Here is a 56815-nt window from a genome sequence, read left to right as displayed (position 1 = left end):
TTCAGACCTCAACCCGCGCACTGGCCAGTGGACTGCGGCGCAGGCCAGAAACAACAAACCCGGCCGGAGCCGGGTCTGTCGTCGCCAGAGTCGCGCTTACTTCAGCGAGGGGCTGGCTACCTGCAGCGAGTGCTGGGCACTGCGCTTGTTCTTGATGACGTAGCAGACCCACATGAACAGCACCCAAACCGGGATCGCGTACACCGAGATCTGGATGCCCGGGATCATCAGCATGATGCCGAGGATGGACACCACGAACGCCAGGCAGATGTAGTTGCCGTAGGGGTACCACAGGGCCTTGAACAGCGAGGTCTGGCCGCTGCGGTTCATGTGCTGGCGGAACTTGAAGTGCGAGTAGCTGATCATCGCCCAGTTGATCACCAGGGTCGCCACCACCAGGGACATCAGCAGTTCCAGAGCATGCTGCGGGATCAGGTAGTTGAGCACCACCGCGACGAAGGTCACCACCGCCGAAGCGAGGATCGACCTCACCGGCACGCCGCGCTTGTCGATCTTGGCCAGGGCCTTGGGGGCATCGCCCTGCTCGGCCATGCCCAGGAGCATACGGCTGTTGCAGTAGGTGCCGCTGTTGTACACCGACAGGGCCGCAGTCAGGACCACGAAGTTGAGAATGTGCGCCGCCGTGTTGCTGCCCAGCATCGAGAACACCTGGACGAACGGGCTGCCGCTGTAGGCGTCGCCGGAAGCATTCAGGGTCACCAGCAGGCTGTCCCACGGTGTCAGCGACAACAGCACCACCAGGGCGCCGATGTAGAAGATCAGGATGCGGTAGATCACCTGGTTGATCGCCTTGGGGATCACGGTTTTCGGCTTGTCGGCTTCAGCTGCGGTGAAACCGAGCATTTCCAGGCCACCGAAGGAGAACATGATGATCGCCATGGCCATCACCAGCCCGCTGACGCCATTGGGGAAAAAGCCACCGTGTTCCCAGAGGTTGCTCACCGAGGCTTGCGGGCCGCCACTGCCGCTGACCAGCAGGTAGCTGCCCAGGGCGATCATGCCGACGATCGCGACCACCTTGATGATCGCGAACCAGAACTCGGCTTCGCCGAAGACCTTGACGTTGGCCAGGTTGATCGCGTTGATCATCACGAAGAACACCGCAGCCGAGGCCCAGGTCGGCACTTCCGGCCACCAGTAGTGCACGTACTTGCCGACGGCGGTCAGTTCCGACATGCCCACCAGGATGTAGAGGATCCAGCAGTTCCAGCCCGAGAGGAACCCGGCGAAACCGCCCCAGTACTTGTGTGCGAAATGGCTGAAGGAGCCGGCCACAGGTTCTTCGACAATCATCTCGCCCAGCTGGCGCATGATCATGAAGGCAATGAAGCCGCAGATGGCATAGCCGAGGATCATCGACGGGCCAGCGGATTTGAGCACCCCGGCCGAGCCCAGGAACAAGCCGGTACCGATCGCACCACCCAGGGCGATCAATTGGATATGGCGATTTTTCAGGCCGCGTTTCAGCTCGCCCGACTGCGAGTTTTGTCCACTCATGAAAAGATTCTCACGCAAGGTTTGATGATGTTTGCAAGACGTTACCGCCCGGTGAAGGCTTAAGCGGCACGGATCAAACCCCAGCGCAGGCACCAGAAGTTCAGCGTTTTCTTAACGGTCATGCGTCACCTGTTTGTTTTTATCTGTGACGAAATCGAACCCACCACGCTCGTGACGCGGCGGAGTGAACAAGGTGGATAACCTTGAGTTTATTGGCCCGGCAGGGATGTTTTCAGTGCCATGGAAGGCACGCCGAAAACGCTGTTCGGGCGCAAAATGCGCGGGTACGCAGTTGAGTCACAGTTAAAACGCCGCGCATTGTACACCCCTGACCCCCTGCTGCCAGACACCGCTGTTTCAGCGTGCCGGTAACCGGGATCTCGCGGGGCCTGCTCGATGCTTGGCATCGGCGGCGCAAAAAAGGACAGACCGAGTGGGGTCGTCGATGAATGAGCGATGACCATCGCCCTTCGAAGGGTAGGGGTAAAAATCCGTTTCGGCGTTCATTGCGCCTCCTTCTTGTTATGCACCTGTACGCAGGCAGGTGTGCATCTCACCTGCCTTGGCGCCGTGGAACAAGCGGCCCAGAGCCTCGGCCGCCAACTGTAGCGGCGCCGGGCGGCAGCATTTCCTTACAGCGCATCGCACCTGATGGATTCAGGGCCCACGAAGGGATATTTCGTAAAACTCTCTTTACAACCCGTAACGCAAAATTGCCACTGCAGATCCAGCGGGCCACTGACTGCAAATTGACACCGCAACAACCCAGCCCGGACCAAAGCCTTAGCTTTTTGTTTTCAGGCAATAAATCTTTCGCGTGAAAAATAGAAAATAAAGTTCAGTAGAAAATAATCTAATTATTTTTTTGCACTTCAAAATCCCCTGAACTAGGTTTCCAGCCACTTGCCGGCGCCAATCTCCGGCAAGCCAGGGAGCGAACCAGCAGCGTCAGCAACTGTCCCGTTCGCCACTGTGAATTCGCTCCGCCAATGGACTGCTAGGCGTAACGTCATCTAGGAGATTCACCATGCAAACACTGGAACAAGATCTGGAAACCGAACTGCAACTGGACGACTGGTTCGAAGCCACCACCCATGAAGCAGCCGTGGAAATGATGCAGGCCGATGCCGTGGTGCCTTTTGGCACGGCGATGTGGCCGATGTAAGGCGCCCGGACCGGGGCAGGCCTGGCGCCTGCCCCGGTCACTTTTGTCCTCCAGGGAGGTTTTATGGACCAGCCCCGCGCCATCCGTCATTTCCTGTACTACCTCGAACGCCACCCGGCCTTGAGCGGCATACCGTCGGCAAAGGTCGTGATCGGCCATACCGCCGAATACCAGGCGATCGCCGGCGCCATCATCGAGCAATCGCGCCCATCCACGGCGCTGGCCTTAAGTGCCCTGCGCCTGGATCTGGAGCCGGCCGAGACCCTCGCCCAGGCCATCACCGAAGCCGACCTGTACATCTTCTTCTACGATTCCTCGACCCTGCCCCAACCACGTCCCGACGGCCCGGAATTCCTCCGTCCGCTGCATGGGCTGATGGCCGAACACTGGAAGAAGTCCCTGCTGTTCAAGGACTACGGCGACTACTTCTACGACACCTTCAGCGTCGAGCCCCAGCGCATCGCCGACCTCAATGCCACCTTGATCCGGCGGCTGTCCCAGGCCAGCACCTTGAGCTTCAGCGACCCCCAGGGCTCGTATTTCGAAGCACCGCTGCACAGCGTGAAAAAGTGGACCGACATCAACGGCGTGGGCAACTACGACCTGGCACCGGGGGAAATAGCCACCCACAGCGACGCAATCAATGGCCATGTGAAGTTTCTCGGCACCTTCCTCAGCACCATCCCCTTCGCCCGCAAATACGGGGTGCTGCAGAGCCCCCTGGAGCTGTGGATCGAAAACTCCAGCATTCGCCAGGTGGCCACCCAGATTCCCGGGCTGGCCAATGACTTCAACAAGTACCTGGACGCCAACCCGTCGAACCGGCGCATCGAGGAACTGGGGATTGGCACCAACGAAGGCATCAAGTCGTTGTACGGACGCAACTCGGGCTTCGAAGAGCGTCATTGCGGCCTGCACCTGGGGCTCGGGGGCGGAGCCAAGGGCAGCCATCACCTGGACCTGATCTTCAGCGCCGGGGTGCTGGCGGTGGACAACAAGCCGGTGTTCGACGGCCAGTTCGCGTTCTAGGCACAACGAGCGGGTGCGGCAAGGCAAAAAAAAACGCCAACCCTGAGGTTGGCGTTCTGGTGTGCGGGCCGGGGATTATTCCGGCTTGCGACGACCAAAGCCTGGACGCTGGCCAGTACCGGCCGGCGCGCCACGGCGCTTGCCAGACGGCGCGTCCTTGTCCAGCACCAGGCTTGGGCGCTTGGACTTCGGCGCCGGTTTGGCCGGACGCTTGCTGTCCACCGGACGCTCGGCCACCGGGGTACCACGACCGGTTGCCGGACGCGGAGCACGCGGCGCGCGCTCGCCATCCTGGCGGGCCGCCGGCTTGCGCCCTGGGCGCTCGCCTTCGATCTGCGGCTCGCGGGAGGCACGGGGCGAAGCCGGTGCAGCGTTGGCCGGGCGCAAGGTACGCACGCGTTCGCTCTTGCCCACCGGACGCGAGGATTTGCGCTGCATGCGCTCCAGCTTGTCCTTGGACTTGGCGTTGAGCTGCGGCAGCGCCACTGGAGTCAGGCCCACCTCGGCACTGAGGATGTCGACTTCGTACTGGCTCATTTCACGCCAGCGGCCCATGGGCAGGTCGGAGTTGAGGAACACCGGACCGAAACGCACACGCTTCAGGCGGCTGACCACCAGGCCCTGGGATTCCCACAAGCGACGTACTTCACGGTTGCGACCTTCCATCACCACGCAGTGATACCAGTGGTTGAAACCTTCGCCACCGGGCGCCTGCTTGATGTCGGTGAACTTGGCCGGGCCGTCTTCGAGCATGACGCCGGCCTTGAGGCGCTCGATCATCTCGTCGTCGACTTCGCCACGTACGCGCACCGCGTACTCGCGGTCCATTTCATAGGACGGGTGCATCAGGCGGTTGGCCAACTCACCGTCGGTGGTGAACATCAGCAAGCCGGTGGTATTGATGTCCAGGCGGCCGATATTGATCCAGCGGCCTTCCTTCGGGCGCGGCAGCTTGTCGAACACGGTCGGACGGCCTTCCGGGTCGTCACGAGTGCAGATCTCGCCGTCGGGCTTGTTGTACATGATCACTCGGCGCACCGATTCGGCGGCCTCTTCACGCTTGATCACCTTGCCATCGATGGAAATGGCGTCATGCAGGTCGACGCGCAGGCCCAGGGTGGCCTCTTTGCCGTTGACCTTGATCCGGCCCTGGCTGATCCAGGATTCCACGTCGCGGCGCGAGCCCACGCCGATACGGGCGAGGACTTTCTGCAGTTTCTCGCCGGCTGGACGGATTTCCTGGTCGTTCTGATCGGTATCGCTCATCTGGGCACCTCCCGGTGTGTCGCTTCAGGCCGAGCAGCCTGAAGGGTAGAAAACAGGTTCTGTGGCGAAGGGATCGCCAAAGGGTCGCGAATCATACGCTCATGGCGGCGGTTGCGCATTACAGACTAGTTGATAAGTCGCCGCTCACGGTTTTTTCCGCCGGCCGGTGGCGCGTAACTGCAGCAGGCGCATCGCGGCTTCGGCCAGTACCTGGCGGCGCTCGGCCTTGTCGAGTTTCTTCCAGGCCTTGATCTCGCGCTTGCTGCGGCCGCAGCCGATGCAGATGTCATCGCTGAACTTGCAGACGCTGATACAGGGATCCTTGCTGAAACTCATCGCTCACCTCGCTAACGATCCGGACGCCGCTACAGCACAGGCCACCCGCTCAACCCCGCACCAGCAGCGTCCCGGCGGGGTCAGTCGTCCAGCAGGCGGCGTTCGTTTTCGATCGCCTCGGCCAAGGCCAGGGCTTCAGCCTCTTCTTCGCTCAACTCGGGTGCCGGCGGCTCCAGTGCAGCCACTGCGGCCAGCAACCTGGCCCGGGCCTCGGCCACGCCGAGCACATCCTCTTGCGCTTCGACCGACGGCTCGTCCCCAGGTTCTACCGGGGGGCTGGTCTGCTCGCCCGGATCGCCTTCGGGCCATTCGCCTGTCTCGTACTGATCCTCCAGCGATGCCAGAGGTGCGGCCAGGTCATCGCCGGCCACCGCCTGAGGCTGCGCCTCGGCGCCCAGATCATGCGGCAGGTCCGGCGCGCCCTCGCGGTGCAGGTCGTCGAAGTCGGTCTTGATCCCCTCCTCCATCGAATCCAGCTCCAGCAACAGGGTGTGGAAGCTGGTTTCCTCCTTGGGCTCCTCCGGCTCGGCGCTGGCATCGGCCAGTTGCTGCAGGTGCTCGGGCACCGGCGCATCGTCGAACTCCAGCACCGGCTCGGCCTCGATCTCCCGCAGCTCGGCCAGGGGCGGCAAGTCGTCGAGGTTCTTCAGGTTGAAGTGATCGAGAAAAGCCTTGGTGGTCGCGAACATCGCCGGCTTGCCCGGCACGTCACGGTAGCCCACCACGCGAATCCACTCGCGCTCGAGCAAGGTCTTGACGATGTTGCTGTTGACCGCAACGCCGCGCACGTCCTCGATCTCGCCGCGGGTGATGGGCTGGCGGTAGGCGATCAGGGCCATGGTTTCCAGCATGGCACGGGAATAGCGCTGGGGACGCTCCTCCCACAGCCGGCCCACCCAGGGGGCAAACTTCTCGCGGATCTGCAGGCGATAGCCGGAAGCGACTTCCTTGAGCTCGAAAGCGCGCCCCTCGCAGGACTTGCCCAGCAGTGTCAGGGCCTTCTTGAAGACCGCCGGGTCCGGCCGCTCGGCTTCCTCGAAGAGCTCGAACAGGCGCTCCAGGGACTGGGGTTTTCCCGAGGCCAACAGAAAGGCTTCGAGCAGGGACGCCAGCTCGCGGGGTTCATTCAGATTCATGATTTAAGCTCGTTATTCGGCTCGCGCCCGTACGTGGATGGCCGCAAAGGGCTCATTCTGCACCAGCTCGACCAGGGATTCCTTGACCAGTTCGAGGATCGCCATGAAGGTCACCACCACCCCCAGGCGCCCTTCCTCGGCGGTGAACAGCTCGACAAAGGGCACGAAGCCGCCGCCTTTGAGCCGCTCCAGCACATCGCTCATGCGCTCACGGGTCGACAACGCCTCGCGGCTGACCTGATGGCTTTCGAACATGTCGCCACGGCGCAGCACTTCGGCCATGGACATCAGCAGCTCTTCCAGAGCCACATCCGGCAGCAGCTTGCGCACCTGGGCCTGCGGAGCGTCGAGCTTGGGCACCAGCACGTCGCGGCCAACCCGGCTCAGGCCGTCGATGCCTTCGGCAGCGGCCTTGAAGCGCTCGTACTCCTGCAGGCGGCGGATCAATTCGGCCCGCGGATCATCCTCTTCTTCCTCGACCTCGGCGGAGCGCGGCAGGAGCATCCGCGACTTGATCTCGGCGAGCATGGCCGCCATCACCAGGTACTCGGCGGCCAGTTCCAGGCGCACCGACTGCATCAGTTCGACATAGCCCATGTACTGGCGGGTGATTTCCGCCACCGGAATGTCGAGGATATTGATGTTCTGCTTGCGGATCAGGTACAGCAGCAGGTCCAGCGGGCCCTCGAAGGCTTCGAGGAAGACTTCCAGGGCATCGGGCGGGATGTACAGGTCCAGGGGCATTTCCATGACCGCCTGGCCATAGACCATGGCGAAGGGCAGCTCCTGCTGGGCGCCGGCCTGCTCGTCGACGGTTTCCACTGCGGACATCTAGGCTTCGGCCATGAAGGGTGCCGGATCGCCGCAACCGGCGCGGATCAGCTCGGGCTCGCCATCGGCCAGGCTGATCACCGTGGACGACTCGGTACTGCCGAAACCGCCGTCGATGATCAGGTCCACCTGATGCTCGAGCAACTGGCGCATTTCATAAGGGTCGCTCAACGCTTCGGTGTCGCCGGGCATGATCAGGCTGACGCTCATCATCGGCTCCCCCAGCTCGGCCAGCAGCGCCAGGGCAATGGGGTTGCTCGGCACCCGCAGGCCGATGGTGCGGCGCTTGGGGTGCAGCAGCAGGCGCGGCACTTCGCGGGTGGCGTTGAGAATGAAGGTGTAGGGCCCAGGTACATGGGCCTTGAGCAGGCGGAAGGTGCCGGTGTCGATCTTGGCGAACAGGCCCAACTGCGACAGGTCGCTGCAGATCAGCGCAAAGTTGTGCTTGTCATCCAGCTGGCGCAAACGCCGCACGCGCTCGATCGCCCCCTTGTCGCCCATCTGGCAGCCGACCGCGTAGGAGGAGTCCGTGGGATAAATCACCACGCCACCGCCGCGAATGATCTCGACGGCCTGTTTGATCAGGCGTGGCTGTGGGTTTTCCGGGTGGATCTGGAAAAATTGACTCACTGTCTCTACCTGTTCAGGCGGCAATAATTGGGTCATGTTTGAACCGACACCATAGCGGCGGCAGGTCCTCCGGCACCGGGCGGTACTCGCCGATCTCGGACCAGCCTCCTGGGCCATGAAAGTCACTGCCGGCGCTGACCAGCAGTCCGAATTCACGAGCAAGAATAGCCAGGCTGCCCACTTGCTCCGCAGGCTGATGGCCATTGACCACCTCGATGGCGTGGCCACCGGCTTGAATATAGTCGGCAATCAGGCGGCGGCGCTTGCTGCGGGTGAAATCATAATGCCAGGGGTGGGCCAGGCTGACCCAGGCACCGGCAGCACGCAAGGTACCGACGGTTTCTTCCAGGGTCGGCCAATGCTGCTTCACGTCTCCGAGCTTGCCGGCCCCCAGCCACTTGCGAAAAGCCTCGGCACGGTCCTTCACGAACCCGGCACGTACCAGGTAGTCGGCAAAGTGCGGGCGTGCCGGCGCGTTGCCGCTGTCCCCCAGCTCCTGCTGGATGGCCCGGGCGCCCTCCAGCGCCCCCGGCATGCCCTTGAGGGCCAGCTTGCGGCTGATTTCCTCGGAGCGCAGCCAGCGTCCGTCGTGCAATTTGGCGATTGCCTCCACCAGGGCCGGGGCGTTGGTGTCGAACCCATAACCCAGGACATGGATGGTCGCGCCACCCCAGGTGCAGGACAGTTCGACGCCATTGACCAGCTGCATGCCCAACTGCTGCGCCGCCTGGCGGGCCTCGTCCAGGCCTTCGAGGGTGTCGTGATCGGTCAGGGCCAGGACTCGCACGCCTTTCTCGAACGCACGCGCAACCAGTACCGCGGGCGCCAGGGCGCCGTCGGAGGCCGTGCTATGGCAGTGCAAATCAACATTCACGGGACGTTAAAACCTCAAGTCAGCTGGCGCTTTCGCTACCTAGGATGTTTGTTATTATGCCGCCACATCCTGCTTCTGGCTGCCACTGTGAAACAATTCATCGACTTCATCCCGCTGTTCCTGTTTTTCATCGTCTACAAAATCGATCCCCGCGTCGTCGACCTTGCCGGTCACGAAGTCACTCTGGGCGGCATCTACAGCGCCACGGCGGTGCTGATCATCAGCTCCCTGGTGGTGTATGGCGCGCTGTTCCTTTCCCAGCGCAAGCTGGAAAAAAGCCAGTGGCTGACCCTGATCGCCTGCCTGGTCTTCGGCAGCCTGACCCTGGCCTTCCACAGCGAAACCTTCCTCAAATGGAAAGCCCCGGTGGTCAACTGGCTGTTCGCCCTGGCCTTCATCGGCAGTCACTTCATCGGTGACCGCCTGCTGATCAAGCGCATCATGGGCCATGCCCTGACCCTGCCGGACCCGGTTTGGACGCGCCTGAACATCGCCTGGATCGCCTTCTTCCTGTTCTGTGGCGCGGCCAACCTGTTCGTCGCCTTCACTTTCCAGAGCATCTGGGTCGACTTCAAGGTCTTCGGCAGCCTGGGCATGACCGTATTGTTCCTGGTGGGCCAGGGTGTCTACCTGTCGCGCCACCTGCATGACACCGATCCCACCACCCCGAAAGCCGAGGACTGACATGCTTTACGCAATCATTGCCACAGACGTCGCCAACTCCCTGGAAAACCGCCTGGCCGCACGCCCGGCGCACCTGGAGCGCCTGCAGCAGCTCAAGGCCGAAGGTCGCGTGGTACTGGCCGGCCCGCACCCGGCGGTGGACAGCAATGACCCCGGCGCAGCCGGTTTCAGCGGCAGCCTGATCGTCGCCCAGTTCGACTCTCTGAGTGCCGCCCAGGCCTGGGCCGACGCCGACCCTTATGTGGCCGCCGGCGTCTACGCCAGCGTACTGGTCAAACCGTTCAAGCAAGTCCTGCCTTAAGCCCTGCGCAGCGCGGTGAACCTTCGCGGTTCATCGCGTTCTCAATCGCTCATTATTCTCGTTTGACGGCCGACAACCTGCCCAACACTCGATTGGAATCAGGAGTTTCGATGCGCCAAGGTCCGCTGTGCCTGCTGTTGGTCATGTTGTCGATCGGGGCTCCGGCCCTTGCCGAAGAAACCCAGGAATCGGGCCACTCGACGCCGCTGTCACTGAGCGCCGGCAGCCAGATCACCGAGTTGCAGCAACGCTTGAAGGAAAGCGAGCGCCTGCGTGATGAATTGAGCAAACAATTGCAAAATGCCGATGCCGAGCGGGAGAGCCCGCAGCTGGCGCGCTTGCGCCAGGAGAACCAGCGCCTCAAGCTGCAGCTCAAGGAGACCCTGGCCAATCCTGCACCGCGCCTGCTGACCGATCAGCAGCAATGGTTCGTCACCGGTGGCGGTGTGGCCCTGGTGGCCCTGCTCTGCGGTATCTTTGCCAGTGGCGGACATCGCAAGCGTCGACAATGGCTAAATTGAGTGATTCATGAGCGACCTGTTACTGATTGATGATGACCAGGAGCTGTGCGAGCTCCTGAGCAGTTGGCTGGGCCAGGAAGGTTTCCAGGTACAGTCCTGCCACGACGGCCTCAGCGCCCGCCGGGCCCTGGCCGAGACCGCGCCGGCGGCCGTGGTGCTGGACGTGATGCTGCCCGACGGCAGCGGCCTGGAACTGCTCAAGCAATTGCGCAACGACCACCCCGACCTGCCGGTGCTGATGCTCTCGGCCCGGGGCGAGCCCCTGGACCGGATCCTCGGCCTGGAACTGGGCGCCGACGACTACCTGGCCAAGCCCTGCGACCCTCGCGAACTCACCGCCCGCCTGCGGGCCGTGCTGCGGCGCAGTCATCCGGTGGCGGCCTCCAGCCAGATGGAGCTGGGGGATTTGTGCTTCAGCCCCGTGCGCGGCGTGGTCAACATCGACGACCAGGACATCAGCCTCACGGTTTCCGAGAGCCGCCTGCTGGAAGCCCTGCTCAAGCAGCCCGGCGAACCCTTGGACAAACAGGAACTGGCGCAGATTGCCCTGGGCCGCAAGTTGACCCTGTATGACCGCAGCCTGGACATGCACGTCAGCAACCTGCGCAAGAAGATTGGCCCGCACGCCGACGGCCGGCCCCGGATCGTTGCCCTGCGCAGCCGTGGCTACTACTACAGCCTGTAATCCCGATGCCCTGGCACCGCAGCGCCATCAACCGGCCAGCGGCGCCAGGCCTGCTCCCCTCCTCCAGCCCCCTCACGGCCCCACCTGCGAACCCCACAGCCAACGTCCCGGTCAACGATCAGCGCGGCGGGTTTTGTCAGTGCAGTGGATTGCCCTCTTTACTCAAGCTTTACCCTCCGCTGACCGCCGCTGACCTTGATCTGCGTAACCTGAACTCATCCGGAACTCACCGGGAACGAGACAAGGAGATACACCATGCGCAAGACCCTGATCGCTCTGATGTTCGCCGCCGCCCTGCCGACCGTGGCCATGGCCATGCCTGAAGGCAACGGCCCGATGGGGCCGATGGACGGCCCTCGCCACAGTGAACACATGCGCGGCAAAGGCCCCTTCAGCCAACTGGACCTGAGCCGCGAACAGCGTCAGCAGATCGGCAAGCTGATGGGCGAGCAAATGCACGATCGCAAGGCGGTCGTGGAAAAGTACCTGGAGAAACTCTCGCCGGCCGACCAGAAAGCCATGAAAGATGAAATGGCCGCCAAGCAGCAGAAAACCCAGGCCGACATCCGCGCCCTGCTCAAGCCAGAGCAGCAGAAAGAGTTCGACACTATCGTCAAGAAACAAGCAGAACGTCGCGCCGAATGGGCCCAGTTCAAAGAGTGGAAGGCGCAACAACCGCAAAAGGCGCAATAATACGTTAGCGTTCATCCCAGCCCAGTGGTCTCCCCCCACTGGGCTTTTTCACGTTCGAGGAGTTCCTGTGCGTTCATTGTTCTGGCGCATCCTGGCCAGTTTCTGGCTGGCCATCACCCTGGTTGCAGGGCTGTCGATCCTGCTCGGGCACATGCTCAACCAGGATGCCTGGATTCTCAGCCGCCATCCCGGCCTCAACAGCCTGGCCGAGGAATGGACGCAAACCTACGAGACGCAAGGTGAAGACGCTGCCCAGGATATTCTCCAGCAGCGCAAGCGCCAGTATCACATCGACGTCCAGGTCCTCAACGAAAGCGGCGACCCGCTGGTACGCGGGACCTTCCCGCGCCGCGCCGCGGCCTTCGAGGCCCGACAGAACAACGATGACCGACACCTGCCCTGGCGGCGCCTGACGGCGGAATACACCAGCCCGAAGACCAGCGACACCTACCTGTTCATCTACCGCATTCCGCACCCGGAGCTGGATGCCTGGCACCGCGACAGCCTGACCTGGCCCCTCAGCGCCCTGGCGATCGCCCTGGTGGTACTGACCCTGTTCAGCCTGCTGGTAACCCTGTCCATCACCCGCCCCTTGAGTCGCCTGCGCGGCGCGGTACACGACCTGGGCCAAGCCAGCTACCAGCAGAACAGCCTGGCGCGCCTGGCCAACCGTCGCGACGAATTCGGGGTGCTGGCCCGTGACTTCAACCGCATGGGGTCACGCCTGCAAAGCCTGATCGGCAGCCAGCGCCAACTGCTGCGGGACGTTTCCCACGAACTGCGCTCGCCCCTGGCGCGGCTGCGCATTGCCCTGGCGCTGGCGGAGCGGGCAGCCCCCGAAGAGCGCGAAAAGCTCTGGCCCCGGCTGACCCGCGAGTGTGACCGCCTGGAAGCCCTGATCAGCGAGATCCTGGTGCTGGCCCGGGTCGATGCGGACAACGCCAGCGCCGAAGAAGTGGACCTCAACGACTTGTTGCTGGCCCTGCAAAAGGACGCCCAACTGGCCAGCCCTGAACAGCCTGTACAGATCGATGCCCAGGCGCAGCTGAGCCTGCGGGGCTGGCCGACCATGCTCGAACGGGCCCTGGACAACCTGCTGCGCAATGCCCAGCGCTTCAACCCGGCCGGGCAACCGATCGAAGTCCTGGCCCGGCGCCAGGGTGACAGGATCCTGATCAGCGTGCGCGATCACGGGCCCGGGGTGGAAGCCGAGCACCTGAACCAGTTGGGGGAGCCGTTCTTTCGAGCCCCGGGACAGAATGCTCCGGGCCACGGCCTGGGGCTGGCCATCGCCCGGCGTGCCGCAGAGCGCCATGGCGGACGCCTGCTCCTGGACAATCACCGCCAGGGCGGCTTCATCGCCACCCTGGAGCTGCCCCTGGCACCGGGAGCCGTGGTGCAGGCCTGAACGCGCCGCGGGCAAGCGGTGGCTGCAATATTGTGCAGCAACGGCTTGCCCGCGATCTTCCTGCAAGGCTTACGGCAAGACTCAGGCCTTGCCGGTCCAGGCGCTGACGAACTCGCCGGTATCGACCTTCGCCGCGACCCGCGGCTCGTTCAACGGCGTGCCCAGGTACAGGAAGGCAATGATCTCTTCGTCCGCAGCCAGGCCCAGGCCCTTGGCCACGTGGGCCGAATAGGACAACTCGCCGGTGCGCCACACCGCACCAACCCCCTGGGCGTAGGCCGCCAGCAGAATGCCGTGGGCCGCACAGCCCGCCGCCAGCAACTGCTCGGACCTGGGCACCTTGAAGTGATCCTGCAAGCGGGCCACCACCACGACCACCAGCGGAGCCCGCAGAGGCATCGCCCGCGCCTTGTCCAGCGCTGCCTGGGTCACTTCGCCGCCCTGCAGTTGCACGGCTTGCACCAGCAGCTCGCCCAACTGGTCACGGGCCTCGCCCTCGACGGTCAGAAACCGCCACGGGCGCAATTGACCATGATCCGGCGCCCGCATGGCGGCGGCGAACATTGCCTCCCGTTGTGCAGCGGTGGGCGCAGGCTCCACCAGGCGCGGCACGGAAACACGGTTGAGCAAAGCGTCGAGAGCCTCCATCGGCCACCTCCTGAAAAAAATGTCCGGCTATTCTAGGGGGGTTGACCTTGGTTGACGAGCCGCGTCGCTGAGTACCGCCGCCCAGGGCCCAACACGGGCTGGCGGTTTACATGCCCCGCCCCGCAGGTAGAATGGGCGCCCTTCTCTTACCAGCCCGAGCGGAACACATGGCGTTGCCGACCTTAAGGATCATTGGTTTCATCATCGGCATCTTCCTCATCACTCTGGCCATCGCCATGGTCGTGCCGATGGCGACACTGGTGATCTTCGAACGCACCGGCGACCTGCCCTCGTTCCTCTGGGCCAGCATGATCACCTTCATCGCCGGCCTGGCCCTGGTGATCCCCGGGCGTCCCGAACACATTCACCTGCGCCCGCGGGACATGTACCTGTTGACCGTGTCCAGCTGGGTGGTGGTGTGCATCTTTGCCGCCCTGCCATTCCTGCTGACCCAGCACATCAGCTACACCGACTCGTTCTTTGAAAGCATGTCCGGCATCACGGCCACCGGTGCCACGGTGCTCAGCGGCCTGGACAACATGTCCCCGGGGATCCTGATGTGGCGCTCGCTGCTGCACTGGCTGGGCGGCATCGGCTTCATCGGCATGGCGGTGGCGATCCTGCCGCTGTTGCGCATCGGCGGCATGCGCCTGTTCCAGACCGAATCCTCGGACCGTTCGGAAAAGGTCATGCCACGTTCGCACATGGTGGCGCGGCTGATCGTCGCCACCTATGTCGGCATCACCATCTTCGGCAGCCTGGCCTTCTGGTGGGCGGGGATGAACGTATTCGATGCCATCAACCATGCCATGTCGGCGATTTCCACCGGCGGTTTCTCCACCTCCGACGAATCCCTGGCCCACTGGAAGCAGCCCGCGGTGCACTGGGTGGCGGTGGTGGTGATGATCCTCGGCAGCCTGCCGTTCGCCCTGTACGTGGCCACCTTGCGGGGCAACCGTCGGGCGCTGATCAAGGACCAGCAGGTCCAGGGCCTGCTCGGCCTGCTGCTGGTGACCTGGCTGGTGCTCGGCACCTGGTACTGGTGGACCACCGACCTGCACTGGCTGGACGCCTTGCGCCACGTGGCGCTGAACGTGACCTCGGTGGTCACCACCACCGGCTTTGCCCTGGGCGACTACAGCCTGTGGGGCAATTTCTCGCTGATGCTGTTCTTCTACCTGGGGTTCGTTGGCGGCTGCTCCGGCTCAACCGCCGGCGGGATCAAGATCTTCCGCTTCCAGGTCGCCTACATCCTGCTCAAGGCCAACCTCAATCAGTTGATCCACCCGCGAGCAGTGATCAAGCAGAAGTACAATGGCCATCGCCTGGACGAGGAAATCGTCCGCTCGATCCTGACCTTTTCGTTCTTCTTCGCCATCACCATCTGCATGATCGCCCTGGCCCTGTCCCTGCTGGGCCTGGACTGGATGACCGCGCTGACCGGCGCTGCCAGCACCGTGTCCGGCGTGGGCCCGGGCCTGGGCGAGACCATTGGCCCGGCCGGCAACTTCGCCACCCTGCCGGACGCCGCCAAGTGGATCCTGTCCCTGGGCATGCTCCTGGGCCGACTGGAGATCATCACGGTGTTCGTGCTGTGCATTCCGGCATTCTGGCGTCATTGATCGGCGCCGATACCGCCAGCAACCGCGCCCGGTACTCGCCGGGCGTGACGTCGAACCAGCGGCGGAAGGCCCGGAAGAAATTGCTCGGATCGGCAAACCCCAGCAGATAGGCAATTTCCAGCAAGGTCATGCCCGGCTGCGCCAGGTATTGCTCCGACAACTCCCGGCGCGTGTCGTCGAGCAGGGCCTGGAAACTGGTGCCCTCCTCCTGCAGGCGGCGTTGCAGGGTGCGCTGAGACAGGTGCAGGGTCTGCGCGACCACTTCCCGCTTGGGCTCGCCCTGGGGCAGCAAGCGGCACAGCACCTGCCGGGCCTTGTGGGTCACCCGGCTCTCGGAGAAGCGTGCCAGGTACTCCCCGGCGAAACGATCATGCAGCAAGGCCATGGCCTCGTTGGCGGTAGGCAGGGGTGCCTCCATGTCGACACGCTCGAAAATCAGCGCATCGAAGGGCGCGGCAAACACCAGCGGCGCATGGAACATCGCCTTGTAAGGCTGCACATCCACCGGCGGTTCCCCTTGCAGCAGCACCTGGCGCGGCTGCAAGGTCCGTCCCGTCAGCCAGCTGCACAGGGCCAGGGCACAGGCCAGCGAGGCTTCGGCGCTTTGCCGGGTCGGCGACAAGTGATCGCCGTGCACCGTCAGGATCAGCGCATACCCTTCAGGCAGGAGCCTGAAACTCAAGTCGGCGCTTTCGGCAATGATCCGCTGATAGCGCACCAGCCGCTGGAAGCCCTCTGCCAGGGTACGGCTCGACATCAGCGCGTACCCGGCCACATGAAAGGACGCCGGACGCACCACCTTGCCCATGTTCAAGCCGATCGCCGGGTTCCCGGAAAGCTCCACGGCCCGCTGCCAGAGGCGCGTCATCGAGTCCTGGGTGAACCGCGCATCGGGATCCTCCAGGGCGCCATAGTCGAGCCCCAGTTGCTTGAACAGGATGCGGCAATCCAGGCCATCCATTTCCAGGGCCTTGACGATTCCCAGGGTCCAGCTTGCAGAAGTCGTTCGTTCACTCATGACGGGCACTTACATGATGAGCCGCATGCTACGGCCAATTTCCCAAGGATACTAAAGTGGCGCCTATTGTCACTGGCCAGCGCTGCCAGGGACTCTAGACTCAAATAGGCTCCCCGCAGAACATCCGCTCACAGAACAACAAGCACAGAGACCGCGGCCATGGAAAACATCCGACAGTTCAACAGCTTCGCCGAGTTCTATCCCTATTACCTCAGCGAACACAGCGACAGCACCTGCCGTCGCCTGCACTTCATCGGCACCAGCCTGGTGATCTTCCTCCTGGCCTTTGCCATCGGCAAAGGCGCCTGGTTGCTGCTGCTGGCCTTGCCGGTGGCCGGCTATGGCTTTGCCTGGGTCGGGCATTTCTTCTTCGAAAAAAACCGCCCCGCGACCTTCCAGCATCCGCTGTACAGCCTGCTGGGGGATTTCGTCATGTACCGCGACATGATCCTCGGCAAGGTGCCCTTCTAGGCCTCGCTGGACAGTAAGCCGTCCCGCACAGCCACTGCGGTGGCAAGGCTCGGACCTACACTCGGTTCATGTACGCATAACCACCAGAGGACGGCCGATGAGTGCTCATGCGCGCTTCACCCATATGCAGGACGGCACCCGCGAGGACTGGGCGATCATCGCTGCGGACTTCAGTGCCTACGCCAAGCAGTTGCCTGCGAGAATCCTGGCACACCTGCAACTGCTCGAAGGTGACTTCGGCGGCTTTCCAGTGGATCGCCTAAGCCACTCGCTGCAGACCGCCAGCCGCGCCTGGCAGGACGGGCGCGACGAGGAATACGTGGTCTGCGCCCTGCTCCACGACATCGGCGACACCCTAGGCTCCTACAATCATCCGGATATCGCCGCGGCCATACTCAAACCCTTCGTCAGCCCGGAAAACCTGTGGATGGTGGAAAAGCACGGGATCTTCCAGGGCTACTACTTCTTCCATCACCTGGGCATGGATCGTCATCTGCGGGAGCAATTTCATGAGCACCCGCTGTACCAGCGCACTGCCGAATTCTGCGCCAAATACGACGCAGCGGCCTTCGATCCCGACTACGAGAGCCTGCCCCTGAGCTTCTTCGAGCCGATGCTGCAACGGCTGTTCGCCCAACCCCGGCAATCGCTGTACAAGGCAGCCATGGAACAGTCCTCCACCTGAATACTTCCACCCGATTCGCGGCCCCCTCGGGGTTCAGGCCGGCTCCGCCAGTTTCATGCGCTCGGCCTTGAGCTGGGCTTCGCGGGCCTGGGCATCGGCCAGGCGATAGAGCTCAATGGTGCCGTCCCAGTGCTCGATCAAGGCGGTGCAGGACTCCACCCAGTCCCCACAGTTGAGGTAGTCCACCTCGCCCACCTTGCGGATCTCGGCATGGTGGATGTGCCCGCAGACCACTCCGTGCAACCCGCGCTTGACGCATTCGTGGGCAATGGCTTCCTCGAAGTCGCTGATGAAACTGACGGCAGTCTTGACCTTGTGCTTGAGGTAGGCCGACAACGACCAGTAGCCGTAGCCATAGCGCGCCCGCCAGTGATTGAGCCAGCGGTTGAGGGTCAGGGTGAATTCGTAGGCCGAATCGCCGAGAAACGCCAGCCAGCGGTGATAACGGGTGATGACATCGAACTGGTCGCCGTGGATCACCAACAGCTGGCGCCCATCGGCGGTGACATGCACCGCCTCGTCTACCAGCTGAATGTTGCCCAGGATCAGCTTGGAGTAGCGGCGCAGGAACTCATCATGATTGCCGGTGACATAGATCACCTCGGTGCCACGCTTGCTCATGGTCAGCAGGCGACGGATCACGTTGGTATGCGCCTGCGGCCAGTACATGCCGCCCCGCAGCTTCCAGCCGTCGATGATGTCGCCCACCAGGTAGACGCGATCAGCGTGATAGCCCTTGAGAAACTGCGCCAGGTGCTCGGCCTGGCAATCCCGGGTCCCCAGATGCACGTCTGAAATCCATAGGGTCCGTACCCGTTGTTTGCGACTGGGTCTGGCGAGTTCGGCATGGGTCATGGACGCTCTCCGGGATTTTTTGCGAGCTTGCGCCCCAGCGATTAATAGCCCATGACAAAAATGCGGCAGTGCGATGACAGCACGAAAGCCCCGACCGCCGGTGTAAACTGCCAGCCTGCCAAGGAGACCGTGATGGGATCTATCCTCACCCTGCGTCACTACAGCCATGACCTGATCGCCCACAGCCACGACCACGCGCAATTGGTGTTCGGCCTGTCGGGCCAGCTCGATTTCGAAGTCGAAGGCCAGGGAAGCCAAGTGCAGCAGCAAAGTTTCGTCGTGGTACCTGCCGGCGCCCGGCATGTCTGCGGCAGCCCCGGGGGCAGTCGCTGCCTGGTGCTGGACGTACCTGGCGAGCATTGGCTGCAACAATCTTTGGCAGGTCACGCCGAGGCCAGTCGGCGCCTGCTGGACAGCCCCCGACGCCGGGCCCTGGACCCACGCCAGAGCCGCCTGGTCAATTGGCTGGCGGACAGCCCGGTAGACGATCCCTTGATTGCCCAGCAAGGCGCAGTGTTGCTGCTGGCCAGTCTCAACCAGGCAGCCTGCAGCCACCCGGGCGAACGCCTTCTGCCCTATGCAGCGCTGAATGCCCATATCGACCGGCATGCTGCCCATCCACTGCAAGTGGCCGACCTGGCACGGATCGCCGGCTTGTCCAGCGCACGCCTGCATGCGCGGTTCATCATCGAATGCGGCAGTACTCCCATGGAGTACGTGCGCCAGCGACGCCTGCACATGGCCCAGGAACTGTTGCGCGGATCGGCACTGCCCATCGGTGAGATCGCCAGTCGCGTAGGCTACAGCTCCCAGAGCGCCTTTGCCGCGGCGATCCTCAAGGCATTCGGCCACTCTCCGCGCCTGATCAGGCAAGAGGCAAACGCGAGTCCCTCGACAAAAAACGCCAGGATCACGACAGACGAGTCTGCAGGTCCGCTCGTACACTGAGCCCCTCGCCGTTCAAGGCCATCATCTGGTTGTTAAGGATTGAAATGACTCCCCGTACCGCCCTTGGCGCCCTGCATATCGGTGCCCTGATGTTTGGCTTGACCGGCGTGTTCGGCAAGCTGGCCGCCGCCTCGCCCGCGGTGATCGTATTCGGTCGCGCCGCCTTTGCCGTGCTCGCCCTGGGCTTTTTCGCCCGCCTGGCCAGCGCTACGCCCTGGCAGAAACTTGCCGCCGGAGACTGGCGGCGCCTGCTGCTCAGCGGCCTGCTGCTGGCCGGCCACTGGGTGAGTTTCTTCATCGCGGTGAAAGTTGCCGGAGTGGCCATCGCCACCCTGGGCTTTGCCAGCTTCCCGGCCTTCACGGTGATCCTCGAAGGCCTGATCTTCCGCGAGCGGATCCGCCTCAACGAGATAGTCCTGGTGGCCCTGGTGAGTGTCGGGCTGGTGCTGGTGACCCCGGACTTCGACCTCGCCAGCCAAGCCACCACCGGCCTGTTGTGGGCCGTGGGCTCGGGGCTGCTGTTTGCCCTGCTGTCCTTGAACAACCGTGCCAGCTCCGGACGGATCCCGGCGGTACAGGCTGCCTTGTGCCAGAACGTGGTGGTCGCCCTGTGCCTGCTGCCGGTAGCGGCGCCGGAGCTTGGACAAGTGCAGGCGATGGACTGGCTGTGGATCAGCCTGTTGGGCATCTTCTGCACCGGCCTGGCCCACAGCCTGTTCGTCGCCAGCCTGGCGGTGATCAAGGCCCGCACCGCGGCGGTGGTGTTTGCCCTGGAACCGGTCTACGGAATCACCGTGGCCTGGCTGCTGTTCGGCGAAAACCCGACCCTGCGCATGCTCCTCGGCGGAGCCTTGATCATCATCGCGATCGTGGTCTCGAGTCGCTTGTCCGCGAGCTCAGGCAGCAAAGCCGTAGAAACCCAGGCCGCCTCTCACTGAGTGCGATCGTTGTGCCCCAGGTCGCGCTCGGGATCGATCTGGTCGCGGACCCGCTGCTTGAGCACCTTGGCCTCGGGGAAGCCGCCATCGGCCTTGCGTTCCCAAATCTGTACACCATCGCAGGTAATTCGGAAGGTGCCGCCTGTGGCCGGTTCCAGAGAGACCTTGCCCAGGTCGTCACTGAAGGTGCTCAACAGCTCCTGGGCCAGCCAGGCCGCCCGCAGCAGCCACTGGCACTGGGTGCAATAGGTGATGATCACTTCGGGTTTACGTTCAGTCATGGTAAGACCGACTCCTGAGGTCAAGGGCGCCGGTATAATAGCCGGCTTTATTGCCCGTCCCGAGAACCATGATGCGCCGCCTGCTGTCCTGCCTGCTTCTGTGCCTTGTGCCCCTGATCGCCCAATCCGCCGAGGCGCCACGACCGAAAGTCGGCCTGGTGCTGTCCGGGGGCGCCGCCCGTGGCCTGGCACACATCGGCGTGCTCAAGGCCCTAGAGGAGCAAGGCATCCGCATCGACGCGATTGCCGGCACCAGCATGGGCGCGGTGATCGGCGGGCTCTACGCCTCGGGCTACAAGATCGACGAGCTGGAAAAACTGGCACTGGACATCGACTGGAAGCGCGCGCTGTCCGATGCACCGCCCCGGGAAGACGTGCCCTTCCGACGCAAGCAGGATGACCGGGACTTCCTGGTCAAGCAGAAACTCAGCTTCCGCGACGACGGCAGCCTCGGCCTGCCCCTGGGGGTGATCCAGGGGCAGAACCTGGCGCTGCTGCTGGAGAGCAAGCTGGCCCACGCCAGCGACACCCGCGACTTCGACAAGCTGCCGATCCCGTTCCGAGCGGTGGCCACCGATATCGCCAGCGGCGAAAAGGTGGTGTTTCGCAAGGGCCACCTGCCCCAGGTGATTCGCGCCAGCATGTCGATTCCTGCGGTGTTCGCCCCGGTAGAGCTTGATGGCAGGCTGCTGGTGGATGGCGGCATGACCGACAACATTCCCCTGGACGTGGCCCGGGACATGGGAGTCGACATCGCCATCGTGGTGGACATCGGCACACCGCTGCGCTCGCGCAAGCAACTCAATACCGTGGTCGATGTGCTCACCCAGTCCATCACCCTGATGACCCGGCGCAACTCCGAAGAGCAATTGGCGGCGCTGCACAAGGACGACGTATTGATCCAGCCATCGCTGTCGAGCTTCGGTGTCACCGACTTTGGCCGGGCCCAGGAGGTGATCGACGCCGGTTATCGCGCCACCCGCATCCTCGATGCCCGCCTGGCCCGCCTGCGCCCGGCCCACTCGCAGGATCCCCAGTTGACCGCCGCGCGCCAGCCCAGCGAGCGCACGCCCATCATCAATGCGATCAAGGTGGAGAACGACTCCAAGGTCAGTGATGAGGTGATCCGCTACTACATTCGCCAGCGCATCGGCGACCCGCTGGACCTGGGCCGCCTGGAAACCGACATGGGCACGCTGTATGGCCTGGATTTCTTCGAACAGGTGCAATACCGGGTAACCCATAAAGGCCAGGACCATACCCTGGTGATCAGTGCCCGAGGCAAGCGCAGCGGCACCGACTACCTGCGCCTGGGCCTGAACCTCTCCGATGACATGCGCGGCGACAGTGCTTTCAATATCGGCGCCAGCTATCGCATCAACGGGATCAACAGCCTCGGCGCCGAATGGCTGACCCGGGTGCAGATTGGCGATCAGCAGGAACTGTACAGCGAGTTCTACCAGCCTCTGGACGCTGGCTCACGCTACTTCATTGCGCCGTTTATCGCCGCCGAGGCTCAGAACGTCGAGGCAGTGCTGGACAACGATCCCATCGCCGAATACCGCTTGGAACGCTACGGCTTCGGCCTCAACCTGGGCCGGCAGATTGGCAACAGTGGCGAAGTCCGCTTCGGCGTCGGCGAAGCCTGGGGCAAGGCCGATGTGCGTATCGGTGACCACGACCTGCCCAGCGAGAACTTCAACGAAGGCTATTACCAGTTGCAGTACTCCTTCGACTCTCTGGACAACGTCTACTTCCCCCACTCCGGCGAAGACATTGGCCTGACCCTGCGCCAGTTCGAGCCGAGCCTGGGCTCGGACAATCGCTACCGGCAGTGGGAGTTCAAACTGGACAAGGCCCTGAGCAGCGGCCCCAACACCTTTGTCCTGGGTGGACGCTACGGCCGGACCCTGGACAACGCCGAAGTGGTGACCTCCAGCTTCCTGCTGGGCGGGGCACGGCAGTTGTCCGGTTTCCGCCAGGACGCCCTGTCCGGACAGAACATCACCCTGGCCCGCGCGGTGTATTTGCGCCGCCTTACCCCACGCTCCTACCTGCCCCTGGACTTCCCGCTGTACCTGGGAGGCTCGCTGGAACGGGGACGGGTGTGGAACAACGACAATGCCTTCGACAGCGGCTATATCAACGCGGCGAGCATTTTCCTGGGGTTCGACACGCCACTGGGGCCTTTGAACTTCAGCTACGGCTTCAACGACGACAACCAGAAGGCACTGTCGCTGAACCTCGGCCAGACCTTCTGATCGGACGCGCAGGCGCTGCCGCGCAGCGTGCGCAGCGCAACCGTCGGCAGGAAGTTGGGCGGTGCAAACACAGGAAAAGCCGGGGTCAGGCAACCCCGGCCGAAGACCTCAGGACTTTTCCAGATTGGCCAGGATGCGCCCGTGAACACGCATGCAGACCCGCAGGTCCTCTTCGTCGACACCAATGAACAGTTCGTGGCGCAAGGCGGTGGCGATGGTTTCGATCTGTTCGATCAGGGGGCGGGCAGAAGGACAGAGAACGATCTTCTTCGCCCGACGATCTTCCATCACCGACTGGCGCTGAACCAGGCCCTGGGTTTCCAGGCTGTCCAGCAGCCGAGCCAGGGTCGGGCCTTCGACGCCAACGCTTTGCGCCAGTTCGCGCTGGGTCGGTGCGTCTGCGAAACGGGCCAGGTGCAACAACACCAGCCAACGGGCCTGGGACAAGCCTAGCCCCGCCAGGCGGCGATCCAGTTCGGCACGCCAGCCGCGAGACATATGCGCCAGCTGCATACCAAAACGGTGTTCATCGGTTAACGGCATAAAACACTCATGATCAGACTGAAAATAAAGAAAACCTAATTATTAGTCAGCTAAGCATGCCCCTTGCTTGTAGGCAAGGGCTGTAAGGGACTGAATCGTTACAACATTGACGCACCCCTTCAAATTTCAAACTCCGACTGCAATGCCGCCCGCACGCAGTACAACACGCCTTCAGGCACCCGTCCGGCAAACACCTCGATGATCTCGGCCACGGGTGGCAACTCACCCTCACCATCGAGAAATGCATCCTGGATCTCGCCCAGCAGGTCTTCCGGAAGGTCCAGCGCCTGCTCCAGGGACAGTTGCTGCTTGCCAATGGCCTCGGCCAACAGGGTGTAGACGTTCTTTTCCGAGCACTGCAGCTGTCCGGCGATCTGCATCGGGGTCATTCCGGCACGGGCCAGTGTAATCAGCTCATGACGAATGTCGGCGACCACCTTGGGGGCCTCGACACCGCCTCCCAGCACTTCGAGGAATGCCGCACCATAACGCTCCAGCTTGCGTGCACCGACACCGCTGACCTCGGCCATCTCCGCCATGGAGCCCGGTTGGCTGCGCAGCATCTCGAGCAGGGTGGAGTCGGGGAAGATGACGTAAGGCGGCACGCCATGCTCTTCCGCCAGCTTGCGGCGCAGGGCCCGCAACGCCTCCCATTGTTCGCGCTCCTCGCCCCGGACCAGTTGGCTGGCCTGGCTGGTGCTGCTCTTGGGCGTGCTCTGGGGCTTGAGATCGCGGCGCAGCTCCAGGGCAACTTCGCCCTTGAGCAGGGGCCGGCAACTGTCGCTCAGGCGCAGGCCGCCGTAACCTTCCAGGTCGATGTCTGCCAGGCCACGCGCGACCAACTGGCGAAACAGCGAACGCCACTCGCCATCGCTACGGGCCTTGCCGACACCAAACACCGAAAGGTGCTGGTGCCCAAAACTGCGGACTTTTTCGTTGTCCTTGCCCAGCAACACATCCACCAGGTGGCCGACGCCGTAACGCTGGCCCGTGCGATAGATCGCCGAGAGTGCCTGGCGCGCCGGCTCGGTGGCATCCCAGGTCTGCACCCCGTCGACGCAGTTGTCACAGTGGCCACAGGGTTGCGGCATGTCTTCGTCGAAATAGGCCAGCAGGGTCTGGCGGCGGCAGCGGGTTTCCTCACACAGCGCCAGCATCGCATCGAGCTTGTGCTGCTCCAGACGCTTGTGGCGTTCGTCGCCTTCGGAGTTCTGCAGCATCTGCTTGAGCATCACCACATCCTGCAGGCCGTAGACCATCCAGGCATCGGCCGGCAGGCCATCACGTCCGGCACGCCCGGTTTCCTGGTAGTAGGCCTCGAGGGACTTGGGCAAATCCATGTGAGCGACAAAGCGCACGTTGGATTTGTCGATGCCCATGCCGAAGGCGATGGTCGCCACCATGATCAGCCCCTCTTCGTTGAGGAAGCGCTTTTGGTGATAAGCACGCAAATCGTTAGGCAGCCCGGCGTGATAGGGCAAGGCCGGGAATCCCTGCTCACAGAGAAACGCCGCGACCTCGTCGACCTTCTTGCGTGACAGGCAGTAAACAATACCGGCGTCGCTGCGGCGTTCGTTGAGGAACGCCAGCAACTGCTTGCGCGGCTGCTCCTTGGGTACGATGCGGTAGAAAATATTCGGCCGGTCGAAGCTGGAGAGGAAACGCTCGGCGTCCTGCAGGTGCAGGCGATTGACGATCTCTTCGCGGGTGCGCTTGTCAGCGGTGGCGGTCAGGGCAATCCGCGGCACCTGGGGGAACATTTCCGCCAGTTGCCCCAGTTGCAGGTATTCGGGACGGAAGTCATGCCCCCATTGAGACACGCAGTGGGCTTCGTCAATGGCGAACAGGGCGATGTCGAGGCCCTGCAGGAACGCCAGCATCCGTGGCTGGACCAGGCGCTCGGGGGCCAGGTAGAGCATTTTCACCTCGCCGCGACGGATGCGCGCAGCCAGGTCGCGCTGCTGCTCGGCACTCAGGGTCGAGTTCAGCGAGGCGGCCGCGACACCGAGCTCCTCAAGCGTGGCCACCTGGTCATCCATCAGCGCGATCAGTGGCGAAACCACCACCGCCAGACCGTCGCGCAGCAGGGCCGGAACCTGGAAACACAGCGACTTGCCGCCGCCGGTCGGCATCAGCACCAAGGCATCGCCGCCGCTGGCCACGCGCTCAATGATCGCACCCTGGCGGCCACGGAAACTGTCGTAGCCGAAGATGTCCTTGAGGACGCGTTGAGCCTGTTCGAGCATGAAAAACTCCAAGAATCGCCTAAAACCCGCTGCACAGACTGGCCGAAAAGCCGGTGGGGTTCACCGACATTTGCGTTAGCGGACTTGTCCGCACGGGTCGCCTGGCCTGCAGGGCATCACAAAACGCGCGAGTATACCCGACCCCTTCCTGGCAAGGGGCGCCGACAGTGGACCGCTGGTAACCTTTAGAACCGCTCAAATCTGCCCCGTGGCTGGCTTGAGCGCTCAAGAAAGCCTAGAATTCAGCATCGTTTATTCCCCAAGGTAGCCGTCAATGTCCTTCGCTGAGCAACTCACCCGCCTGCAAGTCTTCCTCGATGCAGATGATCTGCACGACGAAGCCCTGGACTACGTGGCCGCTCATGGCTACCTGACCGCACTGTCGATCTGCTCGGAAGTCGTTCCGGACCGTGAGTGGATCGATGCGCTGTTCGCCGAGGAGCCGCATTACCGCGACGCCGCCGAGCGTGAAGTGATCGAATCGACCCTGCTGGCCCTCAAGGCACACATCGCGCGCCAACTGGCCTCCGACGAAGAGTTCGAGCTGCCTTGCGAGCTCGACCTGGGTGACGATCCGGACGATTCCGACCTGCGCGGCTGGTGCATCGGCTTCATGGAAGGCGTATTCCTGCGTGAAGCCGCCTGGTTCGAAACCGCCGAGGAAGAAGTCAGCGAGATGCTGCTGCCGATCATGGTGGGTTCCGGCCTGTTCGACGAACAGCCCGAGTTCTCCGACATCGCCAGCGACGCCAACCTGATGGACGACATGATCGTGCAGATCCCTGAAGCACTGACCGCGCTGTACCTGCTGTGCAACGCTCCCGACGAAAAGCCGGCGCTGCTCAAGCCTCGTCACCACTGAGTCGCCCATGGCCAAGCCCATTGGCCAGCGTCCCCTGGTATGGCGTTACGTTCTGCTGGCCATCGGCTGGTTGAGCGTAGCGCTGGGGGTCATCGGCATCTTCCTTCCGGTATTGCCCACCACACCTTTCCTGCTGTTGGCGGCCGCCTGCTTCGCCCGCAGTTCACCGCGCTTCTACCAATGGCTGGTGCAGCACCCGCGTCTTGGCCCCTGGATCCGGGACTACCTCGACGGCAACGGCATTCCACTCAAGGGCAAGGTGTATGCCATCGGCCTGATGTGGCTGAGCATCGGTCTGTCCTGCTATCTGGTGCCGCTGCCCTGGGCCCGGGGTTTCATGCTTACCAGCGCGGTGCTGGTCAGCCTCTACATCCTGCGCCAGAAGACCTTGCAGCGTCCCTGACACCTGCCAGCAAGCGCTGCCCGAACCGTTGAAGCAGCGCCCGCCAGCAGACGGTCACGCAAGACGACGCCCTGCATGACCGCCCCCCTCCACCGTCAGACGGTGTCCACCTTCAACGAATGATCGTTGAGCATGCCGTTGATGATGGTGGCGGTATCCGCCCCGCCGGCAATCACTCCTCCGGCGCCGGGGGTCACCCCATAATGGTTGGCCAGGTCGACACCGGCCAGGTCGATGGTCTGGGTCGGCGTGGCCCCCGCTACCGCACTGACATCAATACTGGTGACCAGGGTCGCGCCACTGCCGGTGACCTTGAAGTGCAGGTAGTCATCCAGGGAGGCCGAGGTGGCGTTTTCTCCTTGGAGCAGTTGCGAAAGGTCCAGCTTGTCGGTGCCCGGAGTGAAGTCGGTCACCACATCGTGCCCGCTGTTGCCCTGCAGCCACTGGAAGGTGTCGCTGCCCGCACCGCCGGTCAGGGTGTTGTTGCCCATTCCGCCGATCAGCAGGTCATCGCCACCGCCGCCATTGAGTACATCGTTGCCCAGGCCGCCGGTGATGACGTTGGCATTGCCGTCTCCGGTCAGGGTGTCGTTGTAGTTGGAGCCCACCAGGTTCTCGATGCTCGTCAGGGTATCGGTACCCGCACCGATGGTGTTCTGCGCTCCCGGCAACCCGAGGTTGACCGTCACCCCCGCCGTCGCATGGGCATAGCTCGCGGTGTCGATGCCGGCGCCACCGTCCAGCAAATCGTTGCCCGGCCCGCTGAACAGCAGGTCATTGCCGTTGCCACCGTGCAGGGTGTTGTTGCCCGAGCCCGCGGTCAGTACGTCATTGCCATCCCCACCATTGAGAATGTTGTCGCCACCGCCCGCCACCAGCACGTCATCACCGGCAGTCCCGGTCAGGGTGTGGCCATCCTGATAGGAGATGCTGACCGCCGCCACATCGCTGCCACCGTGGCTGTCACTGGCGGTGTAGGTACCGTGGTAGTCCGGGGTGACGTTCTGCGCCCCGGCGTAGTTGACGGTCAGGGTCAGTTGATAGTTTTCCGCGGCAGTGGGGTTGGTACCAGTGGTGTTGCTGATATTGACCACATGGATCTGGTAGGTGCCGTCCGCCGCCGCGGTGAAGGTACCGCCATCGGCGATAGCGGTGTAGGCACCGCCATTGAAGGCGTACTCCAGGGTGATGTGCCCGGCAACCAGGTTGTGGTCCAGGTTCAGGGTTTCCCCCTGCTTCAGGTTGACGCTGATCACATCCTCATCGTTGGCATTGGCGTTGGTGACCGCTCCCAGGTAACCACTGACCACCACCACTGCGGTCATGGCCACTGCATTGGCATTGAACGAGGCGCGATCAATGCTGATGGCCTGGTTGGCCGTGGTATTGCCGGTCCCGGCAAAGCCGATGGTCTGCTGGCTGGCTGCTGTGAAATCAGCGCCCCTGGCCGCCCAGCCGGTGTTGAAGGTGGTGGGCGCCGCGTTCAGCGGATCGCCATTGGCGTCGCTGTCATTGGCCAGCAACACATCCCCGGGCACCGCCACGGTGCTCGACAACAGGTTGGTGATGATGTGGTCGTCCACTGCCACCGGAGGCGTGTTGGGGTTGACCTTGACCACCAGGCTCGAAGTCGCCAGATCGCCGTCGTTATCGCTCACCGTGTAGCCGAAGGTCTCGGTGATCAGGGTTCCGGTGACCTTTTGCGAGCTGTAGCTGAAATCCCCGGTGTCGAGGTTCACCACCAGCGTGCCGCCCTGGTTGGTGGCAATGCTGACACTGTTGTTGACCGTGTTGAAGGTGCCGTTGTTGGTGCTGCCGCTGAAGGTCAGCGAGCCCTGGTTGCTGTTGCCTTTGGGATCGTAGGTGTAGGTGCCGCCATCGACCACGATCGACTTGATGAAACCGCCGTCGGCGCCAAAGCTGCCACCATCCCCGAGCAAGCTGCCAGTCACCGGATAGCCCTGCACGGTACCGGCCAGCACCGAGTTGAGCTGGTTGAGGTCGGTGACCACCACCGCATTGGTATCGGTATGGGTGCTGCCGTCATAAGCCAGGGGGTCGAGGTTGGCGTTGCTCACGCCACTGCCCAGGCCGATCGCGTAGTTCTTGATGCCGTTGGCGTCGAGGAAAGCTTTCCAGGCGATTTCGTCCGCGGTGCCGATGTCCTGGCCAGTGGTGGGCTTGCCGTCGGAGAAGAAGTAACCGACGTTCTGCGCCCCGCTCAGCTGGCCGCTGGTAACGAAGGCGGTTTTGGCGGCCGCCACTGCGGCGTCGTAGTTGGTCCCGCCACCGGCTACCAGGCTGGCGATGATTGTCTTGGCGGTCGCCACGTCGACCCAGACCGGGGTCTTGTCGGTGGCCGTGCTGCTGAAGGTGACGATCTGGACTTTGACATCGCCCATGTTGTCGTACTTGTCGAGCAAGGTACTGATGGCCTGCTTGGCCAAGTCCAGGCGCGAAAGCCCCGGCACCCCGGATGGATCGACCATGCTGCCGGAGACGTCGATCACCAGCAGCAGGTTGGAGTCCACCTCCACAGCGGTGACCGAACGTTCGCTGGCCACCGCCTTGGGCACGTCATCGACAATGCTCACCACAATGCTGCCGGTGGTGCTGTTGCCCAGGGCGTCGGTGGCCTTGTAGGTGAAACTCTCGCTCAGGCTGTTGGCGCCGTCATTGGCATTGGGCGTGGTTTTCGGCGCCGAGGTCAGGGTGTAGGTGTAGGTACCGTCGGGATTGAGCAGGATCTGCCCGTAGCTGCCGGTGGCACTGCCTACCAGGCTGAAGGTGATGCCTCCCGAACCGCCGGTGACCGAGCCCACCAGGGTGCCGCTGGCGGTTTCAGCGCTGGAGCCCGGATCGCTGCCAGTCACGGTACCGGCCGCCAGGTCCAGGCCATCCTTGTTCAGGTCCAGGGCCTTTTCATAAACAGTGACGTCCTGATCGGTCACCGCCTTGAGGCCGCTGTCGGTGATATTGATGGTCAGGGTGGTGGTGCTTTCATCGCCATCGCTGTCGCGGAGGGTGTAGGTGAAGACATCGCTGGCCCCGGGTGGGCTCACCGAGTTCGGATTGCTGTGATACACCGCGTTGCCCGCGGCATCCAGGGTCAAGGTGCCGTAGGTGCCGACGATGCTGCTGCCCAGCCCGCCAATCGCCGAGGTTGCGGTATTGCTGCCGGCGCGCACGCCGACCACGGCGCCGCCGACGGCCGCGCCATCCGCCCCGAGCACATCGTTGCCGAGCACGCTGACATTGATGGTCGCACCTTCCGCCGCGGTGGCGGTGTCCGCTACGGCGTTGGGCAGATCGTCGACGATGTTGACGTCGATCACCCCGGACGCGGTGCTGCCATCGCCATCGGTGGCCTGCACAGTGAAGTGCTCGGCGATGCTGTTGGCCCCCTGGGCCGTGGGATGGGTTTCATTGTCCAGCAGGGTGTAGCTGTAGCTGACCACTCCGGTAGTGGCGTTGTAGCCGGTGATGGTCAGGGTATTGCCCAGGGCCGTGGTGGCGGTCTGCGGAAAGCCCGCCGCCGCACCGCCGGTCACCACATTGATGCCGCCGACGGTCAGGGTTTGCAGGCCATCCAGGGCGGTGACGGTGAAGGTGCCGCTCTGGGTCAGGGCCGAGGCGTTGGGGCTGCTGCCGTCGCTGAGGTTTTTCTCATAGACCGTCAGCTCGCCACCGTTGACGTCGAGACCATTGAGCAGCACCGGGTCATCGTTGTTGTGGATCTGCAGCACCAGGTTCGCTGTGCTGGTGTCGCCATCCGAGTCGGTCAGGGTATAGGTGAAGGTTTCAGTGCCGTTGCCATTGCCGTGCAGGGCCTTGAAGTCGGCATCCGAGGTGTTGAGTGTGTAGGTGTAGCTGCCGTTGGCATTGAGCACCAGGGTGCCGTAGGTGCCGGTGAAGGTCCCTGCAGTAATAGGGCCTGATGCCACACGGTCAGCGCCCTGCACATCGTTGGTCAGCACATTGCCGGTGAGGGTCAGCAGGCTTTCCGAAGCGGTGCTCGGGTTGCTGTCGTTGACGGCACTGGGCAGATCGTCCACCACATTGACGTCCAGGGTTCCGGTGGCGCTGCTGCCGTCGGTGTCAGTGGCCAACACGCTGAAGTGTTCGCTCAGGCTGTTGGCACCGTTGGCCGTAGGATGGGCATCGTTGCCATTGAGGGTGTAGCTGTAGCTCACCACTCCGGTAGTGGCGTTGTAACCGGTAATGGTCAGGGTATTGCCCAAAGCAGTGGTGACCGTTTGCGGGAAGCCGCTAGCCACACCACCGGCCACCACATTGATGCCGCCGACAGTCAGGGTTTGCAGGCCATCCAGGGCGGTGACGGTGAAGCTGCCGCTCTGGGTCAGGGCCGTCGCATCCGGAGCACTGCCAGTGCCCAGGTTTTTCTCGTAGACGGTGAGTTCACCACCGTTGACGTCCAGGCCGTTGAGGGTCACCGGATCGTCGTTGTTGTGGATCTGCAGCACCAGGTTGGCGGTGCTGGTGTCGCCGTCGGAATCGGTCAGGGTATAGGTGAAGGTTTCAGTGCCGTTGCCATTGCCGTGCAGAGCCTTGAAGTCGGCATCCGAGGTGTTGAGTGTGTAGGTGTAGCTGCCGTTGGCATTGAGCACCAAGGTGCCGTAGGTGCCGGTGAAGGTACCAGCAGTAATAGGGCCTGATGTCACACGGTCAGCACCCTGCACATCGTTGGTCAACACATTGCCGGTGAGGGTCAGCAGGCTTTCCGAGGCGGTGCTCGGATTGCTGTCGTTGACGGCACTGGGCAGATCGTCCACCACATTGACGTCCAGGGTTCCGGTGGCGCTGCTGCCGTCGGTGTCGGTGGCCACCACATTGAAATGCTCACTGAGGCTGTTGGCGCCATTGGCTGTGGGGTGGGCATCGTTGCCATTGAGGGTGTAGCTGTAGCTGACCACTCCAGTAGTGGCGTTGTAGCCGGTGATGGTCAGGGTGTTGCCCAAAGCAGTGGTGACCGTTTGCGGGAAGCCGCTGGCCACACCACCGGCCACCACATTGATGCCGCCGACAGTCAGGGTTTGCAGGCCATCCAGGGCGGTGACGGTGAAGCTGCCGCTCTGGGTCAGAGCCGTCGCATCCGGAGCACTGCCAGTGCCCAGATTTTTCTCATAGACGGTGAGTTCACCGCCATTGACGTCAAGGCCGTTCAGAAGCACCGGATCATCGTTGTTGTGGATCTGCAGCACCAGGTTGGCGGTGCTGGTGTCGCCGTCGGAATCGGTCAGGGTATAGGTGAAGGTTTCAGTGCCGTTGCCATTGCCGTGCAGAGCCTTGAAGTCGGCATCCGAGGTGTTGAGTGTGTAGGTGTAGCTGCCGTTGGCATTGAGCACCAAGGTGCCGTAGGTGCCGGTGAAGGTACCAGCAGTAATCGGACCGGATGCCACACGGTCAGCGCCCTGCACATCGTTGGTCAGCACATTGCCGGTGAGGGTCAGCAGGCTTTCCGAGGCGGTGCCCGGGTTGCTGTCGTTGACCGCGCTGGGCAGGTCGTCCATCACATTCACATCCAGCGAGCCAGTGGCGCTACTGCCATCGCTGTCAGTGGCCACCACATTGAAATGCTCACTGAGGCTGTTGGCACCGTTGGCCGTAGGATGGGCATCGTTGCCATTGAGGGTGTAGCTGTAGCTCACCACTCCGGTAGTGGCGTTGTAACCGGTAATGGTCAGGGTATTGCCCAAAGCAGTGGTGACCGTTTGCGGGAAGCCGCTGGCCACACCGCCGGTCACCACATTGATGCCGCCGACAGTCAGGGTTTGCAGGCCATCCAGGGCGGTGACGGTGAAGCTGCCGCTCTGGGTCAGGGCCGTCGCATCCGGAGCACTGCCAGTGCCCAGGTTTTTCTCATAGACCGTCAACTCGCCACCGTTGACGTCGAGACCATTGAGCAGCACCGGGTCATCGTTGTTGTGGATCTGCAGCACCAGGTTGGCGGTGCTGGCGTCGCCGTCGGAATCGGTCAGGGTATAAGCGAAGGTTTCAGTGCCGTTGCCATTGCCGTGCAAGGCCTTGAAGTCGGCATCCGAGGTGTTGAGCGTGTAGGTGTAGCTGCCGTTGGCATTGAGCACCAAGGTGCCGTAGGTGCCGGTGAAGGTACCAGCAGTTATCGGACCGGATGCCACACGGTCAGCGCCCTGCACATCGTTGGTCAGCACATTGCCGGTGAGGGTCAGCAGGCTTTCCGAGGCGGTGCTCGGGTTGCTGTCGTTGACCGCGCTGGGCAGGTCGTCCACCACATTGACGTCCAGGGTTCCGGTGGCGCTGCTGCCGTCGACATCACTGGCCACCACGCTGAAGTGTTCGCTCAGGCTGTTAGCGCCATTGGCCGTGGGATGGGCATCGTTGCCATTGAGGGTGTAGCTGTAACTCACCACTCCGGTAGTGGCGTTGTAGCCGGTGATGGTCAGGGTATTACCCAGGCCAGTGGCGATGGATTGCGGAAAGCCCGCGGCCACCCCGCCACTGACCACGGTGATCCCGCCTACGCTCAAGCTCTGCAGGCCGTCCAGTGCCGTGACCGTAAAGCTGCCGCTCTGGGTCAGGGCCGTCGCATCCGGAGCACTGCCAGTGCCCAGATACTTCTCGTAGACCGTGAGCTCGCCGCCGTTCACCTCCAGGCCATTGAGGGTCACCGGATCATCGTTGTTGTGCACCTGTAGCACCAGGTTGGCGGTGCTGGCGTCGCCGTCGGAATCGGTCAGGGTATAGGTGAAGGTTTCAGTGCCATTGCCACCGCCCTTGAGCGCCAGGAACGCCGGATCGGTACTGTGCACGGTGTAGGTGTAGCTGCCATCCGCTGCCAGTACCAAGGTGCCGTAAGTGCCGCTGAAGGTGCCGGCAGTGATCGGGCCGGAAGCCACTCGGTCAGCGCCCTGAACATCATTGGTCAGCACATTGCCGGTTAGGGTCAGCAGGCTTTCCGAGGCGGTGCTCGGATTGCTGTCGTTGACCGCGCTGGGCAGGTCGTCCACCACATTGACGTCCAGGGTTCCGGTGGCGCTGCTGCCGTCCACATCACTGGCCACCACGCTGAAATGCTCGCTCAGGCTATTGGCACCATTGGCAGTGGGGTGAGGATCATTGCCATTGAGGGTGTAGCTATAGCTGACGACGCCGGTGCCGGCGTCATAGCCGGTGATGGTCAGGGTATTACCCAGGCCAGTGGCGATGGATTGCGGGAAGCCCGCTGCCACCCCGCCACTGACCACGGTGATCCCGCCTACGCTCAAGCTCTGCAGGCCGTCCAGTGCCGTGACCGTGAAGCTGCCGCTCTGGGTCAGGGCCGTCGCATCCGGAGCACTGCCAGTGCCCAGGTTTTTCTCGTAGACGGTGAGTTCACCGCCGTTGACGTCCAGGCCGTTGAGGGTCACCGGATCGTCGTTGTTGTGCACCTGCAGCACCAGGTTGGCGGTGCTGGCGTCGCCGTCGGAATCGGTCAGGGTGTAGGTGAAGGTCTCGCTGCCGTGACCGCCACCGCCCAATGCCAGGAAGGCCGGGTCAGCAGGGTGCAGGGTGTAGGTATAGGAACCGTCGGCCGCCAGTACCAGGGTGCCGTAGGTACCGTTGAAGGTACCGGCGGTAATCGGCCCCGAGGCGACCCGGTCGGCGCCCTGCACATCATTGGTCAGCACATTGCCGGTGAGGCTCAGCAGGCTTTCCGACGCCGTGGCCGAGTTGCTGTCATTGGCAGCGCTGGGCACATCATCGACGACGTTCACATCCAGCGAGCTGCTGGCGCTACTGCCGTCCACATCACTGGCCACCACGCTGAAATGCTCGCTCAGGCTGTTGGCGCCATTGGCAGCGGGATGGGCATCGTTGCCATTGAGGGTGTAGCTGTAGCTGACCTCCCCGGTGATCGCGTTGAAACCGGTGATGGTCAGGGTGTTGCCCAGGCCGGTGGTGATCGATTGCGGGAACGCACTGGCGCTGCCCCCGCTGAACACGGTAATACCACCGACACTCAAGCTCTGCAGGCCGTCCAGTGCGGTGACGGTGAAAGTGCCGCTTTGAGCCAGTGCCGTGGCGTCCGGGCTGCTGCCGGTGCCCAGGTTCTTCTCGTCGACCGTCAGCTCTGCCCCCTGGATATCCAGGCCGCGCAGCAGCACCGGGTCATCGTTGTTGTGCACCTGCAGCACCAGGTTGGCAGTGCTGCTGTCGCCGTCGGAATCGGTCAGGGTGTAGGTGAAGGTTTCAGTGCCATTGCCGCCGCCCTTGAGCGCCAGGAAGGCCGGATCGGTGCTGTGCACGGTGTAGGTGTAGCTGCCGTCCGCCGCCAGTACCAAGGTGCCGTAGGTGCCGCTGAAAGTGCCGGCAGTGATCGGGCCGGAAGCCACTCGGTCAGCCCCCTGCACATCATTGATCAGCACATTGCCGGTGAGGGTCAGTTGGCTTTCCGAAGCCGTGGCCGAGTTGCTGTCATTGATCGCCGTCGGCACGTCGTCGGTGATGTTGACGTCCAAGGAGTTGCTGGCGGAGTCGCCATTGCTGTCGCTGGCGACCACGCTGAAGTGCTCGCTCAAGCTGTTGGCACCCTGCCCCGCAGCATGCTGGTCGTTGCCGTTGAGGGTGTAGCTGTAGCTGACCACTCCGGTGCCGGCGTTGTAGCCGGTGACGGTCAGGGTATTGCCCAGGCCGGTGCTGATGGATTGCGGGAAGCCCGCCGCGACACCGCCGCTGACCACATTGATCCCGCCGACATTGAGGCTGAACAGGCCATCAGGGGCCGAGACACTGAACGTCCCGCTCTGGGTCAGGGCCGCCGGATTGCTCGCCGAGCCCTGCTCCAGGTTCGCTTCGTTGACCGTCAGTTCACCGCCTTCCACCGAAAGCCCGCTCAGGCTCACCGGATTGTTGGGGGCCGGCGGCGCCTCGCCATTGACCGTCACCAGGCCATCAAGGCGCACAGGAACAAATTCGGGGATGCCATTGAAGCCGGCCGTTGGAAAGCCGATCACCGGCTCGACCCGCCCCCCCACTTCCTCTAGCAGAACGAAGCTATGGCCACCGCCCTGGGCACCAGGCACACCACCGGTACCGGTAGGACCTGCTGCAGTGGCTTCGGCGCTTTGGGTCGGGTCATCACCGGCAGCAATGGCTTTTTGCAGTTGTTCGACATCGCTCAGTTGGGCATCACTGGGGGCCTGCACTTCCGGGGTATCGACATGGGAGGCCTGGTTCGCCAGCAGTTGCGCGCTCATCTGCTGGCTGCTGTCCCGGCCCAGGGTCAGATCCTGGCCATTCTGCAGATGCACCGCTACCGCGCCTTCGGCCCCGGTGACCAACTGGTCGCCGACAAACAGCCGGTCCCCTTCCACCAGGGCTCTCTTGGCGCCATCCGCCGCCACTGCATACACCTGACCGATCACCTGGGTAACAACGCCGATTAACTTAGCCATGTGCACTCCTCCAATGCCGAGAACAATCGGCATCCGCTTGCTTGCGGCAGTGCAGACGGTGTTGACCCGTGGTTGAACAGACCCTGTGCCCGGCAGCCCCGCACCCATGACGAGGCGTGCCAGTCTTGATGTCCCGCCCTCCCTTGCTTCCAGTCGGACGGCTGATGCGGCGAAGCGTCGGACAACGCTGCTTCGCTGGGCTTCGGACCGCTTGCCAACTACATTGCGCGAACCGGTGGAAGAGCAATCCGACAAAAAAATGTCGCCCAAATCCGGTCCTCGCCTCCCTCCCTGTAACCACTTCCCTGCCCTGAACCACCTGAAATTTTGAATGCCCCCAGAAGTACAAGGAAGCGCTACAGCGCCTGCAATATCTGGGCTTTCGCTTGGAACAATGTCTTGCTTTGGCAAACATGCATAAGTTTTTTTTGGCATAAAACCTATGAGATTTTTTTCTTAGCTATCCTCCTGAATGTTCTTAGCTCTGTTGTAAACAAGATGAGACGGTTCAAGTCTCAATTTTTAGTCATATTTTTGACGAAAACTGTGTTTCACAGGATCAGGGAGAGACACCCATGCGCGCGTTCACCCCCCTCAGCGGTGCGATTCTCTTGGCTTCGCTGTGCGCCAACCCGGCTCAGGCCATGTCATTGACCGAAGCGATCCAGAGCACTCTGGACAACCACCCGGAGCTTCGCGCCAGCCAGAACAACCGGCTGTCCGCCGATGAGGATGTAAAAGTGGCCAAGGGCGGCTTCTATCCAAGCCTGGACCTCAATGCCGGCTACGGTCGGGGCTACAGCGACAACACCACCACCCGGGGCTATGGGGTGGCGCGTGGCACCGGCAACCACAACACAGAGACCCTGAACTACACCCAGTCGGAACTGCGCCTGCGGCAGATGCTGTTCGACGGTTTCAACACCGCCAATGAAGTCGGGCGTACCCAGTCGGTGGTCAACTCCCGGGCCTACTACACCCGAGGCACCGCCGAGAGCCTGGCCCTGCGCACCATCGAGGTGTACCTGGAGGTGCTCAAGCGCCGTGAACTGGTGACCCTGGCCAAGAACAACCTGCAGGCTCACCTGCGGGTCAACGACCAGATCGGCCTGCGCAGCAAGCAGGGCGTGGGCAGCATTGCCGACCTCGATCAATCCAAGGCCCGTCGTGCCCTGGCGGAAAACAACTACGACACCGCCCAGGTCGACCTGGCCGATGCCGAGGCCAACTTCTATAGCGCCGTGGGGCGCCTGCCCGACGAGCTGGAAACCCTGCCGTCGATTCGCGGCGAAGTGCCACAAACCATCGCTGATGCCAAGCAGAGCATGCTGCTGAACAACCCCTATCTGAAATCCGCCCAGGCCGATATCCAGGCCGCGGAAAGCCAGTACGAGGTGGCCAAGTCGCCGTTCTATCCCCGCTTCGACGCCGAGGCCGCGGTGAACGCCAACGACAATGTGCAAGGCGACCTGGGCCATGACAACGAATGGCGGGTCGGGGTGATCATGAACTACAACCTGTTCCGCGGCGGCAGCGACAAGGCTCGCCTGCAGTCCGACGCGCACAAGATCAACCAGGCGATGGACATCCGCAACAACGCCCTGCGCATGCTCAACGAGAACATCACCCTGGCCTGGAACGCCATGCTCAACGCCAAGAAACAAACCCCCACCGCCCGCGAATACGCGGAAACCACCACCCGGGTGCGGGCCGCCTACCAGGATCAGTTCGGTCTGGGCCAACGCACCCTGCTCGACCTCCTGGACAGTGAGAACGAGCTGTACAACGCCAACCGCCGCTACACCGAGGTGCGCTACACCGAGGAGTTCTCCATGTACCGGGTACTGGCCAACATGGGCGAGCTGCTGAACAAGGAAAAAGTCGTGGTACCGGCCGAAGCCATCGCCCAGAGCGAAGTGAAGAGCGAGGCGCGCTTGCCGGAAATGAAGTAGTCCCGTGGAGGACTCAATTTGACCAGCATCGAACCCGGGAGCCAGCACGCCGATCCTCGTGCCAGCTTTGATGACCCGTTGTTGGACGGATTACTGATCCTGTGCAAACTCCACGGCTGCAACGTCAGCCGGGGCAGCCTGAGTGCCGGCCTGCCCCTGGACAAACAGCGCCTGAGTCTCGACCTGCTGCCCCGGGCCGCCGCCCGGGCCAGCCTCCAGGCTCGCCTGCTGCGCCGCCCGCTGGAAGCGATTTCGGCCCTCAACCTGCCGGTGCTGCTGATCCTCCACGGCGGCCGCTGTGCGGTGCTGCGGCGCTGGGGCGAGAACGACCAGGCGCTGCTCCTGCCCAGCGAAGCCGAAGGCGGCGAGCAATGGGTCAGCCGTGAAGAACTGGCCCGGGAATACAGCGGCCAGGCCCTGTTTGCCCGCCCCCGCCATGAACTCGAAGACTTGCGCAGCCCCCTGGTGCCCCGGGTCGACGCCTGGTTTCGCGACACCCTGAAACTCTCCCGCTGGCTCTACAGCGACGCCATTCTCGCCAGTTTCCTGATCAACCTGCTGGGCCTGATGGTGCCGCTGTTCGTGATGCAGACCTACGACCGCGTAGTGCCCAACCAGGCCACCTCGACCCTGTGGGTCCTGACCCTGGGCCTGCTGATCGGCACCGGTTTCGAACTGGTGCTGCGCATCCTGCGGGCCCACCTGCTGGACCAGGCCGGTAAAAAAACCGACGTGATCCTCTCCGCCACCCTGTTCGAACGCATCACCGGCATGAACATGAAGGCCCGCCCGGCCACCATCGGCGGCTTTGCCCAGAGCATCCACGACTTCCAGGGCCTGCGGGAATTCCTGACCGCCGTCACCCTGACCAGCCTGATCGACCTGCCCTTCGCCCTGCTGATGCTGGTGGTGATCGGCCTGCTCGGCGGCTGGCTGGTGGTGATCCCGGTCCTGGCCTTTCCGTTGACCATTCTCTTTGCCCTGGTGATCCAGGTGCGCCTGCGCGATACCGTGCAAAAGAGCCTGGCCCTGGGCGCCGTGCGCCAGGCCCTGCTGATCGAGACCCTGGGTGGCCTGGAAACCCTCAAGGCCTGCAGTGCCGAGAGTGAACGCCAGCACCAGTGGGAAAGCACCCACGGCGCCCTGACCCGCCTCGACAGCCATGCCCGCAACCTCTCGGCCCTGGCCACCAACGGCACCCTGTTCATCCAGCAACTGGCCGGCATGGCCACCATCGTCGCCGGGGTCTACAGCATCATCGCCGGCAACCTCAGCGTCGGCGCCCTGGTGGCCAGCTACATGCTCGGCAGCCGGGTCCTGGCGCCATTGGGGCAGATTGCCGGGTTGATCACCCGCTACCAACAGGCGCAGCTGACCATGCGCAGCACCGATGCACTGATGGCCCTGCCCCAGGAGCGGGATGCCCGCCAGCGCCCCCTGGAGCGCACCCAACTGCAAGGCGCCCTGGAGGTCAGCCGGGTGACCTTCCACTACCCCGGGCAAGGCACCCCGGCCCTCAATAACATCAGCTTCAGCCTGCAACCCGGAGAGCGGGTCGGCATCATTGGCCGCAGCGGCTCGGGCAAAAGCACTCTGGCGCGACTGGTGATGGGCTTCCTCACCCCGGAAGAAGGCCAGGTGCTGCTGGATGGCCTGGACCTGCGCCAACTGGACGTGGCCGACCTGCGCCAGCAGATCGGCTACGTCGCCCATGACCTGCCGCTGCTGGCCGGCAGCCTGCGCGACAACCTGACCCTGGGCGCACGCTACATCAGCGACGCGCGGATGCTTGAAGTCGCCGAGCTGACCGGCGTCACCGAGCTGGCCCGCCAGCATCCCCAGGGCTTCGACCGGCCCGTGGGCGAGCGCGGGCAACTGCTGTCCGGCGGCCAGCGCCAGGCGGTGCTGCTGGCCCGGGCGCTGCTGCTCGACCCGCCGATCCTGCTGCTGGACGAGCCCACCAGTGCCATGGACAACAGCAGTGAGGACGCCCTGCGCCAGCGCTTGCTGGCCAAGGTCCAGGGCAGGACCCTGCTGCTGGTGACCCACCGCACCTCGATGCTCAGCCTGGTGGATCGCCTGGTGGTGCTGGACGAAGGACGGATTGTCGCCGACGGACCGAAAGACGCGGTCATCGATGCACTGCGCAAGGGCCGTGTCGGCTCTGCGGCCGTCTAGCCCGGGGGAAGCGAACATGCCAATGCCATCGTCGTTGCGCGGTTACTTGGGCAGCTTTCGCAAGAGCGCGGAAAGCGAATTCATGCCGGAAACCGCCGGTGCCTCGCTGCAGGACTCGGCGCGCGGCTCACGGCTGACGGTGTGGATCGCCGCCGCGCTGATCCTCAGCGCCCTGCTGTGGGCCAGGTTCGCCGTGCTGCAGGAAGTCACCATGGGCGAAGGCAAGGCCATTCCTTCGAGCAAGGTCCAGGTGATCCAGAACCTGGAGGGCGGCATAGTCACCGAGATCTTCGTCCGGGAAGGACAGATGGTGGACAAGGGCCAGACCCTGCTGCGCCTGGACGACACGCGCTTTCGTTCGAACAAGGGCGAGAGCGAGGCCGACCGTTTTGCCCTGATGGCCCAGGTCGAGCGCCTGTCCGCCGAAGCCGAGGGCAAGCCCTTCGTGCCCTCGGCCGAAGTGCTCGGCAAGGCCCCGCAAGTGGCGGAAGACGAGCGCTCGCTGTACGAGCAGCGCCAGCGGCGGCTGGCCAGCGAACAGCGCACCTTGAGCGAACAGCTGCGGCAGAAGACCCAGGAACTGGCGGAGTTCCGTTCCAAGCAGGGGCAATACAGCTCCAGCCTGGCCCTGCTCAACCAGGAGATGAACATGTCGACGCCGCTGGTGGGCACGGGCGCCGTGTCACCGGTGGAGATCCTGCGGCTCAAGCGCAGCGCGGTGGAGATCCGCGGCTCCCTGGACGCCACCACCCTGGCCATTCCACGGGCCGAATCGGCGATCAACGAGATCAAGAGCAAGATCGACGAATCGGTGCAGACCTTCCGCTCCGACGCCGCCAAGGAACTCAACGAGAAGCGCACCGACCTGTCGAAGATCACCGCCTCGGGCATCGCCATCGACGACCGGGTCAACCGCACCACGGTGGTGTCGCCGGTCCATGGGGTGATCAAGCAGCTCAAGGTCAACACCATTGGCGGCGTGGTCCAGCCCGGCAGCGACATGGTGGAAATCGTGCCCCTGGAAGACAACCTGCTGATCGAGGCCAAGGTCCGCCCCCAGGACGTGGCCTTCCTCCACCCCGGACAGAAAGCCATGGTCAAGTTCAGTGCCTACGACTACACCATCTACGGCGGCCTGAGCGCCAAGCTGGAGCTGATCGGCGCCGACACCATTACCGATGACAAGGGCAACAGCTTCTACCTGATCCAGGTGCGCACCGACAAAAACCACTTGGGGGGCGACGTCAAGCCGCTGCTGATCATCCCCGGCATGGTGGCCACGGTGGACATCATCACCGGCGAGAAAAGCGTGCTCGACTACCTGCTCAAGCCGGTGCTCAAGGCCCGCACCGAAGCCATGCGCGAGCGTTGACTGCAGCTTAGGCGGGAGCCGACTTGCCGGCGTAGAGGGCCTCTGACGTTGCAGCAGGTTTGAAAGTGCTTTCGCGGGCAAGCCCGCGTCTACAGGCAAGAAGTCAGGGTTGGGCGCCGTGGTTGCGCTGGTAGGTGTCCTCGCCCATTGCCGCGATCTGCCCCTCGATCAGCGCCTCGAACGGCCGCAGCAAGGGCTCGAACGAGGCCGGAGCTTCCAGCACCTCCAGGGCCTGGACGATCGCCTCTAGGGTCGACAAGGCGCCCGGTCCTGGGGCCTTGCGCAAGCGGTAGCGCGAGGCTGTCGCCGCCGCCAGGGTCACCCGGGGCAAGGCCGCCAGCAGCGGATTGAGGTGCAGCAACTTGCGCGCCTTGCGCCAGGTGCCATCGGGCACCACCAGCAGCAGCGGCTCCTGGCTCGCAGCATAGGCTGCAAGTGGCTGGGCATCGTCCGCCGGGAACAGCAGCCGAGCCTGGTAACCAGGGCGCTGAAGCAGCGCCGGCAGGTCCTCGAACACCTCGCCGACGATCAGCTCGGCATTGTTCAACCCCAGTGCCGCCAGGCGCGCTGTGTTCAAGGCGTGGTTGACCTCGCTGGGATGCTGCAACAGCAGGACCCGGGTGCGGCTCGGCAACTGCGGGATCAACGGGCACAGGCAATGGCCTGCGGGGCGCAGGCAACGCTGACAACGTGCTCGGGACATGGACACTCCTGCTTTACGCCTGATTGAGCTGGGCCTTGAGCAGATCTCGGAAGGTCTGGATCAAGGGTTCACGACCGCGACCGCGGCGCATGATCATGGAAAACGGCGCCTGGTAGCCGAAGGTCGCTGGCAGCAGCACGCGCAAATCGCCCTTGTCGGCCCAGGCCTGGGCGTAGTGCTCCGGCAGGTAGCCGATGTAGGCGCCGGAAAGCACCAGGATCAACTGCGCCTCCATGCTTTCCACCGTTGCCGCACTGTGCTTGAAGCCATGTCGGGCCAGCTCGGCCTGGCTCCAGTAGCCCCGGCCGACCATGCGCTGCTGGGTGATGACCTGTTCGGGAATGCGCCGCTCGCTGTACAGCGGATGGCGGTTGCTGCAGTACAGCCAGTGCTGTTCACGGTAAAGCGGCATGTACACCAGGCCGCTCATGCGTGTGGAGAAAGCCCCGATGGCCAGGTCCAGGCGGTTATCCTGGACCCCCAGTTGCAGCTCGTGAGGGCTCATCACCGACAGGTGCAGGTGCACTGCCGGATGCTCTTGGCTATAGGCTCCGATGGCCTCGGCGAACGGCAAGGCCTGGTCGCTGACCGTGGAGTCGATCACCCCAAGGTTCAGGGTCCCGCGCAACTCGCCCTTGAGGGCCGCCGCGTACTGTTCAAAGCCCTCCAGCTCCCCCAGCAGGCGCAGGGTTTCCTGGTGAAACAGCTCGCCCTTGCTGGTCAGGCTGAAACCGCCGCGGCCACGGTGACAGAGCACCAGGCCCAGTGAGGCTTCCAGTTGGCTCATGTAGGTACTGATGGCCGACGTCGAGAGGTTGAGTTCGTGCTGGGCATTGGCGAACCCCTGATGCCGCACCACGCTGACGAAGATGCGCAATAGTTTCAGATCAGGTAAAGCGTTGGCCATGACAGGCTCCAATCAAACGTTCAAGACACCATCCTCCGCCAACCTCGGCGACGGCGGCAATCAGCCGGGTCCGAGTTGTGGGGTACCGCTCATCGCTCCGTGATTGTTGGCTCCTGGGTCAATCCCGACGTTCGCTGCGCCGAGGTTGTAGCGGCCCGCAAAGCCTGTCCCCGTAGCAATGGGAAAACTGCACTGGCGCTGCGGAGGCGGAGTCTAGCTTCTTTGCCGGCCATTAGTTTAGAAAAATCTGAACTAAGTATTTGTCCGTAGCGATTCTTTTCCGCCCGTGCATTTCGCAGAATCGGCCCCACTCGGTCGGACGGGCAGGACCTGCTGCGCCGCCGAACCCATAAATAAAACAACGATGAGGCCTATCCCGTGGACAAGATTCTCCACCAACCACTGGGCGGCAACGAAATGCCGCGCTTCGGCGGCATCGCCACCATGATGCGTCTTCCCCATGTTCCCACCGCTGCCGGCCTGGACGCTGCCTTCGTCGGCGTACCGCTGGACATCGGCACCTCGCTGCGCGCCGGCACCCGCTTCGGCCCCCGGGAGATCCGCGCCGAGTCGGTGATGATCCGCCCCTACAACATGGCCACCGGCGCCGCGCCGTTCGACTCGCTGAACGTGGCCGACATCGGTGACGTGGCGATCAACACCTTCAACCTGCTGGACGCGGTGCGCATCATCGAAGAGGCGTATGACCGCATCCTCGAAAACAAAGTGATCCCCCTGACCCTGGGCGGCGACCACACCATCACCCTGCCGATCCTGCGGGCAATCCACAAGAAACACGGCAAGGTCGGCCTGGTGCACATCGATGCCCACGCAGACGTCAACGACCACATGTTCGGCGAGAAGATCGCCCACGGCACCACCTTCCGCCGCGCCGTGGAAGAAGGCCTGCTGGACTGCGACCGGGTGGTGCAGATCGGCCTGCGGGCCCAGGGCTACACCGCCGAAGACTTCAACTGGAGCCGCAAACAGGGCTTCCGAGTGGTCCAGGCCGAGGAGTGCTGGCACAAGTCCCTGGAACCCTTGATGGCCGAAGTCCGCGAGAAAGTCGGCGACGGCCCGGTGTACCTGAGCTTCGACATCGACGGCATCGACCCGGCCTGGGCCCCAGGCACCGGCACCCCGGAAATCGGCGGCCTGACCACCATCCAGGCCATCGAGATCGTCCGCGGTTGCCAGGGCCTGGACCTGGTGGGCTGCGACCTGGTGGAAGTCTCGCCACCCTACGACACCACCGGCAACACCTCGCTGCTGGGCGCCAACCTGCTGTACGAAATGCTCTGCGTACTGCCCGGCGTAGCCCATCGTTGAGAGCCGGTCAGGAGCGAGCAAGCGCACATGCCTAACGCCGCCAAGTCGTTTTCGGCGCCCAGTGTCGTTGCTCGCTTCGTCTGTACCCCGTCCTCGATGGCTGTTGCCCAATGCCGGCAAGGCATTGGCCAGGCCGATGACGGGAAGGGATGGTTTCGAGGTGCTGTGCTGCACACCTCGAACAACGCCGGCGTCCGCCCACAAGGGGACGTCGTCGGGTTGACTCATGACGTAGCCACGCCGCTGCGCATGCAAGGGGAGCAAGACTTCAGCCAGGAACGCGAGACCCTTGTGTCTTGCACAAAACAACAAGGCCTCTGGCTGGCCTGTCACAACCATTTGTCCGCTATGCCGGAAGGGCTGCCACCCCCTTAGCCAATGTGATCGGAGCAGATCATGAATAACAACAAAGAAAAACGCCTTAGCCACATCGCAACCAGCAGGATCGGACCGATCCTCGAACACCAGCGCGACACCAGGCCTTGCGACCTGTTTCGCCTGATCGCCGGCCTGTCCAGCAAGGCTGGCGCCCCCCTCAAAGCTGCGCACTCCAGCATCGTCAGCCGCTGTCTCAGCGGGCTGCCGGCGGGTCGCGCCCTACTGCCCGGATAGCCTCCAGCCGCTGCCCCGCGATAGAGCCCTTGAGCCTTGTAGAAGACTTGAGCACGCCTTCGCTGCACAGCCAGCACCTGCATGAACTGTTTGTTTCACATAAAAAAGATAATCGGAGACACGCCATCATGGCTTTAGATTTATTTGTCGTACTCATCTATGCCGCCGGCATGCTCGTGCTCGGCTACTACGGCATGCGCAAGGCCAAGACCCACGAGGACTACCTGGTGGCCGGCCGCAACCTTGGCCCGAGCTTGTACATGGGCACCATGGCCGCCACCGTACTGGGCGGCGCCTCGACCGTCGGCACTGTACGCCTGGGCTACGTCCACGGCATCTCCGGCTTCTGGCTGTGCGCAGCACTGGGCCTGGGCATCATGGCGTTGAACCTGTTCCTCGCCAAACCCCTGCTCAAGCTGCGGATCTTCACCGTGACCCAGGTCCTGGAAAAGCGCTACAACCCCATGGCCCGCCAGGCCAGTGCGGTGATCATGCTGGCCTACGCCCTGATGATCGGCGTGACCTCGATCCTCGCCATCGGCACCGTGCTGCAGGTGCTGTTCGGCCTGCCGTTCTGGATCTCGGTGCTGCTGGGCGGCGGCGTGGTGGTGGTCTACTCGGCCATTGGCGGCATGTGGTCCCTGACCCTGACCGATATCGTCCAGTTCGTGATCAAGACCGTAGGCCTGATGTTCATCCTACTGCCGATCTGCCTGTACCGCGTGGGCGGCTGGGATGAGCTGGTGGCCAAACTGCCGGCGTCCAGCTTCAGCTTCACCACCATCGGCTGGGACACCATCATTACCTACTTCATGATCTACTTCTTCGGCATCCTGATCGGCCAGGACATCTGGCAACGGGTGTTCACCGCCAAGACCGAGAAAGTCGCGCAGTACGCCGGCACCCTGGCCGGTTTCTACTGCATTCTCTACGGCCTGGTCTGCGCCCTGATCGGTATGGCCGCCCATGTTCTGCTACCGGATCTGGACAACGTCAACAACGCTTTCGCCGCCATCGTCAAAGCCGCCCTGCCGGACGGCATCCGTGGCCTGGTGATCGCGGCCGCCCTGGCGGCAATGATGTCCACCGCCAGCGCCGGCTTGCTGGCCGCGTCCACCACCCTGACCGAAGACCTGCTACCGAAACTGCGAGGCGGCAAGCAATCGAGCCTGGGGATCAACCGCCTGTTCACCTTCCTCACCGGCATCCTGGTACTGGGCATCGCCCTGGTGGTCAATGACGTCATCAGCGCCCTGACCCTGGCCTACAACCTGCTGGTGGGCGGCATGCTGATCCCGCTGATCGGCGCCATCTTCTGGAAGCGCGCCACCACCTCCGGGGCCATTGCCAGCATGGGCCTGGGCTTTGTCACCGCCCTGGTGTTCATGTTCAAGGATGGCCTGGATGCCAACACGCCGATCTACTACAGCCTGGCCGTGGGCCTGGCGAGTTTCGTGGTGGTCAGCCTGGTCTCGCGCCGTACGGCGCCCCTGAGCAACGCGGTCTGAGTTGAACTCGGACGCTTGAAGTTTTCTTCGGCGGGTGCAGCGTCGGTGGCTGCACCCGTTTTTTTTTCGCCTGCAGAAAACGCCCCAGGCCCTGCCGCCCCTGGCCTGCAGGCATGTTGCGCCGGGTGAGAAAATTGACGAATGGTCACCTCAGGGAGAAATAAGCTGTGCTGTACTGAGGTTCAGCGACGACTGTTCCATCACCGGGACAGTACAAGGATCGCTGGCAGCGTCTGCACGTGCTATCGCATCCCCTTGGACAGGGTCACACAACAACAAGAAGTTCTTTCCTGTCCCGAGGTATTTATGGACCGTTTCGATATCCAGCGAAGCATCCAGCGCTCCATCGACGCGCAAATGGCCCTGAAATGGTCCATCCCCCCTTCCCAGGCCTGCAGCAGCGACAGTTACTCCCTGGATCTCAAGGCCCTGCTCTACAGCCTGGAATGCGAGTTCGACATCCAGCTCGACCCCGAGCACGACCTGTACTGGATCAGCTCCATCAGCGATCTGAGTCAGTTCATCCTGGAAAAGACCCGCCGTAGCGATGCCCGCCAGCCCCGGCACTCCTGACCTCCTGAACCAGCGGGAGGCCTGCCATGAATCGCGCCGACGCTCGCCAGGCGGTATACCAGCTCATCCAGCATTGGCTGGACAGCCCGCGCGTGCTTGACGACAACAGTCGCCTGCGGGACCTGGGGCTGGACATCGAGGATATCGAGGCCTTGCTGTGGCGCCTGGAAGATCGCTTCGACCTGAGCCTCTCGCCGCGGGCAGAGGAACACTGGGTCGAACAGATGCACAGCGTCGACGACCTGATCCGGTTCGTGCTGATGATTTCGTGGCAGAACGAGGGTTGAGCGCGGCAACCGATGCACAGGCATCGGAGCGCAATCTCGGGCGAAGCAGGCGAGAGCCGGAGCCTTCACTCCGCTCTCGCAGCAGGCTCAACGGCGGCGTTGCTGACGGCGCCGCAGTTCTTCATCGGTAGGAATCGGCACCGGTTGCAGCGGTGGCTCGATCAGGCCCAGTGCGACGCCAAGGTCGTGCAGCCAGCTTTGCAGTTTGTCTTTCATAGTGCCCCCTCAAGGGTCGTGCCGAGCGGCGATACTGCGCCGCCTCATGCAGATGATAGTCCTAAGTTTTCCTGCGCGCTGCCCCTCAATAGCAATGAACTGTTACCGGATTCAGGCCAATCCACCACGGGGATTCACCCTGCGGCCCGCACCTGCCCGGCGGCCGCCTGCTGCAGTTCGATCCAGGCATTGAGATTGGCGCCCACCATGCCCTTGCGCCACATCAGCCAAGTGGTGGCACGGGCGAACGGTTCGGCCAGGGCATGCACCGCGACACTCTCGCGCCCCGGCAGGCTGTCGAGCATCGAACGCGCCATCAACGCCACTCCGGACCCGGCGATCACGCAGGCCAGCATGCCCTGGTAGGACTCGATCTCCATGGCCCGGCCCATGGCCGCGTGGTAGTGGGCAAACCAGGACTCCAACCGCATGCGGTAGGAGCAGCCCTGGCGAAAGGTGAACACCGAACGCCCTTCCACATCCAGGGCACTGCGCACCGGCGGATGATCGGCCTCGCTGATCAGGACCAAGGTCTCATCGCACAAAGGCACGCCGTCCAGCCCTGCCAGCGCCAGGGGGCCGTCCACCAGGGCTGCATCCAGGCGCCCGGTCAGCAGCCCTTCAAGCAGCTCGCCACTGGGCCCGGACTGTACCTGCAGATTCACGGCCGGATAGGTTCGGTGGTAGCGCGCCAGCAACGCCGGCAAATGAATCGCCGCGGTGCTGTACATGGTCCCCAGGACGAACTCCCCCGCCGGCTGCCCCCCCTGCACCGCAGCCTGGGCCTCATCGTGCAGGGCAAACAGCCGGGCGGCGTAATCCAGCAGTACCTTGCCCGCCGGGGACAGCTGCAGGCGCTGGCGCTCACGCAGGAACAGCTCGACTCCCAGTTGCTCCTCCAACTGCTTGAGGCGGGTGGACAGGTTCGAGGGCACTCGGTGCAGGCGCTCGGCGGCACGGGTGATGGAGCCCTCTTCGGCCACGGCCTGGAAGATGCGCAGTTGACTGAACTCCACAAGATTCTCCAAAACTGAACAAGTTACTCACTATTATTCATTTTTAAAGAAAGTCAATCAGCTCTAGCCTGACGGTCATCGTGTCTGCCTCCGGAACCCTGACCATGTCCCCTCTGCTCCGCCTGCTCGCCAGTTTCATTGCGCTGATGATGGCCATGGGCATTGGCCGCTTCGCCTTGACCCCGCAACTGCCGCACCTGATCAGTGAAGGCCAGGTCGACCTGACGTACGCCGGGCTGATCGCTGCCGCCAATTACCTGGGTTACTTCCTCGGCGCGGTGGATGCCATGTTCGCCCGGCGCCCGGCCCAGGTGCAGCGGCGTCTGCTGGGAGGCCTGTGGCTGTGCGTATTGCTCACCCTGGCGTCCTTCTGGGCCGTGGGTTTCTGGCCGCACCTGCTGCTGCGCTTTGGCACCGGGGTGGCCAGTGCCTGGGTGCTGGTGATGATCACCGCCCTGAGCCAGCCCCTGGCCCTGGCAGCAGGCCGCCCACGCCTGGGCGCGCTGGTGTTCGCCGGCCCGGGGCTGGGGATCATGCTCACCGGCCTGCTGGCCCTGGGTTCCAATCTGCTGGGGCAGCATTCCGCCGATCTATGGCTGTTGTACGCCGCCGTAGCCTTGCTGATGCTGCTGGTGATCCTGCCGATCCTGCCACGGGCCTCGACCACCGGCCCCGCCCCCCGGCGCGACGCCCCGGATGAACCGAAGGTGAACCGCCTCGGGCTGGTCTACGGCTTGTATGGCGTGGGCTACATCATTCCGGCGACCTTCCTCTCGCAGATGGCCAGCGCGCGGTTCCAGGGCCAATGGCAAGCCGATCTGTTCTGGCCCGCCTTTGGCCTCGCTGCCGCCCTCGGCGTGGTCCTGGTCAGCCTGCGCCGGCCGGGCCCGGACAGTACCCGCCACTGGTTGATGGCGACCCTGTGGCTGCAAGCTGCTGGCGTCCTGGCCTGCCTGCTGGGCAACGGCCTGGGACTGGCCCTCGGGGTGCTGTTGTGTGGCACGCCTTTCCTGGCCTGCATGCAGTTGGTCATGCAACGCTCCCGGGAACTGGCACCACAATCGGCCCAGCGCAATGCCGGGTTGCTGACCGCCTGTTTCGCGGTGGGGCAATTGAGCGGGCCGTTGCTGGCAGCCTTGAGCAGTCACTTCAGTGGTGGCCTGCAGTTGGCGTTGATCGTGGCCGCCGCTGGCCTGTTGAGCGCAGGGGCGCTGTTGCTTCGGCAGCAAGCGGCGAGCGGAGAATGCGCCGCACTGCCTTGAGAACCGGCAGTGGCCGCTCGAGCCCCGCTCAGAGCAAGCTGCGCAGGCGCCGGCGCAACCACTGCTCGGCACTGACAAAGGTGATGCCCAGCAGCACCAGCACCGCGCCGAACACGAAGTTGATGCTCAGGGGTTCTCCCAGCAGCACGACGCCAAAGGTGACGCCGAACATCGGGGTCATGAAGGAGAACACCGCCAGGTTGGCCGCCAGGTAGCGCCGCAACAGCCAGAACCAGGTCAGGTAGCTGAAGAACGACACCACCAGCCCCTGGAACAGCACACTGGCCACGGCCACGGGAGTCAGGCTGACATGGGTCACCTGGCCACTGAGAACGGCAATCAGCAGCAACCCGACAAACCCCACGATCAGTTGGTAGAACAGGGTCAAGGTTGCCGGTGCCTCGGACAGGCGCGACGCCCGCACCACCACCGTGGTCGCCCCCCACGCCAGGCCCGCCAGCAACCCCAGGGCATCCCCCAACAGCATCCGGCGATCCAGATTGTCCAGCGAGATTCCCCCGGCAAACGCAATGCCGATCCCCACGAAGGCCAGCAGGATGCCCAGCCATTGCAAGGGCCTGAGGCGCTCACTGGGCAGCAGCCAGTTGACCCCCAGGGCGGTGAAGATCGGCGCGGTGTAGAGAAACACCGACATGTGCGCCGCGCTGGTGAGCTTCAGGCCTTCGGCGATGAACAGGAACTCCAGGCCGAACAGGCTGCCGGCCAGCAACCCTGCGCGCCAGGTACTCGGCACCTGGGACCAGCCACCTCTCCAGCACATCAGCAAGGCCACCAGCAACGCCGAAATCCCGGAGCGCGCCGCAGCCTGCATCACCGGGGCAATGTCCGGGGCTGCCCATTTGATCATCACCTGCTGCACGCCCCAGATCAGGCACAGCCCCAACATCACCTGCAGGGCAAATCCATCGGCGCTGCGCCGTTCGATGCTCACCGCAAGACTCCCGATTGATTCAACAACATGACAGACACTCGATAGAAACCGCAGGCCCCTGAAGGCGTCCCGCAGCCAAAGGAAAAAAGACGATCAATGATCCGGCAACGCCGGGGATGAAGTCTGTAAAAATTCTTGGCTCGCCGTTGCTGGCGCGATTGCCAGCCACAGCCTCTGCCCGTCAGCCACGCCGAGCGCCCCAACGCTGTGTGCATCCGTAGCCGAAGGTGCAGGCCAGGGCACTGACCAGCACGCCCCAGGCCATGTCCATCAGCGCCAGCGACGCCGGCCAGCCCTGCAAGGTCGCCCAGTTGCTCAAGTCATAGGTGCCATAGGCCACCAGGCCGAGCAGCGCGCCCAAACGCGCCGCTCGCGTCCAGCCGCCCTGGCGCAGGGCAGGCAGGACGGCGAACGACACACAGCCCAGGACATAAAGAAGATAGAACAGCACCGCCGGGACCGGCAGTGGCTGTTCGAGCAACAGGGAACCTAGCTGAGCCCTGTAGGTGGGCCCCATCATCAGGCCCAGCCACAGCGCGTCGAGCAGTACGAAGGCCAGCAAAGTGGCGAGGTAGGCCGCCAGCGTGGTTTTCATGGGGAACAACCGCAGAAGAGACAGGCCTCAGCTTAGCTCGATGCGATCCGCATGAATGACGATCTGGCCCTGTTTGTAGAGTGTCCCGATGGCCTTCTTGAAGTTGCCCTTGCTGACGCCGAACAAACTGCTGATCAACGCCGGGTCGCTCTTGTCGCTGACCGCCAGGGAACCATCGTTCTCGCGCAACTTGGCGAGGATCTTCGAGCTCAGGCTGGTGGCCGCCTGCTCACCCACAGGTTGCAGGCTCAGGCTGATCTTGCCGTCGGCGCGCACTTCCTTGATGAACCCTTTCTCCTGCATCCCCGAGCGCAGGAACTTGAACACTTCGTTCTTGTGAATCAGGCCCCAGTGCTTGTTATTGATGATTGCCTTGAAGCCCATGTCGGTGGACTCCACCACCAGCAGGTCCACTTCCTGGCCCGGCGTATAGTTGGCCGGGGTCTTGTCCAGGTAGCGATCCAGACGGGCCGTGGCGGTGATACGGCGGGTGTGCTTGTCCAGGTAGACGTGCACCACGCAATACTCGCCGGCATTCATCTGGCGCTTCTCTTCGGAATACGGCAGCAGCAGATCCTTGGGCAGCCCCCAATCGAGGAACACGCCAATACTGTTAACTTCGGCGACTTTAAGGCTGGCAAACTCACCGACTTGAACTTTGGGCTTTTCAGTAGTTGCGATTAACTTGTCAGCACTGTCCAGATAAACAAAAACATTCAACCAGTCTTCATCTTCACTGGGAATATCCTTGGGAATATAACGATTGGGCAGCAGTATTTCACCGTCCGCCCCTCCGTCCAGATACAAACCAAAGTTAGTATGTTTAACCACTTGCAAACTGTTGTAGCGCCCGACTAAAGCCATTTCCAATACCCTCATTGCGTGGGCGGCATTCTACCTGTTTTCCGAGCCGACGTTGGCGCTCCTGAATCGCTGCCGATGAAAATCCGTGGAGAACCCCGATTTTTCCGGCCTGGCCGGCAGCCCAGCGCCCACTCGTCAGGCGGGGAGAAACAGCAAGGGCCAGCACAGGCGACTCCCAGGCTGTAATTTCAACCTCTGGTCTTTATTTAAAACAGCTACTTAGGAAGATCTTTGGGAGATGAACTGAAGAAAAAAGCCGGAAACCAACCGTCTGTTCCAGAGGATATTTGCCAAGCAATTGTCAAGTGTTTCTGATAAGATGCCTGGCCAAATTAATTTTCCCCAAAGGTTAAATGGCCGCCATGCGAGTAAAAGCCTCCAACAGCAAAGCAAAACCAGCTCCCGCCGTTGAAACCAGCGAATCGATCAACGAACAAATCGCGGCGTTCCTGAAATCGGGCGGCGAAATCCAGCAAATTGCCAAAGGCGTCAGCGGCCAGACCTTCGGCCCATCCAAGCAGATCAGCCTGGGTAAAAAGTAACTCCCCCCGCGTTATCCTGGTCCCTCGGCGCTTTGCCCTCAAAGCGCTAGGACTGGCACTCCCTCCCCTCTCCCTGCACTAAAAATCGACGAACGGCCCTCCTCCACCGGCATTCGCCAGTATCCTTGCACGCTTCTAGATCAATCGTTTCAGCCGACCGTCAGGTTGTCACTCCGCGCCGCCAAGGGAGTGCTGCATGCTCAAACCCGCCATATTGCTCTTAAGCCTGCTGCTGGCCTGCCCCCTCGCCCAGGGCCAGATCTTCCAGCGCGAACTGGGCGACTTCGACCTCAAGCTGGGCAGCAGCCCCAGCCGCAGCATGGCCCAGGGCCTGGTCAAACCCTCCTCCAGCGGTTCCTTCCACGGCGGCCTCGACCTGAGCCACGACAGCGGCTGGTACTTCGGACAATGGTCCCCAAGCATGGGCCTGAGCCCGTCCAGCAACCTTGAAGTGGACTCCTACCTGGGCTTCAAGCAGCCCCTCGACCAGACCCTGGGCTACGAGCTGGGGATGATCCACTACAACTACCCGAAGCTGAATAGCCGGGACAGCCAGGAGCTCTACGGCGGCCTGACTCTGCTGGGCAGCCGTTTTGGCGCCGCCTTCAGCAACGACCCCGACAAGCGCAACAGCACCCTGTTCGCCGACCTGGGGGGCAACCCGCCCTTTGGCGTCGGCGTCAGCGTCAAATACACCAGCCACCAATTGAACAATGGCGTATCGGTGGCCAACGGCGGTTACGTGGCGGGCTTCAGCGACTGGTCGATCAAGCTCTCGCGGCCCTGGCTGGGGATCGACCTGAACCTGATCTACAGTGACTCCAACCTCAACGGCAGCGAATGCACGGCCTATTCCGGGCACAACGCCGAATGCGACGGCCTGCTGACCTTCAAGGCCGAGCGCGCCTTCTACTGAAACGCTGAACTGCCAGGGCCCTTGCGGGTTCAGATGAACGAACCCGCACTGGCAAGGATTCGAACATGTCGCGCCACTGGCACCTGCTTGTTCCGCTCCTGATCATCAGCCTGCTGCTCGGCGCCTGCAGCCGGGTCGGCCTGGCCTATCGCAACCTCGATGTGATCATCCCCTGGACCCTCAACGACTACCTGGACATGAACAGTGAGCAGAAGGGCTGGCTCAACCAGCGTCTGCAACAGCACTTGAGCTGGCATTGCACGACCCAATTGCCCGGCTACCTGGGCTGGCTCGACCGCCTGCAACTGATGGTGCAGAACAATCAGGTCAGCGACGAAGCCCTGCAGGCCCGGACCGAGGAAGCCAGGCAGGCCATCGCTGAGACCGCACGCCAGATCACGCCCTCGGCGGTGGAGTTGCTCCAGGGCCTGGACGATCAGCAGGTCAAAGAGATGAACAACGCCTTCGCCAAGGACCTGAAGGAGCATGAGGAGCAATACCTCAAGCCACCTGTCGCGCAACAGATAGAGCAACGCAGCCAGCGCATGAGCAAGCGCCTGAAGGCCTGGCTCGGCCCCCTGAGCCCCGGCCAGCAGCAACGGATCGACCAGTGGTCCGCCTCCCTCGGGACGCAGAACCAACAGTGGATCGCCAACCGCGCTCACTGGCAGGCGCAGTTCAGTGCCGCCGTGCAGCAGCGCCAGGACCGTGACTTCCCACAGCGCATCGAGCAGTTGCTGATCCACCGCGAGAGCCTATGGACCCCGGCATATCGCCAGGCCTTCAGCCACACCGAACAGGCCGCACGCAGCCTGCTGGTGGACCTGATGGCCAGCAGCACCCCGGAGCAACGCCAGCGCCTGCTGAAGAAGATCGACGGCGTACGCCAGGACTTCGCCGCCTTGAAATGTCTGCGCAACACCCAGCCGGGCTAGCCGGCCCCGCCTAGGCGATCTGGGCCTTGGACGCGACTTGGTCAAAGGTTTCCGGCAGCAAGGCATCCGCCTGCTCATCCAGGACCTGACGCGGATGATCATTTCCTGGAATGCTGCTGTCGATCAGGCACAACAGGCTCGACCCACGGGCCGTGAGCACAAAGTTCTCGCCATTGCCGCCCTCGTCCTCCGGCCGGGTCTCGATAAAGCCCCGGTCCAGCAGCAACTTTTCGTACTCGGTGGCCGTGACCTTCAAATCATCCAGGTTACCCGTGGGCTCACCCTCCGCCGCCTTGGCGGCCGCATGCTGCTCGGCATAGGGACGCGGGGTAAAGCTGTGGCCCGCGCCGTTCTGCACCTCGTGCAGCAACCGTTCAATCAGATCCCAGTTATAAGTCGTCATCCTGATCCAACCTCCAGACATGAGAATGAAATGCCGTTCATAAGGTGTGACCGGACGGATTTTCAGCCGTTCAGCCAATCCGCCGTACCGGAATGACCCCTGATCGGAAACCGCTGGGCAGCTTGTCGATCATGCCGCCGGGCAAACGACTAGCGTGTGTAGGACCCATCGCCCCACTGCCTTGAGGAGAGACGTCATGAACATCAGCGATCACCCCGTGGTCTCCCGGGAACATTGGCTGCAAGCACGCAAGCAGCACCTGATCCGCGAAAAGGCCTTTACCCGCCAACGCGACCAACTGAGCGCCGAACGCCGTGCGCTGCCCTGGGTAAAAATCGACAAGCCCTACCACTTCCAGGGCCCGGAAGGCACCCTGAGCCTGGGCGAACTGTTCGGTGCGCACAGCCAGTTGGTGGTCTATCACTTCATGTTCGGCGCCGGCTGGGAAGAAGGCTGCAAGGGCTGCTCGTTCCTGGCCGACCACTTCGACGGTGCCAATCAGCACCTGGCCCATCACGACGTGGCCCTGGTGGCGGTGTCCCACGCACCCTACGGTGAATTCCAGGCCTTTCGCCGGCGCATGGGCTGGCGCTTCCCCTGGGTTTCCAGCGCCGGCGACGACTTCAACCAGGACTTCGGGGTCAGCCTCAGCGCCGAGCAATGGGCCGAGGGAGTCGCCACCTACAACTATGAGCCGGCCAGCGGCGACGAAGAGGAATTGCCCGGCCTGAGCGTGTTCTATCGCAACGACCAGGGTGAGATCTTTCATACCTACTCCACCTACGCCCGCGGGCTGGACCTGCTGGTAGGGGCCTACAACGTCCTCGACCTGACGCCCAAGGGGCGCAATGAAGAGCAGATCATGGGCTGGGTCCGGCACCACGACCGCTACCAGGAGCCCTCCAAAGGCAAGGGCAGCAGTTGCTGCTGTGACGATTGAGATGCGCCTCGCCGACAAGCACAATGCCACCCGATGGGCTCCTGCAACCGCATTGCGCAGGAGCCGGCTTGCCGGCGAATCTTGCTCACCCGCAATCCCCATCTGCAGCAGACTGCAATGATCCACCCGACTAAGCTGCAATCATGACCAGCGCCTATCACAGCCTCCATGAATACACCCTGCGCATGAGCCGTGTTCTGGAGCATATCGACCAGCACTTGGACCAGCCCCTGGAGTTGGCGGACCTGGCGCGGGTCGCACATTTCTCGCCCTATCACTTCCATCGCCTGTTCAGCGCCTGGGTCGGCGAACCCCTGGGGGCCTACCTGCGTCGCCGACGCTTGGCCTGCGGCGCCTACCTCCTGGCCAGCCGAAGCCAGGCGTCGATCCTGGAAATCGCCCTGGAGGTCGGCTTCGGTTCCGGCGAAGCGTTTTCCCGGGCCTTCAAGCAGCACTTCTCG

52 protein-coding genes and 1 pseudogene are annotated in these 56815 nt (G+C 63.1%); 31 read left to right on the top strand and 22 right to left on the bottom strand.

Annotation, left to right across the window (positions count from 1 at the left end):
• Positions 1–96: 96 nt before the first annotated feature.
• Positions 97–1518: an amino acid permease gene (locus U873_RS0132550; RefSeq protein ID WP_025132242.1), complete on the bottom strand. Its 1422-nt coding sequence runs from the start codon at positions 1516–1518 to the stop codon at positions 97–99.
• 1027 nt (positions 1519–2545) lie between these two features.
• On the opposite strand from U873_RS0132550, the gene U873_RS37040 reads away from it, so the two are divergent.
• Both U873_RS37040 and U873_RS0132540 read left to right on the top strand, forming a co-directional pair.
• The gene (locus U873_RS37040) at positions 2546–2683 is read left to right on the top strand and encodes a hypothetical protein (RefSeq protein ID WP_025132241.1); all 138 of its coding nucleotides are present in this window, start codon (positions 2546–2548) and stop codon (positions 2681–2683) included.
• Positions 2684–2746: 63 nt separating this feature from the next.
• Positions 2747–3712, top strand: a complete 966-nt coding sequence (locus U873_RS0132540) for a leucyl aminopeptidase (aminopeptidase T) (RefSeq protein WP_025132240.1) — start codon at positions 2747–2749, stop codon at positions 3710–3712.
• A 75-nt stretch (positions 3713–3787) separates the two neighbouring features.
• Here U873_RS0132540 and rluB read toward each other — a convergent pair whose 3' ends face one another.
• The 6 genes from rluB to U873_RS0132510 all read right to left on the bottom strand — a co-directional run bounded on the left by rluB (position 3788) and on the right by U873_RS0132510 (position 8785).
• A complete protein-coding gene (gene rluB, locus U873_RS0132535) occupies positions 3788–4978 on the bottom strand; it encodes a 23S rRNA pseudouridine(2605) synthase RluB (RefSeq protein ID WP_025132239.1) in 1191 nt (396 codons plus the stop codon).
• Positions 4979–5122: 144 nt separating this feature from the next.
• Positions 5123–5314, bottom strand: a complete 192-nt coding sequence (locus U873_RS0132530; RefSeq protein ID WP_025132238.1) for a DUF1289 domain-containing protein — start codon at positions 5312–5314, stop codon at positions 5123–5125.
• Positions 5315–5394: 80 nt separating this feature from the next.
• On the bottom strand, positions 5395–6450 hold the full coding sequence (scpB, locus tag U873_RS0132525) for an SMC-Scp complex subunit ScpB (RefSeq protein WP_025132237.1): 1056 nt from the start codon (positions 6448–6450) through the stop codon (positions 5395–5397).
• Between the two features lie 12 nt (positions 6451–6462).
• Positions 6463–7161, bottom strand: coding sequence for a ScpA family protein (locus U873_RS0132520; protein WP_177330342.1), 699 nt, complete (start codon positions 7159–7161; stop codon positions 6463–6465).
• 120 nt (positions 7162–7281) lie between these two features.
• Positions 7282–7911, bottom strand: coding sequence for an L-threonylcarbamoyladenylate synthase (locus U873_RS0132515; protein ID WP_025132235.1), 630 nt, complete (start codon positions 7909–7911; stop codon positions 7282–7284).
• A 13-nt stretch (positions 7912–7924) separates the two neighbouring features.
• Positions 7925–8785 carry a PHP domain-containing protein gene (locus U873_RS0132510; protein ID WP_025132234.1) on the bottom strand — a complete coding sequence of 287 codons (861 nt, stop codon included), beginning with the start codon at positions 8783–8785 and terminating at the stop codon, positions 7925–7927.
• An 87-nt stretch (positions 8786–8872) separates the two neighbouring features.
• Between U873_RS0132510 and U873_RS0132505 the strand changes: the two genes are divergently transcribed.
• From U873_RS0132505 to U873_RS0132480, 6 genes are all read left to right on the top strand, one after another.
• Positions 8873–9469 (top strand): septation protein A, encoded by a 597-nt coding sequence (locus tag U873_RS0132505; RefSeq protein WP_025132233.1) that lies wholly within the window; start codon positions 8873–8875, stop codon positions 9467–9469.
• A gap of 1 nt (position 9470) precedes the next feature.
• A complete protein-coding gene (locus U873_RS0132500) occupies positions 9471–9770 on the top strand; it encodes a YciI family protein (protein ID WP_025132232.1) in 300 nt (99 codons plus the stop codon).
• A gap of 110 nt (positions 9771–9880) precedes the next feature.
• Positions 9881–10291, top strand: a complete 411-nt coding sequence (locus tag U873_RS0132495; protein WP_025132231.1) for a translation initiation factor 2 — start codon at positions 9881–9883, stop codon at positions 10289–10291.
• A gap of 7 nt (positions 10292–10298) precedes the next feature.
• Positions 10299–10976, top strand: a complete 678-nt coding sequence (locus U873_RS0132490) for a response regulator transcription factor (RefSeq protein WP_025132230.1) — start codon at positions 10299–10301, stop codon at positions 10974–10976.
• Between the two features lie 255 nt (positions 10977–11231).
• Positions 11232–11669 (top strand): Spy/CpxP family protein refolding chaperone, encoded by a 438-nt coding sequence (locus U873_RS0132485; RefSeq protein ID WP_025132229.1) that lies wholly within the window; start codon positions 11232–11234, stop codon positions 11667–11669.
• A 67-nt stretch (positions 11670–11736) separates the two neighbouring features.
• Positions 11737–13077 carry a HAMP domain-containing sensor histidine kinase gene (locus U873_RS0132480; RefSeq protein ID WP_025132228.1) on the top strand — a complete coding sequence of 447 codons (1341 nt, stop codon included), beginning with the start codon at positions 11737–11739 and terminating at the stop codon, positions 13075–13077.
• A gap of 81 nt (positions 13078–13158) precedes the next feature.
• On the opposite strand, the gene U873_RS0132475 is transcribed toward U873_RS0132480, so the two are convergent.
• On the bottom strand, positions 13159–13725 hold the full coding sequence (locus U873_RS0132475; protein WP_025132227.1) for an NAD(P)H nitroreductase: 567 nt from the start codon (positions 13723–13725) through the stop codon (positions 13159–13161).
• A 167-nt stretch (positions 13726–13892) separates the two neighbouring features.
• Here U873_RS0132475 and U873_RS0132470 point away from each other — a divergent pair, with 167 nt between their 5' ends.
• The gene (locus U873_RS0132470) at positions 13893–15347 is read left to right on the top strand and encodes a TrkH family potassium uptake protein (protein ID WP_025132226.1); all 1455 of its coding nucleotides are present in this window, start codon (positions 13893–13895) and stop codon (positions 15345–15347) included.
• Here the strand turns inward: U873_RS0132470 and U873_RS0132465 are convergent.
• A complete protein-coding gene (locus U873_RS0132465; protein WP_025132225.1) occupies positions 15304–16365 on the bottom strand; it encodes an AraC family transcriptional regulator in 1062 nt (353 codons plus the stop codon). The two genes, U873_RS0132470 and U873_RS0132465, sit on opposite strands and share 44 nt — an antisense overlap.
• A 159-nt stretch (positions 16366–16524) precedes the next feature.
• On the opposite strand from U873_RS0132465, the gene U873_RS0132460 reads away from it, so the two are divergent.
• Both U873_RS0132460 and U873_RS0132455 read left to right on the top strand, forming a co-directional pair.
• Complete coding sequence (locus tag U873_RS0132460; protein WP_025132224.1) at positions 16525–16836, top strand: DUF962 domain-containing protein; 312 nt, start codon at positions 16525–16527, stop codon at positions 16834–16836.
• Positions 16837–16933: 97 nt separating this feature from the next.
• The gene (locus U873_RS0132455; RefSeq protein WP_025132223.1) at positions 16934–17521 is read left to right on the top strand and encodes an HD domain-containing protein; all 588 of its coding nucleotides are present in this window, start codon (positions 16934–16936) and stop codon (positions 17519–17521) included.
• Between the two features lie 33 nt (positions 17522–17554).
• Here the strand turns inward: U873_RS0132455 and U873_RS0132450 are convergent, their stop codons facing one another.
• Positions 17555–18376: a UDP-2,3-diacylglucosamine diphosphatase gene (locus U873_RS0132450; protein ID WP_025132222.1), complete on the bottom strand. Its 822-nt coding sequence runs from the start codon at positions 18374–18376 to the stop codon at positions 17555–17557.
• Between the two features lie 132 nt (positions 18377–18508).
• On the opposite strand from U873_RS0132450, the gene U873_RS0132445 reads away from it, so the two are divergent.
• Together U873_RS0132445 and U873_RS0132440 are read left to right on the top strand one after the other, a co-directional pair.
• A complete protein-coding gene (locus tag U873_RS0132445; RefSeq protein ID WP_025132221.1) occupies positions 18509–19324 on the top strand; it encodes an AraC family transcriptional regulator in 816 nt (271 codons plus the stop codon).
• 44 nt (positions 19325–19368) lie between these two features.
• Positions 19369–20262, top strand: a complete 894-nt coding sequence (locus U873_RS0132440; protein ID WP_025132220.1) for a DMT family transporter — start codon at positions 19369–19371, stop codon at positions 20260–20262.
• Here the strand turns inward: U873_RS0132440 and U873_RS0132435 are convergent.
• On the bottom strand, positions 20256–20543 hold the full coding sequence (locus U873_RS0132435) for a SelT/SelW/SelH family protein (RefSeq protein ID WP_025132219.1): 288 nt from the start codon (positions 20541–20543) through the stop codon (positions 20256–20258). The genes U873_RS0132440 and U873_RS0132435 overlap by 7 nt on opposite strands.
• Before the next feature lie 71 nt (positions 20544–20614).
• On the opposite strand from U873_RS0132435, the gene U873_RS0132430 reads away from it, so the two are divergent.
• Entirely contained in the window at positions 20615–22804 is a 2190-nt protein-coding gene (locus U873_RS0132430; RefSeq protein WP_025132218.1) for a patatin-like phospholipase family protein, read from the top strand.
• Positions 22805–22912: 108 nt separating this feature from the next.
• Here the strand turns inward: U873_RS0132430 and U873_RS0132425 are convergent, their stop codons facing one another.
• The gene (locus tag U873_RS0132425; protein WP_025132217.1) at positions 22913–23347 is read right to left on the bottom strand and encodes a MarR family transcriptional regulator; all 435 of its coding nucleotides are present in this window, start codon (positions 23345–23347) and stop codon (positions 22913–22915) included.
• Between the two features lie 119 nt (positions 23348–23466).
• Positions 23467–25593, bottom strand: a complete 2127-nt coding sequence (gene recQ, locus U873_RS0132420) for a DNA helicase RecQ (RefSeq protein ID WP_025132216.1) — start codon at positions 25591–25593, stop codon at positions 23467–23469.
• A gap of 274 nt (positions 25594–25867) precedes the next feature.
• Here recQ and U873_RS0132415 point away from each other — a divergent pair, with 274 nt between their 5' ends.
• Positions 25868–26455 (top strand): YecA family protein, encoded by a 588-nt coding sequence (locus U873_RS0132415; RefSeq protein WP_025132215.1) that lies wholly within the window; start codon positions 25868–25870, stop codon positions 26453–26455.
• Positions 26456–26462: 7 nt separating this feature from the next.
• Positions 26463–26858 carry a YbaN family protein gene (locus U873_RS0132410; RefSeq protein ID WP_025132214.1) on the top strand — a complete coding sequence of 132 codons (396 nt, stop codon included), beginning with the start codon at positions 26463–26465 and terminating at the stop codon, positions 26856–26858.
• A gap of 95 nt (positions 26859–26953) precedes the next feature.
• Here the strand turns inward: U873_RS0132410 and U873_RS0132405 are convergent, their stop codons facing one another.
• Complete coding sequence (locus tag U873_RS0132405) at positions 26954–36292, bottom strand: retention module-containing protein (protein WP_025132213.1); 9339 nt, start codon at positions 36290–36292, stop codon at positions 26954–26956.
• A 575-nt stretch (positions 36293–36867) separates the two neighbouring features.
• Here U873_RS0132405 and U873_RS0132400 point away from each other — a divergent pair.
• The 3 genes from U873_RS0132400 to U873_RS0132390 are packed head-to-tail and all read left to right on the top strand — an operon-like array spanning position 36868 to position 41794.
• Positions 36868–38244 carry a TolC family outer membrane protein gene (locus U873_RS0132400; RefSeq protein ID WP_025132212.1) on the top strand — a complete coding sequence of 459 codons (1377 nt, stop codon included), beginning with the start codon at positions 36868–36870 and terminating at the stop codon, positions 38242–38244.
• An 18-nt stretch (positions 38245–38262) separates the two neighbouring features.
• Positions 38263–40422, top strand: coding sequence for a type I secretion system permease/ATPase (locus U873_RS0132395; protein WP_025132211.1), 2160 nt, complete (start codon positions 38263–38265; stop codon positions 40420–40422).
• Positions 40423–40438: 16 nt separating this feature from the next.
• Positions 40439–41794 carry an HlyD family type I secretion periplasmic adaptor subunit gene (locus tag U873_RS0132390; protein WP_025132210.1) on the top strand — a complete coding sequence of 452 codons (1356 nt, stop codon included), beginning with the start codon at positions 40439–40441 and terminating at the stop codon, positions 41792–41794.
• 103 nt (positions 41795–41897) lie between these two features.
• Here U873_RS0132390 and U873_RS0132385 read toward each other — a convergent pair whose 3' ends face one another.
• A complete protein-coding gene (locus U873_RS0132385) occupies positions 41898–42497 on the bottom strand; it encodes a tRNA-uridine aminocarboxypropyltransferase (RefSeq protein WP_025132209.1) in 600 nt (199 codons plus the stop codon).
• A gap of 13 nt (positions 42498–42510) precedes the next feature.
• Positions 42511–43404, bottom strand: a complete 894-nt coding sequence (locus U873_RS0132380) for a LysR family transcriptional regulator (RefSeq protein ID WP_025132208.1) — start codon at positions 43402–43404, stop codon at positions 42511–42513.
• Positions 43405–43782: 378 nt separating this feature from the next.
• On the opposite strand from U873_RS0132380, the gene speB reads away from it, so the two are divergent.
• The 6 genes and pseudogenes from speB to U873_RS0132350 all read left to right on the top strand — a co-directional run bounded on the left by speB (position 43783) and on the right by U873_RS0132350 (position 47713).
• Entirely contained in the window at positions 43783–44733 is a 951-nt protein-coding gene (gene speB, locus U873_RS0132375) for an agmatinase (protein ID WP_025132207.1), read from the top strand.
• Positions 44734–44881: 148 nt separating this feature from the next.
• Positions 44882–45108, top strand: a pseudogene (locus U873_RS37315) (DUF4440 domain-containing protein); the annotation flags it as partial.
• Between the two features lie 21 nt (positions 45109–45129).
• Entirely contained in the window at positions 45130–45345 is a 216-nt protein-coding gene (locus U873_RS0132365) for a hypothetical protein (protein ID WP_025132206.1), read from the top strand.
• Between the two features lie 128 nt (positions 45346–45473).
• Complete coding sequence (locus U873_RS0132360; protein WP_025132205.1) at positions 45474–46853, top strand: sodium:solute symporter; 1380 nt, start codon at positions 45474–45476, stop codon at positions 46851–46853.
• 306 nt (positions 46854–47159) lie between these two features.
• Positions 47160–47426 carry a hypothetical protein gene (locus tag U873_RS0132355; RefSeq protein WP_025132204.1) on the top strand — a complete coding sequence of 89 codons (267 nt, stop codon included), beginning with the start codon at positions 47160–47162 and terminating at the stop codon, positions 47424–47426.
• Between the two features lie 26 nt (positions 47427–47452).
• Positions 47453–47713: an acyl carrier protein gene (locus U873_RS0132350; RefSeq protein WP_025132203.1), complete on the top strand. Its 261-nt coding sequence runs from the start codon at positions 47453–47455 to the stop codon at positions 47711–47713.
• 87 nt (positions 47714–47800) lie between these two features.
• On the opposite strand, the gene U873_RS37310 is transcribed toward U873_RS0132350, so the two are convergent.
• Both U873_RS37310 and U873_RS0132340 read right to left on the bottom strand, forming a co-directional pair.
• On the bottom strand, positions 47801–47929 hold the full coding sequence (locus tag U873_RS37310; protein ID WP_011059908.1) for a PA1414 family protein: 129 nt from the start codon (positions 47927–47929) through the stop codon (positions 47801–47803).
• A 134-nt stretch (positions 47930–48063) separates the two neighbouring features.
• On the bottom strand, positions 48064–48945 hold the full coding sequence (locus U873_RS0132340) for a LysR family transcriptional regulator (RefSeq protein ID WP_025132202.1): 882 nt from the start codon (positions 48943–48945) through the stop codon (positions 48064–48066).
• A 104-nt stretch (positions 48946–49049) separates the two neighbouring features.
• Between U873_RS0132340 and U873_RS0132335 the strand changes: the two genes are divergently transcribed.
• On the top strand, positions 49050–50207 hold the full coding sequence (locus tag U873_RS0132335; protein ID WP_025132201.1) for an MFS transporter: 1158 nt from the start codon (positions 49050–49052) through the stop codon (positions 50205–50207).
• A gap of 28 nt (positions 50208–50235) precedes the next feature.
• Here U873_RS0132335 and U873_RS0132330 read toward each other — a convergent pair whose 3' ends face one another.
• From U873_RS0132330 to U873_RS0132320, 3 genes are all read right to left on the bottom strand, one after another.
• A complete protein-coding gene (locus U873_RS0132330) occupies positions 50236–51159 on the bottom strand; it encodes a DMT family transporter (protein ID WP_025132200.1) in 924 nt (307 codons plus the stop codon).
• A gap of 181 nt (positions 51160–51340) precedes the next feature.
• Complete coding sequence (locus tag U873_RS0132325) at positions 51341–51754, bottom strand: DUF2177 family protein (RefSeq protein ID WP_025132199.1); 414 nt, start codon at positions 51752–51754, stop codon at positions 51341–51343.
• A 27-nt stretch (positions 51755–51781) separates the two neighbouring features.
• The gene (locus U873_RS0132320) at positions 51782–52618 is read right to left on the bottom strand and encodes a S1 RNA-binding domain-containing protein (RefSeq protein WP_025132198.1); all 837 of its coding nucleotides are present in this window, start codon (positions 52616–52618) and stop codon (positions 51782–51784) included.
• Between the two features lie 353 nt (positions 52619–52971).
• Here U873_RS0132320 and U873_RS0132315 point away from each other — a divergent pair, with 353 nt between their 5' ends.
• The 3 genes from U873_RS0132315 to U873_RS0132305 all read left to right on the top strand — a co-directional run bounded on the left by U873_RS0132315 (position 52972) and on the right by U873_RS0132305 (position 55011).
• The gene (locus U873_RS0132315; RefSeq protein ID WP_016962619.1) at positions 52972–53160 is read left to right on the top strand and encodes a hypothetical protein; all 189 of its coding nucleotides are present in this window, start codon (positions 52972–52974) and stop codon (positions 53158–53160) included.
• A gap of 196 nt (positions 53161–53356) precedes the next feature.
• A complete protein-coding gene (locus U873_RS0132310) occupies positions 53357–54076 on the top strand; it encodes a TorF family putative porin (protein WP_025132197.1) in 720 nt (239 codons plus the stop codon).
• A gap of 65 nt (positions 54077–54141) precedes the next feature.
• Entirely contained in the window at positions 54142–55011 is an 870-nt protein-coding gene (locus tag U873_RS0132305) for a DUF6279 family lipoprotein (protein WP_025132196.1), read from the top strand.
• 10 nt (positions 55012–55021) lie between these two features.
• Here the strand turns inward: U873_RS0132305 and U873_RS0132300 are convergent, their stop codons facing one another.
• Positions 55022–55414, bottom strand: coding sequence for a hypothetical protein (locus tag U873_RS0132300; RefSeq protein ID WP_025132195.1), 393 nt, complete (start codon positions 55412–55414; stop codon positions 55022–55024).
• A 196-nt stretch (positions 55415–55610) separates the two neighbouring features.
• On the opposite strand from U873_RS0132300, the gene U873_RS0132295 reads away from it, so the two are divergent.
• Positions 55611–56354 (top strand): thioredoxin family protein, encoded by a 744-nt coding sequence (locus U873_RS0132295; RefSeq protein ID WP_025132194.1) that lies wholly within the window; start codon positions 55611–55613, stop codon positions 56352–56354.
• A 143-nt stretch (positions 56355–56497) separates the two neighbouring features.
• Positions 56498–56815, top strand: a 318-nt coding sequence (locus U873_RS0132290; RefSeq protein ID WP_025132193.1) for a helix-turn-helix domain-containing protein, incomplete at its 3' end; no start/stop codon positions are given.

It is taken from the genome of Pseudomonas sp. PH1b (assembly GCF_000633395.1).
Taxonomy (GTDB): Bacteria; Pseudomonadota; Gammaproteobacteria; order Pseudomonadales; family Pseudomonadaceae; genus Aquipseudomonas.
Note: the sequence above shows the minus strand (reverse complement) of the source record. Positions and strands in the feature narration are given on the sequence as shown.

Coding starts and splice junctions, on each gene's coding strand:
- U873_RS0132300 (WP_025132195.1), bottom strand. CDS start 55,414: ATGACGACTTATAACTGGGATCTGATTGAACGGTTGCTGCACGAGGTG.
- rluB (WP_025132239.1), bottom strand. CDS start 4,978: ATGAGCGATACCGATCAGAACGACCAGGAAATCCGTCCAGCCGGCGAG.
- U873_RS37310 (WP_011059908.1), bottom strand. CDS start 47,929: ATGAAAGACAAACTGCAAAGCTGGCTGCACGACCTTGGCGTCGCACTG.
- U873_RS0132320 (WP_025132198.1), bottom strand. CDS start 52,618: ATGGCTTTAGTCGGGCGCTACAACAGTTTGCAAGTGGTTAAACATACT.
- U873_RS0132450 (WP_025132222.1), bottom strand. CDS start 18,376: ATGACCCATGCCGAACTCGCCAGACCCAGTCGCAAACAACGGGTACGG.
- U873_RS0132335 (WP_025132201.1), top strand. CDS start 49,050: ATGTCCCCTCTGCTCCGCCTGCTCGCCAGTTTCATTGCGCTGATGATG.
- U873_RS0132470 (WP_025132226.1), top strand. CDS start 13,893: ATGGCGTTGCCGACCTTAAGGATCATTGGTTTCATCATCGGCATCTTC.
- U873_RS37040 (WP_025132241.1), top strand. CDS start 2,546: ATGCAAACACTGGAACAAGATCTGGAAACCGAACTGCAACTGGACGAC.
- U873_RS0132435 (WP_025132219.1), bottom strand. CDS start 20,543: ATGACTGAACGTAAACCCGAAGTGATCATCACCTATTGCACCCAGTGC.
- U873_RS0132430 (WP_025132218.1), top strand. CDS start 20,615: ATGCGCCGCCTGCTGTCCTGCCTGCTTCTGTGCCTTGTGCCCCTGATC.
- U873_RS0132350 (WP_025132203.1), top strand. CDS start 47,453: ATGAATCGCGCCGACGCTCGCCAGGCGGTATACCAGCTCATCCAGCAT.
- U873_RS0132425 (WP_025132217.1), bottom strand. CDS start 23,347: ATGCCGTTAACCGATGAACACCGTTTTGGTATGCAGCTGGCGCATATG.
- U873_RS0132305 (WP_025132196.1), top strand. CDS start 54,142: ATGTCGCGCCACTGGCACCTGCTTGTTCCGCTCCTGATCATCAGCCTG.
- U873_RS0132460 (WP_025132224.1), top strand. CDS start 16,525: ATGGAAAACATCCGACAGTTCAACAGCTTCGCCGAGTTCTATCCCTAT.
- scpB (WP_025132237.1), bottom strand. CDS start 6,450: ATGAATCTGAATGAACCCCGCGAGCTGGCGTCCCTGCTCGAAGCCTTT.
- U873_RS0132455 (WP_025132223.1), top strand. CDS start 16,934: ATGAGTGCTCATGCGCGCTTCACCCATATGCAGGACGGCACCCGCGAG.
- U873_RS0132365 (WP_025132206.1), top strand. CDS start 45,130: ATGAATAACAACAAAGAAAAACGCCTTAGCCACATCGCAACCAGCAGG.
- U873_RS0132385 (WP_025132209.1), bottom strand. CDS start 42,497: ATGTCCCGAGCACGTTGTCAGCGTTGCCTGCGCCCCGCAGGCCATTGC.
- U873_RS0132415 (WP_025132215.1), top strand. CDS start 25,868: ATGTCCTTCGCTGAGCAACTCACCCGCCTGCAAGTCTTCCTCGATGCA.
- U873_RS0132485 (WP_025132229.1), top strand. CDS start 11,232: ATGCGCAAGACCCTGATCGCTCTGATGTTCGCCGCCGCCCTGCCGACC.
- U873_RS0132440 (WP_025132220.1), top strand. CDS start 19,369: ATGACTCCCCGTACCGCCCTTGGCGCCCTGCATATCGGTGCCCTGATG.
- U873_RS0132405 (WP_025132213.1), bottom strand. CDS start 36,292: ATGGCTAAGTTAATCGGCGTTGTTACCCAGGTGATCGGTCAGGTGTAT.
- U873_RS0132315 (WP_016962619.1), top strand. CDS start 52,972: ATGGCCGCCATGCGAGTAAAAGCCTCCAACAGCAAAGCAAAACCAGCT.
- U873_RS0132465 (WP_025132225.1), bottom strand. CDS start 16,365: ATGAGTGAACGAACGACTTCTGCAAGCTGGACCCTGGGAATCGTCAAG.
- U873_RS0132540 (WP_025132240.1), top strand. CDS start 2,747: ATGGACCAGCCCCGCGCCATCCGTCATTTCCTGTACTACCTCGAACGC.
- U873_RS0132500 (WP_025132232.1), top strand. CDS start 9,471: ATGCTTTACGCAATCATTGCCACAGACGTCGCCAACTCCCTGGAAAAC.
- U873_RS0132310 (WP_025132197.1), top strand. CDS start 53,357: ATGCTCAAACCCGCCATATTGCTCTTAAGCCTGCTGCTGGCCTGCCCC.
- U873_RS0132475 (WP_025132227.1), bottom strand. CDS start 13,725: ATGGAGGCTCTCGACGCTTTGCTCAACCGTGTTTCCGTGCCGCGCCTG.
- U873_RS0132295 (WP_025132194.1), top strand. CDS start 55,611: ATGAACATCAGCGATCACCCCGTGGTCTCCCGGGAACATTGGCTGCAA.
- U873_RS0132530 (WP_025132238.1), bottom strand. CDS start 5,314: ATGAGTTTCAGCAAGGATCCCTGTATCAGCGTCTGCAAGTTCAGCGAT.
- U873_RS0132325 (WP_025132199.1), bottom strand. CDS start 51,754: ATGAAAACCACGCTGGCGGCCTACCTCGCCACTTTGCTGGCCTTCGTA.
- U873_RS0132380 (WP_025132208.1), bottom strand. CDS start 43,404: ATGGCCAACGCTTTACCTGATCTGAAACTATTGCGCATCTTCGTCAGC.
- U873_RS0132490 (WP_025132230.1), top strand. CDS start 10,299: ATGAGCGACCTGTTACTGATTGATGATGACCAGGAGCTGTGCGAGCTC.
- U873_RS0132390 (WP_025132210.1), top strand. CDS start 40,439: ATGCCAATGCCATCGTCGTTGCGCGGTTACTTGGGCAGCTTTCGCAAG.
- U873_RS0132355 (WP_025132204.1), top strand. CDS start 47,160: ATGGACCGTTTCGATATCCAGCGAAGCATCCAGCGCTCCATCGACGCG.
- U873_RS0132445 (WP_025132221.1), top strand. CDS start 18,509: ATGGGATCTATCCTCACCCTGCGTCACTACAGCCATGACCTGATCGCC.
- U873_RS0132495 (WP_025132231.1), top strand. CDS start 9,881: ATGCGCCAAGGTCCGCTGTGCCTGCTGTTGGTCATGTTGTCGATCGGG.
- U873_RS0132400 (WP_025132212.1), top strand. CDS start 36,868: ATGCGCGCGTTCACCCCCCTCAGCGGTGCGATTCTCTTGGCTTCGCTG.
- U873_RS0132410 (WP_025132214.1), top strand. CDS start 26,463: ATGGCCAAGCCCATTGGCCAGCGTCCCCTGGTATGGCGTTACGTTCTG.
- U873_RS0132550 (WP_025132242.1), bottom strand. CDS start 1,518: ATGAGTGGACAAAACTCGCAGTCGGGCGAGCTGAAACGCGGCCTGAAA.
- recQ (WP_025132216.1), bottom strand. CDS start 25,593: ATGCTCGAACAGGCTCAACGCGTCCTCAAGGACATCTTCGGCTACGAC.
- U873_RS0132360 (WP_025132205.1), top strand. CDS start 45,474: ATGGCTTTAGATTTATTTGTCGTACTCATCTATGCCGCCGGCATGCTC.